The 57671-nt window shown below is 56.1% G+C and carries 55 protein-coding genes (2 of these 55 only partly in view); 22 read left to right on the forward strand and 33 right to left on the reverse strand.

Annotated elements, in window-relative coordinates; translation table 11 throughout:
• The 14 genes from O3C79_RS15700 to O3C79_RS15765 form a co-directional block, all read right to left on the reverse strand.
• Positions 1-433 carry the beginning of a tetratricopeptide repeat protein gene (locus tag O3C79_RS15700; protein WP_494383862.1) on the reverse strand. The gene continues 566 nt to the left of window position 1, outside the view, so the window shows 433 of its 999 coding nt (coding positions 1-433); its start codon is at positions 431-433; its stop codon lies beyond the left edge, outside the window.
• 23 nt (positions 434-456) lie between these two features.
• Positions 457-1422 carry a type II secretion system F family protein gene (locus tag O3C79_RS15705; protein WP_494383863.1) on the reverse strand — a complete coding sequence of 322 codons (966 nt, stop codon included), beginning with the start codon at positions 1420-1422 and terminating at the stop codon, positions 457-459.
• Positions 1423-1425: 3 nt separating this feature from the next.
• Positions 1426-2415 carry a type II secretion system F family protein gene (locus O3C79_RS15710; RefSeq protein WP_494383864.1) on the reverse strand — a complete coding sequence of 330 codons (990 nt, stop codon included), beginning with the start codon at positions 2413-2415 and terminating at the stop codon, positions 1426-1428.
• A 12-nt stretch (positions 2416-2427) separates the two neighbouring features.
• Positions 2428-3804 carry a TadA family conjugal transfer-associated ATPase gene (locus O3C79_RS15715; RefSeq protein ID WP_083702892.1) on the reverse strand — a complete coding sequence of 459 codons (1377 nt, stop codon included), beginning with the start codon at positions 3802-3804 and terminating at the stop codon, positions 2428-2430.
• A 3-nt stretch (positions 3805-3807) separates the two neighbouring features.
• Positions 3808-5046, reverse strand: coding sequence for a CpaE/TadZ family protein (locus O3C79_RS15720; protein ID WP_417534626.1), 1239 nt, complete (start codon positions 5044-5046; stop codon positions 3808-3810).
• A gap of 10 nt (positions 5047-5056) precedes the next feature.
• A complete protein-coding gene (locus O3C79_RS15725; RefSeq protein WP_076460324.1) occupies positions 5057-5533 on the reverse strand; it encodes a TadE/TadG family type IV pilus assembly protein in 477 nt (158 codons plus the stop codon).
• Between the two features lies 1 nt (position 5534).
• Complete coding sequence (locus O3C79_RS15730; RefSeq protein ID WP_494383865.1) at positions 5535-6038, reverse strand: TadE/TadG family type IV pilus assembly protein; 504 nt, start codon at positions 6036-6038, stop codon at positions 5535-5537.
• Positions 6038-7429, reverse strand: coding sequence for a pilus assembly protein TadG-related protein (locus tag O3C79_RS15735; protein WP_494383866.1), 1392 nt, complete (start codon positions 7427-7429; stop codon positions 6038-6040). The genes O3C79_RS15730 and O3C79_RS15735 overlap by 1 nt, the downstream gene beginning before the upstream one ends.
• Before the next feature lie 59 nt (positions 7430-7488).
• On the reverse strand, positions 7489-7755 hold the full coding sequence (locus O3C79_RS15740) for a hypothetical protein (protein ID WP_076460330.1): 267 nt from the start codon (positions 7753-7755) through the stop codon (positions 7489-7491).
• A gap of 26 nt (positions 7756-7781) precedes the next feature.
• The gene (locus O3C79_RS15745) at positions 7782-9398 is read right to left on the reverse strand and encodes a type II and III secretion system protein family protein (RefSeq protein ID WP_494383867.1); all 1617 of its coding nucleotides are present in this window, start codon (positions 9396-9398) and stop codon (positions 7782-7784) included.
• Positions 9399-9479: 81 nt separating this feature from the next.
• Complete coding sequence (cpaB, locus tag O3C79_RS15750; RefSeq protein ID WP_494383868.1) at positions 9480-10301, reverse strand: Flp pilus assembly protein CpaB; 822 nt, start codon at positions 10299-10301, stop codon at positions 9480-9482.
• Positions 10294-11679 (reverse strand): DUF8689 domain-containing protein, encoded by a 1386-nt coding sequence (locus tag O3C79_RS15755; RefSeq protein WP_494383869.1) that lies wholly within the window; start codon positions 11677-11679, stop codon positions 10294-10296. Before O3C79_RS15755 ends, cpaB begins: the two co-directional genes overlap by 8 nt.
• Positions 11676-12260, reverse strand: coding sequence for an A24 family peptidase (locus O3C79_RS15760; RefSeq protein WP_494383870.1), 585 nt, complete (start codon positions 12258-12260; stop codon positions 11676-11678). The genes O3C79_RS15755 and O3C79_RS15760 overlap by 4 nt, the downstream gene beginning before the upstream one ends.
• Positions 12261-12294: 34 nt before the next feature.
• Positions 12295-12501: a Flp family type IVb pilin gene (locus O3C79_RS15765; RefSeq protein ID WP_494383871.1), complete on the reverse strand. Its 207-nt coding sequence runs from the start codon at positions 12499-12501 to the stop codon at positions 12295-12297.
• 347 nt (positions 12502-12848) lie between these two features.
• Here O3C79_RS15765 and O3C79_RS15770 point away from each other — a divergent pair, with 347 nt between their 5' ends.
• On the forward strand, positions 12849-13733 hold the full coding sequence (locus O3C79_RS15770) for a helix-turn-helix transcriptional regulator (RefSeq protein ID WP_494383872.1): 885 nt from the start codon (positions 12849-12851) through the stop codon (positions 13731-13733).
• Between the two features lie 26 nt (positions 13734-13759).
• On the opposite strand, the gene O3C79_RS15775 is transcribed toward O3C79_RS15770, so the two are convergent.
• Both O3C79_RS15775 and upp read right to left on the reverse strand, forming a co-directional pair.
• Entirely contained in the window at positions 13760-15058 is a 1299-nt protein-coding gene (locus O3C79_RS15775; protein WP_494383873.1) for a uracil-xanthine permease family protein, read from the reverse strand.
• A gap of 12 nt (positions 15059-15070) precedes the next feature.
• Positions 15071-15697 (reverse strand): uracil phosphoribosyltransferase, encoded by a 627-nt coding sequence (upp, locus tag O3C79_RS15780; protein WP_010321913.1) that lies wholly within the window; start codon positions 15695-15697, stop codon positions 15071-15073.
• A gap of 212 nt (positions 15698-15909) precedes the next feature.
• Between upp and O3C79_RS15785 the strand changes: the two genes are divergently transcribed.
• Both O3C79_RS15785 and O3C79_RS15790 read left to right on the forward strand, forming a co-directional pair.
• Positions 15910-16470, forward strand: coding sequence for a hypoxanthine-guanine phosphoribosyltransferase (locus tag O3C79_RS15785; protein ID WP_076460348.1), 561 nt, complete (start codon positions 15910-15912; stop codon positions 16468-16470).
• A gap of 68 nt (positions 16471-16538) precedes the next feature.
• The gene (locus O3C79_RS15790; RefSeq protein WP_417534638.1) at positions 16539-16694 is read left to right on the forward strand and encodes a hypothetical protein; all 156 of its coding nucleotides are present in this window, start codon (positions 16539-16541) and stop codon (positions 16692-16694) included.
• A 71-nt stretch (positions 16695-16765) separates the two neighbouring features.
• On the opposite strand, the gene O3C79_RS15795 is transcribed toward O3C79_RS15790, so the two are convergent.
• From O3C79_RS15795 to O3C79_RS15855, 13 genes are all read right to left on the reverse strand, one after another.
• Complete coding sequence (locus O3C79_RS15795; protein WP_494383874.1) at positions 16766-18532, reverse strand: SulP family inorganic anion transporter; 1767 nt, start codon at positions 18530-18532, stop codon at positions 16766-16768.
• 107 nt (positions 18533-18639) lie between these two features.
• Positions 18640-19671: a TAXI family TRAP transporter solute-binding subunit gene (locus O3C79_RS15800; protein ID WP_494383875.1), complete on the reverse strand. Its 1032-nt coding sequence runs from the start codon at positions 19669-19671 to the stop codon at positions 18640-18642.
• Between the two features lie 22 nt (positions 19672-19693).
• A complete protein-coding gene (locus O3C79_RS15805; protein ID WP_494383876.1) occupies positions 19694-21583 on the reverse strand; it encodes a TRAP transporter permease in 1890 nt (629 codons plus the stop codon).
• A 35-nt stretch (positions 21584-21618) separates the two neighbouring features.
• The gene (locus O3C79_RS15810) at positions 21619-23193 is read right to left on the reverse strand and encodes an alkaline phosphatase family protein (protein WP_494383877.1); all 1575 of its coding nucleotides are present in this window, start codon (positions 23191-23193) and stop codon (positions 21619-21621) included.
• A 97-nt stretch (positions 23194-23290) separates the two neighbouring features.
• Positions 23291-24082 carry an IclR family transcriptional regulator domain-containing protein gene (locus O3C79_RS15815; protein ID WP_494383878.1) on the reverse strand — a complete coding sequence of 264 codons (792 nt, stop codon included), beginning with the start codon at positions 24080-24082 and terminating at the stop codon, positions 23291-23293.
• A gap of 92 nt (positions 24083-24174) precedes the next feature.
• The gene (locus O3C79_RS15820) at positions 24175-24663 is read right to left on the reverse strand and encodes a universal stress protein (protein ID WP_494383879.1); all 489 of its coding nucleotides are present in this window, start codon (positions 24661-24663) and stop codon (positions 24175-24177) included.
• Between the two features lie 44 nt (positions 24664-24707).
• Complete coding sequence (locus O3C79_RS15825) at positions 24708-26036, reverse strand: TRAP transporter large permease (RefSeq protein WP_010324209.1); 1329 nt, start codon at positions 26034-26036, stop codon at positions 24708-24710.
• Positions 26037-26054: 18 nt separating this feature from the next.
• Positions 26055-26570 (reverse strand): TRAP transporter small permease, encoded by a 516-nt coding sequence (locus tag O3C79_RS15830; RefSeq protein ID WP_494383880.1) that lies wholly within the window; start codon positions 26568-26570, stop codon positions 26055-26057.
• A 14-nt stretch (positions 26571-26584) separates the two neighbouring features.
• On the reverse strand, positions 26585-27622 hold the full coding sequence (locus O3C79_RS15835; RefSeq protein ID WP_076466476.1) for a TRAP transporter substrate-binding protein: 1038 nt from the start codon (positions 27620-27622) through the stop codon (positions 26585-26587).
• Between the two features lie 214 nt (positions 27623-27836).
• A complete protein-coding gene (locus tag O3C79_RS15840; RefSeq protein WP_417534450.1) occupies positions 27837-29165 on the reverse strand; it encodes a TRAP transporter large permease in 1329 nt (442 codons plus the stop codon).
• A gap of 18 nt (positions 29166-29183) precedes the next feature.
• Positions 29184-29699, reverse strand: a complete 516-nt coding sequence (locus tag O3C79_RS15845) for a TRAP transporter small permease (protein WP_494383881.1) — start codon at positions 29697-29699, stop codon at positions 29184-29186.
• Between the two features lie 3 nt (positions 29700-29702).
• Complete coding sequence (locus tag O3C79_RS15850; protein ID WP_494385802.1) at positions 29703-30734, reverse strand: TRAP transporter substrate-binding protein; 1032 nt, start codon at positions 30732-30734, stop codon at positions 29703-29705.
• 127 nt (positions 30735-30861) lie between these two features.
• Positions 30862-31248 (reverse strand): 5-carboxymethyl-2-hydroxymuconate Delta-isomerase, encoded by a 387-nt coding sequence (locus O3C79_RS15855; RefSeq protein WP_076460423.1) that lies wholly within the window; start codon positions 31246-31248, stop codon positions 30862-30864.
• 319 nt (positions 31249-31567) lie between these two features.
• Between O3C79_RS15855 and hpaH the strand changes: the two genes are divergently transcribed.
• From hpaH to O3C79_RS15950, 19 genes are all read left to right on the forward strand, one after another.
• Entirely contained in the window at positions 31568-32371 is an 804-nt protein-coding gene (gene hpaH / locus O3C79_RS15860; RefSeq protein ID WP_010324205.1) for a 2-oxo-hept-4-ene-1,7-dioate hydratase, read from the forward strand.
• A 21-nt stretch (positions 32372-32392) separates the two neighbouring features.
• The gene (gene hpaI / locus O3C79_RS15865) at positions 32393-33199 is read left to right on the forward strand and encodes a 4-hydroxy-2-oxoheptanedioate aldolase (protein ID WP_010324204.1); all 807 of its coding nucleotides are present in this window, start codon (positions 32393-32395) and stop codon (positions 33197-33199) included.
• Between the two features lie 27 nt (positions 33200-33226).
• A complete protein-coding gene (locus O3C79_RS15870; RefSeq protein WP_494383882.1) occupies positions 33227-33895 on the forward strand; it encodes a fumarylacetoacetate hydrolase family protein in 669 nt (222 codons plus the stop codon).
• Positions 33896-33898: 3 nt separating this feature from the next.
• Complete coding sequence (locus O3C79_RS15875; RefSeq protein ID WP_494383883.1) at positions 33899-34681, forward strand: fumarylacetoacetate hydrolase family protein; 783 nt, start codon at positions 33899-33901, stop codon at positions 34679-34681.
• Between the two features lie 67 nt (positions 34682-34748).
• On the forward strand, positions 34749-36284 hold the full coding sequence (hpaE, locus tag O3C79_RS15880; RefSeq protein ID WP_494383884.1) for a 5-carboxymethyl-2-hydroxymuconate semialdehyde dehydrogenase: 1536 nt from the start codon (positions 34749-34751) through the stop codon (positions 36282-36284).
• A gap of 99 nt (positions 36285-36383) precedes the next feature.
• On the forward strand, positions 36384-37310 hold the full coding sequence (hpaA, locus tag O3C79_RS15885) for a 4-hydroxyphenylacetate catabolism regulatory protein HpaA (protein WP_010324200.1): 927 nt from the start codon (positions 36384-36386) through the stop codon (positions 37308-37310).
• A 20-nt stretch (positions 37311-37330) separates the two neighbouring features.
• Positions 37331-38656 (forward strand): hypothetical protein, encoded by a 1326-nt coding sequence (locus O3C79_RS15890; RefSeq protein ID WP_494383885.1) that lies wholly within the window; start codon positions 37331-37333, stop codon positions 38654-38656.
• Positions 38657-38689: 33 nt separating this feature from the next.
• On the forward strand, positions 38690-39112 hold the full coding sequence (gene hpaR, locus O3C79_RS15895) for a homoprotocatechuate degradation operon regulator HpaR (protein WP_494383886.1): 423 nt from the start codon (positions 38690-38692) through the stop codon (positions 39110-39112).
• 197 nt (positions 39113-39309) lie between these two features.
• Positions 39310-40164, forward strand: a complete 855-nt coding sequence (hpaD, locus tag O3C79_RS15900; RefSeq protein WP_494383887.1) for a 3,4-dihydroxyphenylacetate 2,3-dioxygenase — start codon at positions 39310-39312, stop codon at positions 40162-40164.
• Between the two features lie 96 nt (positions 40165-40260).
• Entirely contained in the window at positions 40261-41691 is a 1431-nt protein-coding gene (locus O3C79_RS15905; protein ID WP_494383888.1) for an aldehyde dehydrogenase family protein, read from the forward strand.
• A gap of 3 nt (positions 41692-41694) precedes the next feature.
• Complete coding sequence (locus O3C79_RS15910; protein ID WP_494383889.1) at positions 41695-42876, forward strand: multidrug effflux MFS transporter; 1182 nt, start codon at positions 41695-41697, stop codon at positions 42874-42876.
• A gap of 81 nt (positions 42877-42957) precedes the next feature.
• Complete coding sequence (hpaD, locus tag O3C79_RS15915) at positions 42958-43884, forward strand: 3,4-dihydroxyphenylacetate 2,3-dioxygenase (protein WP_494383890.1); 927 nt, start codon at positions 42958-42960, stop codon at positions 43882-43884.
• 194 nt (positions 43885-44078) lie between these two features.
• Complete coding sequence (locus O3C79_RS15920; protein ID WP_494383891.1) at positions 44079-45266, forward strand: Bcr/CflA family multidrug efflux MFS transporter; 1188 nt, start codon at positions 44079-44081, stop codon at positions 45264-45266.
• 230 nt (positions 45267-45496) lie between these two features.
• Positions 45497-46666 (forward strand): p-hydroxyphenylacetate 3-hydroxylase oxygenase component, encoded by a 1170-nt coding sequence (locus tag O3C79_RS15925; RefSeq protein WP_494383892.1) that lies wholly within the window; start codon positions 45497-45499, stop codon positions 46664-46666.
• Between the two features lie 168 nt (positions 46667-46834).
• Positions 46835-47773, forward strand: a complete 939-nt coding sequence (locus O3C79_RS15930; RefSeq protein ID WP_494383893.1) for a p-hydroxyphenylacetate 3-hydroxylase reductase component — start codon at positions 46835-46837, stop codon at positions 47771-47773.
• 209 nt (positions 47774-47982) lie between these two features.
• Positions 47983-48444: a DUF805 domain-containing protein gene (locus O3C79_RS15935; protein WP_076460440.1), complete on the forward strand. Its 462-nt coding sequence runs from the start codon at positions 47983-47985 to the stop codon at positions 48442-48444.
• A 79-nt stretch (positions 48445-48523) separates the two neighbouring features.
• Positions 48524-49279 carry a helix-turn-helix domain-containing protein gene (locus tag O3C79_RS15940; RefSeq protein WP_494383894.1) on the forward strand — a complete coding sequence of 252 codons (756 nt, stop codon included), beginning with the start codon at positions 48524-48526 and terminating at the stop codon, positions 49277-49279.
• A 114-nt stretch (positions 49280-49393) separates the two neighbouring features.
• Positions 49394-51694 (forward strand): bifunctional diguanylate cyclase/phosphodiesterase, encoded by a 2301-nt coding sequence (locus O3C79_RS15945; RefSeq protein ID WP_494383895.1) that lies wholly within the window; start codon positions 49394-49396, stop codon positions 51692-51694.
• 133 nt (positions 51695-51827) lie between these two features.
• Complete coding sequence (locus O3C79_RS15950) at positions 51828-52757, forward strand: exopolyphosphatase (RefSeq protein WP_494383896.1); 930 nt, start codon at positions 51828-51830, stop codon at positions 52755-52757.
• Positions 52758-52859: 102 nt separating this feature from the next.
• Here the strand turns inward: O3C79_RS15950 and fauA are convergent, their stop codons facing one another.
• The 4 genes from fauA to O3C79_RS15970 form a co-directional block, all read right to left on the reverse strand.
• Positions 52860-55022 (reverse strand): TonB-dependent alcaligin siderophore receptor FauA, encoded by a 2163-nt coding sequence (gene fauA / locus O3C79_RS15955; protein ID WP_494383897.1) that lies wholly within the window; start codon positions 55020-55022, stop codon positions 52860-52862.
• Between the two features lie 162 nt (positions 55023-55184).
• Positions 55185-56114 carry an AraC family transcriptional regulator gene (locus O3C79_RS15960; RefSeq protein WP_494383898.1) on the reverse strand — a complete coding sequence of 310 codons (930 nt, stop codon included), beginning with the start codon at positions 56112-56114 and terminating at the stop codon, positions 55185-55187.
• 111 nt (positions 56115-56225) lie between these two features.
• Positions 56226-56489, reverse strand: coding sequence for a DUF3325 family protein (locus tag O3C79_RS15965; protein ID WP_494383899.1), 264 nt, complete (start codon positions 56487-56489; stop codon positions 56226-56228).
• On the reverse strand, positions 56486-57671 hold the 3' portion of the coding sequence (locus tag O3C79_RS15970; protein WP_494385803.1) for a PepSY-associated TM helix domain-containing protein. The gene runs 299 nt beyond the window's last position; 1186 of the gene's 1485 nt are visible here — the last part of the coding sequence; the start codon falls outside the window, past its right edge; it ends in the stop codon at positions 56486-56488. The genes O3C79_RS15965 and O3C79_RS15970 overlap by 4 nt, the downstream gene beginning before the upstream one ends.

A 57671-nucleotide genomic window follows, 5' to 3' on the forward strand; every position in this document is an offset into this window, starting at 1 on the left:
AACGGTTCTGTTTCAACAATAGCACGCCCATGGAGGTGAGTGCCCCGATATGTTCGGGCTCAATACCCAGAGCACTGCGCAATGCCAGCGAAGCCAGCGCCTTGTTGTCCCGGGCCAAGTGCAGCTGGCCAATACGGTAATAGGCCACCGCACTATCGGCCTCCAGCTCCAGTGCCTGCACATAGTGATAGAGAGCCTCATCCGCGTCGCCCCGCGCCAGCGCCTGATCACCCCAGCTGATGCCCTGCTGGACACTTTTGGCTTCGGGAAGGCCCGAGTAGGCCAGCGTCGGCTTGCCTTCATAGAAGGTATTGGCAGCACTCATCTCCTGACCGGTTTGAGACTGGGCTGCACAGCCCCCCAACGTCATGATGGCCACCAATAACGCCCCTTTCATGAACGGGGTCCGGTGATATCTCGCAACAATATCCATGTGGTATCTCCTGTTCACAATCTTTAGCGCCCAAAAACTTCCAGCACCTTCAAAATGGCCGGCCCCACCGCTACTACAAAGAAGCCCGGCCAGATGCAGAAGGTGAGCGGAAAGATCATTTTGGTACCGATTTTGGCGGCCTGTTCTTCTGCGGCCTGCATCCGCTTGTCCCGAAATTCTTCCGAATAGACACGCAAGGTATCGGCGATACTGCTGCCAAAGCGCACACTCTGATCAAGAAGCGCAACCAGACCACGAATGTCTTCCACACCGGTCCGGTTTGCCATGCCCCTCAGGGCCTCTATGCGATTGACACCGGCCCTGATCTCGACATTCACCAGATGCAGCTCTTCCGACAGCTCCGGATGACTGACCTCCAGCTCCTGCCCTACCCGTTGCAATGCTGCTGTCAGGCCCAGCCCGGACTCAACACAGACAACCAGCAGGTCCAGAGCATCCGGAAAGCCATTGCGAATGGCACGAATTCGGCGTTTTGCCAGATAATCCAACACGGCATTGGGAAGAATAAAGCCAATGTATGCAGCCCCCAGGCAGATCAGCAACACCTTGTCTGCCGTCAGCTTGGAGTTAAATTCGGTCGCAAACCAGGCCATAAAAAGCAGGCTGATACCCAGCAAAACCTTCAGTGCATACAGCGAACTCATGGCATTGGGAGCTCTGAAGCCGGCATGAACCAGCCGCGCGTGCAGCCTGTTCTGATCCCAGCCTTTGCCCGGCAACAGGTGCCGAGTCAGGGGATCAAGCGAAGACAACACCTTGCTGCGCCCATCTCCGGATGCGTTGCCGACTTCATTCTGGCCGGTCAAGGCACGTACACGCGTGCGAAACGGATTCGCCAGGCCTGTGATCAGCACTGTAAGACTGAGCCCGAATGCCAGCGCCGCTGCAGCGACCAGCCCAATCACGATGTAACGCGCATAGAGAGGGTTATCCAGCTGCTGGTTGATTAACTCAATTAGGGTTTCCATAACTTACACCTCGATTCTCAGCAGACGTCGAATCCAGTAGGCCCCCAGCAGCATCAGTGCAAAACTGATCATAATCAGTTGATGCCCCCGCGCAGACCTGACCAGCTCCTCCATGTACCCTGGCGTCGTGATATAGATAAGTGCAAACAGGCCAAAGGGCACCAGCATCAGGATCCAGGCTGATAAACGCCCTTCGGCCGACAGCGTTTTGACTCTTCGCTGAAAGCGAAAACGCCCACGGATCACCGTGCCGATATTCTCAAGAATCTCGGCCAGGTTACCCCCGGTTTCCTTTTGCACCAGCACGGCGGTAACAAAGGCCATCAGGGTGACGCTGGGCACCCGTTCCAAAAGTCCCAGCATGGCGCGGCGAAGGTCCGAGCCATAACTCAAGTCGGAATAGGTAATGCCGAATTCATGAGAGACCGGCCCTTCCAGCCCCTCGGCAACCAGGTTCAGGGACTCACTGAACGGGTGGCCGGTCAGCAGCGCTCGCTTGATGATATCGATCGCTTCCGGCAGCTGGGCTTCAAACTCCAGCAATCGCTTGTTGCGCAGATACAGCAACCGCAAGAAAGGAACCGAGATCATGACCAGCCCCACCACCAGGGCCGCCAGGACGTGGAGTGATAACAGCAACACCAGTACAAAGGATGCCAAACCCAGCACCAGTGATAGAAGAACCACCTTGTAGGCCAACACCTGGCTGCCAGCCTGCTCAATCAAACGCGCCAACCCGGCCATACCCGGCATGGATTCAAGTTGACGTTCCAGAGGATTAAGTTTTTTCAGATATCGCGCACGCAGTAGCGTGCTGATGGCCGGCTGATCATTATCCGCCGTGATGCCGTTGATACGCTGTTGCAGTCGTCGTTTAACCCGCCGCTGCTCTCCGAATACCGGAATGGACAGACTGGCCAACAGCAGGAACACCGAGACAAATACCATCACCAGAATGACCATGAGTTCGGCGGATTCGAGTTGAAACTTCATGGCACACCTCCTTTACAGCTCGGGCTCGAACAATGAGACCGGCAGATCGATACCGCGCTGGGCCAGGCGCTTGTGGAACCCCGGCACTATCCCGGTGGCTTTGAAGTCGCCCAAAACATTACCCTTGGCATCCACGCCCCTGCGCTCAAAGGTGAAGAGCTCCGACATGGTTATGATGTCGCCTTCCATACCGTTGATTTCCTGAATGCTGACCAGCTTGCGCCGGCCGTCCTCCAGACGGGTGACCTGAAGCACCACATCGATGGCGGAGGCTATCTGAGCCCGGAGGGCACGGGTGGGAAAACTTATGCCCGTCATCGCGACCATATTCTCGATGCGCCCCAGGGCATCACGTGCGCTGTTGGCATGGATTGTCGTCAGAGAACCGTCGTGACCGGTATTCATGGCTTGCAGCATGTCCAGTGTTTCCCCGCCACGCACCTCACCCAGCACAATACGATCCGGTCGCATCCTCAAACTGTTTTTAACCAGCTCGCGCTGAGTCACTTCGCCACGCCCTTCAATATTTGGTGGACGCGTCTCCAGCCGCACCACGTGAGGCTGCTGCAATTGCAGCTCCGCCGAATCTTCGATGGTTACAATGCGCTCATCTTCAGGAATATATCCGGATAGAATATTGAGCAGGGTTGTTTTACCCGAGCCGGTACCACCGGATATCAGAATATTGAGCCGTGCCTTGACGATACCCTCCAGCAAAGGGGCTACTTTCTCGTCTACCGACCCCAGCTCTACCAGGTTGTGCATCGATAGCAGCTCGACCATGAACCGTCGAATCGAAATCTGAGGACCATCCAGCGCCAGCGGCGGAATAATAACGTTGACCCTGGACCCGTCTTTCAGTCGGGCATCCACCATCGGTGAGGATTCATCAATGTGACGCCCCACGCTGGAAACAATACGGTCAATGGTGTTCATCAGGTGCCCGCCACTGCTGAAACTGACCGGACAAGGCTCCAGCTTGCCGAAACGCTCCACATAAATGGAGTCAGGGCCGTTCACCAGAATATCGGAGATGGTCTTGTCTTCGAGCAGGGGCTCCAGCGGCCCCAGTCCCATGATTTCATCCTCGATCAACTTGATGATGCGCTGGCGAGACGGTGTACTGAAGGGAACGCTCAGCTCATCCATCAACTGCCGGCACAGCTCACCAATCTGGCGCCGCGCTTCGGCCTCATCAAGGCTGTCGATCAATGACAGGTCCATCCGCTTCAGCAACTCTTGATGCAGCTGCTGCTTACACTCCATTTCCGTCGGTGACAGCGTTTCGATCATCAGTGGCGGCCGAGCCTGCTCCTCCACAACCTCTTCTCGTGGCTCCGGCGCCTCGGCAACTCTTAATTTGCTGATTCTGTTACCCAGTATCGACATGACCTAATCCCCCTTGACCAGATTGACCAGTTTTCCCAGCAGGCCTGACTGCTGGGCCGGCCGGGTGCCAGCGACCTGTTCACTCAGATGGTGAATGGCGCGGCTGATGGGGGCACGTCGCGCAACCTGCAGCAGCGGCATGCCTGTGTTCAGAGACTCGCAAACATGTTTGAAATCATTGGGCAGCGTGATGATCGGCTGGTGATGCAAGGCTTTGGCAACCTCATCCAGCGTGATCGGTGCAGATTTATCGTACCGATTCACCACCACCAGTATGCGGTGATCCGGTATATCCAGATCCCGTCGCATCACTTCAATCAGCCGTGCGGCATCACGCAAATAGGTGATGCCCTGCTGCAGGGTCAATACGATCTGGTCGGCATGCTCCAGAACCGTAGTCGTCACCAGGTCAATCTGCCGCGGCAGATCCACCACCAGATGCTGATAATCCTTGCCCAACAGCTTGAACAGGTGCAGCAACTGATCAGAGGAAACTTCCTCGTTCAACAGCAAACGGTCCGTTTCGGAACTCAGGACTTTCAGGCCACTGACATGCGTAGCCAAATAGCCCCCCAAAGCCACGGAATCCAGCTCGTCAACGTTCTCCAAAGCCTGCTTGATACCGCGCTGAGGATTCAGATCCAGATAATGTGACAACGAGCCAAACTGCAGGTCCAGATCGACCAGTACCACCTTGCGCAACCGCTCCACTGCCATCTGGTGTGCCAGGTTGGTCGCCAGCAAACTGGCACCAGATCCACCCTTGGCATTCATGACCACAGTCAGGTGAGCATTCAGAGCCCCCTGCTGATCCATGGCCTCGCGGTAGAGCTGATCAACGACTCGCAGCAGGTCGCCATCCTCCAGCGGCTCAGGGAAAAAGTCGCGTGCCCCTGCCTGCATGGACAGGCGCATCGCCTGAGCATCTTCATCGGCACTGATAATCAGTGTCGGAACGCGGGTGATGGCGGGCCTTGCACACAGGGCTTCCAGCTCCGCCTGCCAGGTTTCCCCGACCCGGAAAATCAACAGATCCGGCAGCTTCTCCAGCCCATACAGAGGGTCCGAGTGGCCATTACTGATCAGGCGACAATTAATATCGACACTGGACGGCATTGGCCTGAGTGCATTTTTCAATGCGCTCAGCGCTTCCGGCGAGCGACTGGCGACCAGTATCGAATATGCTGTCTGGGCCGCACCCGTGGATGTTTTGACTTCATACAGATAGTTCTGACTCATCATGGCCGATCTCCTAGCTTCCACAGGCGGGCGCGCCTGCCGCCACGGGATGCACTCCCAGGCTCTCGGCCGGAAGAGTGGTCTCGAACGTCAGTGCATCCAGGGTAATATCGAAAAATGGAATCAGCATCTGGTGCTGATACCCTGTAACTGCTGTACGGATGTAGTAGGTGTTCTCGGTGGCGGTTGCCAGCGTGGTGCCATCTTCCTGCAGATAGGTCAGGGCAATGTTCGCCGCGCTGAAGTTTGGCAACATGTCACCACCGAACGCGCCTTGCTCACGCACAAAGGATTGCCCGGAAGCCGTCACAGGGCAGACAACAGCCAAACGCGCTGCCCGACGTGTCGCCTCATCCAGGACATTCCAGGTAAACATCAGGCGGCCAAACTCGATTAGCCCGAACAGGATGATGAACAGAACAGAGCCGACCAGCGCAAACTCCACGGTGGTAAGACCGGCCTGTCGTTTCAAAGGGCAGGAAAGGCTCATCTCAGCTACCTCCCAACACTGGCATACTGATGGAGCTGTCCAGTGTAAAGTTGAGGCTGATGTCATCTCCGGCGCCAAACGTTGGCAGGCTATTAAACATCATCGGCGCAAAGTCATAGCTCAGATGCACCTGGATCACATTGGACAGAGTATCCTCACAGAAACCGACATCAGAGGTTGTTAGCCCACTCAATACCGGTGTAGCACCGCCCTCCTCTGCCCCGTACACAATCAGATTACTGGCACGATTCAGCAGATCATCCGGCAGGCTGCCACCCAGAGTGGGGCAGTCATTCAGGCTCGACTGCTGACCATAGTTCAGGTGTGTCGCCAACAGGCGGGCGCCATTTCGTTGCGCCTTGGTCAGGGTGTTGTACTGGTAGAGCACACGCCCGATTTCAGCCGTTGCCAACATCAGTATCAGCAACACCGGCAACACCAGGGTGACTTCGACAACCGCAAGCCCCGTCTGATGCTGTGGATATGAGTGGCGTTGAATGTTCATCAGGAGTCTCCGCTGTCCGGGTCACGGAAGAGGACTATTTTGAACGGGGCACTTGGTATGGCCGGCGTAGAGGTGAACGTCCCAATCGCATCACAGCCTTCAGATTCGGTGTAGAACTGGCCAAAGACCTCAGCATCATTCCCTTCACCGATATCCTGCATCAAAAAAAAGCAGCCAACGGTATACACGTAGACATCATCACTGGTGCCCGAAGTCGTTCCGGTACAGTCACCAATAGGCAAAACAAGCTCGCGGCGCCGGCAGGCATCACCGCTGCAACCGGGATAGTCGCTGGCATAGGCAGCCAGGTAGTCTTCATAGTCGAACAGGCCAGCCACGCTGGTAGAGCCGTCTTCGCGCTTGATAACGGGCCGGTTGTTTGCGTCGATACCATCCAACACCAGCCGGTTGCTGCTTTGCGGAGTGGGTCCAGCTGGCGTGGCGCCGCTGAAATAGGTGTAGGACACTAGATCAGCGGGCGCTTCGGTCGGGTCCACCGGCCCCTGGTACAGACCCAGTCGAGAGTTAAGCCCCTGCCCGGTTGGGCCTGACTTGTTGCCTGGCTCCGTATCCGCGGCACTGTTATCGCCAACGCTGGCGCACTGATTGGCCGTTCCGGCCAGAGCATCACGCAGATCACTGCCACCTGTGCCGCTGAGGCGCAGCAAACGGAAGTTGCCTGGCCCTACATCCGTACCACTGCCACCAGCCAACTTGATTACGCTGATATCATCGATGCTGTCGATATTGTTGTCATCATCATCCGGGTATCCGAAGTAGCCACCATCGCCGGCCTGGCAATCATCGGCCGTATCCGGCGTTTGCCCCTCTGAATCGCAGCCACAGGCCAATATCGGCAAGACATCGCAGGTTGAGGCATTCAGGCCAATCGGGCCTGCAACAGCACTGGCCCGTACCGGTTTATCAACCAGCCCCACTACTTGCAGCAACCATACGGTTAGCGGTAACTCTTCCGCCCTGACACGCACATATGGCAGCGCGGAGCCGCCTGGAGTAAAGGGGTTAAGCGTAGTGGAAAACTCCACCACCAGCGGATTGCCGCTTTCGGCATAGGCCGTGCTTAGTTCATCATTATCACTGAGGGCAAGGTTAGCCTGGAATGTAGTCAGCGCAGACGCCTGGGCGGCCGTGTGAACCGTGGATACCGGGCTGTCTTCAGGGTAATCCGCGACGGTTCTGGCAGCACTGAGGGCGGCCGCATCTATCGCATTCTGCAAGCGTGTTTTGCTCAACAGCAGGTGTCCACCATCCAGTGCCAGCCCAGCCATCGCCAGCAACGCCAGCATCCCTATGGCCACCAACACCAGAACCGCGCCCTGCTCACGACGCCTGCAGCCGGTCATCTGTTCGCATAGCTTTTGGCGGTTCATCTTCGCCTCCTGTCAGCGATCGACATTCTGTCGACTTGCTGACTGCCTGATCACGTCTTTCAATTACCGATATTGATCTCAATATCCCCTTGTACACCCTTGGCGCTCTGCGCCTCGCTGCGATATCCCGTCATGACCTGCTGCGCTTTTTCACCATCAAGTCGCATCTGTCTGGGGGTATCCGCCGCGTAAGCATCATAGGTTTGCGCCTGTCGCATCTCCTCAACCGCCAGCCCTACAGGTTCCATTGGCGGGTTTTGGCTACACCCCGGCATGAACAGCAGAGCTGCCACCAGGGTTGATAACGTCCAATTCACTGTGTTCATGGCTCTTACCTCTACCTGGCAAATACTTATTGGATGCTGTGACCGAAAACAGACTCAGTACCATCAGCAACCGGGAAGACCTTAACGCCGTTATCGCTACTGCCTGCCAGGCGTTGTCCCATATCAGCGCCTTGAGCCTGCGCACTGCCATCAATTGGCAGCGTTGATGTGCTCGCGTCTGGCTGAGGGCTGTACACCTGACCACGGGTTCGACCCAGCAGGTAAAATTCGGCATCGGTAGGCTCTACAAAACCATCCCCCGGCAAACGTATGCCTTCATTTTTGAATGGCTGCGCCAGGGTTGGGGTAACCAGAATGACCAGCTCGGATTCGCCTTTCTCAAACTGGGAACTGCGGAAGAGATTGCCCAGCATTGGTACATCCCCCAGACCCGGGAACTTGTTCACCGCTTCGCGTGTGCTTTCATTGATCAGGCCGGCGATGCCAATGGTCTGGCCATCGCCCAGCTCCACGGTCGCACGTGCGCTGCGCTTGGTCAGCGCCGGTACAAAGAAGGTGTTACCGTCAGTACCCACAGTGCTGTTGATTGAATTCAGCCCGGTCAGCTCGGTTACCGCGACGTTCAAGCTCAGATTGATGGTGCCGGAGTCGAGTACGACCGGCAGAAATTTCAGGCCAACCCCGAATTCCTTGAACTCAATCGTGATGCCATCTTCGTTGGGAACCGGGATCGGGAACTCACCGCCTGAAAGGAATTCGGCTTCCTGGCCAGTAAGCGTGGTCAACGTCGGTTCGGCCAATACCTTGGCACTGCCGTTATCCTTGGCGGCATCGAATGCCAATTGAAATAACAGGTTGTCATCCAGGTATTGGGCAAATATGCCTTTGCCGGCAAAGCTCAGCGGCGAATTGGTGATTTCGGTCACCAGGTCACTGCCATCGATGGAGTAGTTGATCCCTCCCGGCTGACTGCTGCCGCCCACTGTCCAAAAGTTATCGCTACTGTCCAGGGCATGGAATTTGACACCCAAACGCTTCATCACGGTACGCGACATTTCAGCGACGGTGACCTTGAGCATCACCTGCTGAGAGCCCCCCACCTTGAGCAGGTTGACGACCTCACCTACCTGGGTTGCACCCTCTTCGGATGGCTTCTGCAAGAAGCTGTCCGCCAGGCGTACCGCCATATCCATGGTGCCGACATTGGACACTTCACCACTGAGTAAGATGGAGCCCTGAGATGAATTCACCTTAATGCGCTCATTAGGCGCCATCTGGTAAAGCTTGGCTTTAAGGCTGTTTACATCCGGGGTGACTTCGACATCGATGGACGCCGTCAATTTATTGCTTTTATCCCATAGCAACACATTGGTGGTGCCGATCCCCTTGCCAAGCACATAGATCTGCTGTGACCGCATGACCAGGATATCCGCCACCTCATCATTACCGATGGACACCTTGTGGACCGGCCCACTGAGTTGCACCACTTTCGATTTGTACAGGGGCACCTGGAAGGTTTGCACCTGGGTCATGTCCGCCCCCAACTCGACGGCGGGTGCGGCACCCGCTGTTTGATTCAAGAAACCCAGCAGCAGTACCAGCATGAATGCGGACAACAAGAGGGTTATTCGATCCTGTGCGGATTTGCCCGCCACATGTTCGGGCTCTGTTCGTTTAGTCATGATCACATCTCCTCAATCGTCAGATCCGATTCAAGGCAGCTGCCACCGCCCGGAAACGGGCAGATGGCAGACGTTCCAGGACTACATCGGAACCCGTTTGCGCTCCCAATCCACCCCTTTGATCACGATGACAGACGGTGGCGCGCTGTAGGTGCGGGTACGCTTAACCGGCGCCGGCTTTGCCGCCGGCTCGGGTGCAGGAGCTGACTGGGCCTGCACTGCAGGGGTTTCGGCTTTGGCCACTACGTCTTCGCTCATCGGGTTACGCAGCGTCAGCTGGATGCGCCCCTCTTCTCTTGCTTGTGCCAAAACTTCAGATTCTTTAGGTGTCAGTTCCAACGTCACGGCGCGTACAACAATTGGATCGTTTTTATCCGTCCGTGCTTTTTGATCTACTGCCAGTACCTTGATATCTTTCAGTACGGTTTTAGCCTTAACATTTTCACCCTTGTTTTGGGTGGCGATGATATCGACATGGTTGCCCGGCAGCAGAAACCCTGCGACCCCCACGACATCATTAACGCGCACCGTAAACGCACGCTTGTCCGGGTCGATCATGGCCGCCAGCGTCGCCCCTTCCTGGTGCTCGCTCAGCCGCTCAGTGCGTAAGGCATCGCCACTTAAAATGTCCTGTAGCGGAATCATGCCCTCAACGTCTGCCGGGTCGGTGATCGCGTTTTCCGGAACCAGATCCTCCGGCATCAATTTGATTTTCAAATGGCGCCGCTCGATGGGCTGTCCATAGGGAATATTCATCGCGGCATAGACGACCGGCTGGCCCTCCGCCGCCTCGGCCGTGCTGACCGGCAACTGCTGGCTAAGCCAGGAATTGGTATAAAAAGCTGCTCCCGCTGCAAAGAGCAGCGACAGGATCAACAGAAAAAAGGTTCTGCCCTTAAACATGGTCATTCCTCCTGTTTACGTTGGTCGAGGACATTTCTACTTCAGCATCGAGACGGACGAAGTAGCTGTCCCAGGCCCAAGTCAGGGATTCTTGATCGAGAGCGGCGCCATCACCGCCAAGGTAACGTACGCGGTCCTGCGCCATGCCCAGTAAGTCCCTCGGATGACAGGGGCGTAGCCCCACCTCATAGCGGGCATGTAGTTGATTCAGTGCAAATTGGAGCAATGCGGGATTGAAGTGAATTCCCTTTTCATCGCACACCTGTTGCCAGATCCGGCTGTATTCATCCGGCTCTAGAAAGCCGAAATAAATCTTGTAGCCGATACGGCGCAGGAAGGCTTCATCGGCCAAGTCCAGAGGATTAATGTTGGATGAGAACACTAGAATCTGGTCGAAGGGGGTCTGGAAGTGGCGTCCGGCGCCAAGCGTCAGGTAATCTTGCTTCTCTTCCATCGGTACGATCCAGCGGTTAAAAATCTCCATCGGAGTGGCCCGCTGCCGCCCCATATCATCGATAATGAAGATACCGTTGTTGGCCTTCAGCTGCATCGGCGCCTGGTATTCTTTGGTTACCGGGTTAAAATGCACTTCCAACATGTCCATCCCCAGTTCACCACCGGTAATTACCTCGGGTCGCTTGCAGTGAACAAAGCGGGGATCATGTCCCTGATCCAGCATCAGGCTGGGGGACTGTTCGGTCGTCTCGACCGGCTGGTGCAGCAGCGGGTCAAACAACGAGACCACCTGCTCGTTGACCGAAATTGCATAGGGGATCAAGCAAGTATCGGCAAAGAGGCCGGTCAACTTCTGGGTAATGTAGGTCTTGCCGGTACCGGCAGGGCCGTAGATAAAGATGGCACGACCCGAGTTCATCGCCGGGCCGAGCTGTTGCTTGAGCGAGTCGCGCAATACAACCTGTGCGAACAGTGTATTCAGCGCCTCGGCGGTCACATGTGAGTGGTGTACAGTTTGAGAGGCGACTACCTCGCGATAAAGCTGTATCGGCACGGGTGCCGGCCCCAGGTAGCCGCTGCGCGCATAGGCATCAATCGCCGTTTCACGACCCCGTTGGGTCAGGCCATAGCTGAGTTCGCGCTTATCGAACCCCTGGCCATGTACGTCGATCATCACTTCCTTACGCAGAAATTCGATCAGTTCTTCCAATACAGGGCCTGCCAGCGCTAACCGCTGCATCAGCTGCTTTGAACTGAGTAAACCAGCATCGTACAGGTGCTTGATCATAAGTTCGGTAAGAAAATGCCGGCTAAGGCCTGTCTCGGACAGCGTCAGTGGCCGTGCCGCCATTGCTTTCAACCGCTGTGCCAGCAAAAACTCAGCGTTTTCTGCCGGTAACTGGATATTCATAGCATCATTCATTGCACCACCCCCAGCGCCTGTAGTTGATAGCCAAGTTCAGTTGTCAGGTGGTAAAACTCCAGGTTGTTATCGAACACGCCCTGTTGAATCAGGGTGCCGACAGCAATGGAAAAGGAAAAAGGAAAACGGCGGCGGGCAACCGAGCCGGCTTCTGCCGGAACCACCGTGCGGGCCGAAATCATCAACATGTAGCGACGATAAAGACTAGCCAGCTCACCGCTGCGTACAACCATGTAGAAAGCCACACAACCACCGGTGACCAACGCAAAACAGCCTGCAGTTAAAACAGCTGTGGGCCCTACAAAACTACCGACAGCCGCCATCAGTTTTACATCCCCAGCCCCCATCCCCCCGGTCAGGTAAAAGGGGGCCAGAATGGCCAAGCCGACGCCTGCTCCTTTCAGACCTGCCAGCCACTCGGGGCTTGGCATAAACAGATAATGCAACAGCAACCCTGTAACCAGAGCTCCGAAAGTTAGCCAGTTGGGAATACGGTGGCGGCGCCTGTCCATTAGCACCGCCACCGTTAAAACCAGCAGTAGCAAGAGTGTGGATAAGTCGTATGTATAGAATGGCAACATAGCCCTCGCTCCTGCCTAGATAACTCACACAGTTTTAACAAGCGTCAGCTTGAGCAACTTCAGCACCTGAATTCAAAGTACCGGCCAATGCATCAATAACCTCCCCGACTTCGCAACCTAGGTCTGTAAATGCAACAATAACGGCAGCTGCTACCAAACTGCCGGCAACCGCATATTCCACGGTTGTCAGTCCTTCCTCGTCTTTGATGAAATCCAGGATTTTCTGAGTGATAAGGTTCATTGTTCCGCCCTCTTGTTTTGTGCCAGTCAAGGCCAGAAGCCGGTACAACCTGACAAATCATGTGTGTACCGGATACGTGAATGACTATAGAGGGCGGGATTCAGCGGTGCTGGAACTATTTTGCGGCAACAGTAGAAGTATTTTGCTCACCTGTTTCAGCATTGAAACACATGAGTCAGGCACCAAGGTGGTGAAGCCAATTCTGATAGTGATATGCAATTTTTACAGGCACAGCCCTGCTTGCATATCGCAGTTGTTCACTATACTGAACATTATCAGCAGCCCAATGGTTGCCGAATGCCCCCACATTTCGCTGTTTATAAGAACAACGTGGGAGGCGAGACATCATGTCTCAGGCTGGCACACCCAAACTGCTTTGGCTGGATTTACGCGGATCTGAACGCTCATCAACATTGCTTGGCCTATTCTGCGAACGTTTCCAGATTGATTTTCTTGACCCGCACAACCCCGAGGTTTCACTGTTGGAACAGCCTGTCATGGCGATCTGTTTCGATTTTGATTACCCCGATATGCATGGTCTTACGCTGATGCGTGAACTCTATCAGCGCTACCAACTACCCGAGATCATGATGACCGAACAGCACTCAGAAGCCCTCATGGTGTGGGCACTGAGAGCACGCGTTTGGGAGATTCTGCTTAAACCCATGCAACGCTCAACGGCTGAGTTCCAGCTGGATAGCCTGCAGGCAACTCTGATCTCCGCCCAGGCACACAGGGAAGAACTGCACCACGTCAGCACCATGCTGAGATTGCCGGAAGAGTCACGTTTCCGTGCAGCCAACGCTGAGCAGAATGCTGTTCACCCGGCACTGTCATACATGCAGTTGCATCTTGGGGAGAAGATGAGTGAGGAACTGCTGGCAAAATTCTGCAATTTGCGCCCACTGCAGTTTAGCCGCCTGTTCAAGAAAGCCTATGGCGCGACCTTTCAGGAGCTGCTCCAGCAGCTGCGCATGCAGGAGGCCTCTCATCTACTGACTAACCCCGACCGACAGATACTCGATGTCGCACTGAGTGTGGGATACAGAGACCACTCCTACTTTTGCAGGGTGTTCAAAAAGTATATGGGCGTGACACCCAAAACCTATCAGGAGCAGCAGGTCAATAGAAGTGAGAAAGAGCAGCAGGCCGCAATAGCACACCGGCTGACAGCCGTCGCCAATTTGGCAGGCCCTCTCGAGCTTGGCTTTCGAGAGGGCCGGTCAGGATAAAACTGTTTTTATCCATTTACATAAAATCAGCGCGTGTGCTCAACCAGGTCGTCGACCACATCCTGTTCTTCGTGCAGATCATCTTCATCAGACGGCTTGGCGCTTGGCAGCACCAGATTCAGAATGATCGCCACGGCACCACAGAGACTCACACCCTGCAGGCTCAAGTCGCCCGCACCGATGGCCATGCCACCAATGCCGAAGACCAGCGTGGTTGCCACGATTACCAGGTTGCGCTGCTCAGCCAGATCAACATTGGCCTTGATCAGAGTATTCAGACCCACTGCCGCGATAGAACCGAACAACAGGATCAGAATCCCGCCCATCACCGGCACAGGAATGGTCTGCAGCGCCACACCGAACTTGGCCACAAAAGCCAACGTAATCGCCACAACAGCCGCCCACACCATCACCACCGGGTTGAACTGCCTGGTCAGCATGACCGCGCCCGTCACCTCTGAGTAGGTCGTATTGGGCGGTCCACCAAAGATCGCCGCTGCCGACGTAGCCAGACCATCACCGAACAGTGTGCGATGTAGCCCCGGCTTACGCACATAGTCCTTGCCGGTCACGCTGGAGATCGCCAGCATATCGCCGACGTGCTCAATGGCAGGTGCCAGCGCCACCGGCACCATAAACAGAATTGCCTGCCAGTTCAGCTCCGGCATCACAAACGCGGGTACCGCCAGCCAGCTGGCTTCCTGAATCACGGTGTAATCCACCATGCCGGACAGGTGCGCCATGACATACCCCACTACCACACCTGACAGGATTGGCAACAGGCGGAAGATACCATGAGCAAACACCGCCACAATCAGAGTCGTGACCAGTGCCGACATGGATACCAGCATCGCCTGATCATAGGGAAACAGCTCGATGGAGCCATCACCGGTTTTGCCCATCGCCATATTGACCGCGATAGGTGCCAACCCCAAACCGATGATCATGATCACAGGCCCCGTCACCACCGGCGGCATAATCCGATGCAGGAAACCAACCCCTTTCAGCTTCACAGCCAGTGCCAGCAGCATGTAGACAAAGCCCGCAGCCATCAGCCCGCCCATGGTGGCAGCCACGCCCCAGTTCTGTACCGAATAGGTTATAGGCGCGATAAACACGAATGAGGAGGCCAGGAAAATCGGCACACTCAAGCCTGTCACCAGATGGAACAGCAGGGTACCCAAACCGGCGGTGAAAAGGGCTACTGACGGGTCCAGCCCGGTCAGCAATGGCATCAGCACCAGCGCGCCAAAGGCTACGAAGAGCATTTGGGAACCGGCCAAAACGGTGCGCCAATGGAAAGCGCCTGTGTGCGAGGTTTGCATGGCTAGCGCCTCTTATTTGGTTCCGAAAATCTTGTCCCCGGCATCGCCCAGGCCCGGCATGATGTAGCCATGCTCGTTCAGACAGTCATCGATCGACGCAGTAAAAATATCCACATCAGGATGCGCCGCCTGAACCTTCTCGATGCCCTCAGGGGCAGCCACCAATACCAGCGCACGAATGCTGGTACAACCGGCTTCCTTGAGCAGGTCGATGGTCGCAATCATGGAACCACCGGTGGCCAACATGGGGTCCACCACTAGCGCCATGCGCGCATCGATATCACTGGCCAGCTTTTCGAAATAGGTAACCGGCTCCAGGGTTTCTTCATCACGGTACAGGCCCACTACAGAGATCTTGGCGCTGGGCACCAGCTCCAGCACACCGTCCAGCATCCCCAAACCGGCGCGCAGGATAGGTACAACCGTGATCTTCTTGCCCTTGATGCGTTCGGCCTGGATATCGCCGCACCAACCTTCTATGGTGTACTCTTCAAGCTCCAGATCCTTGGTCGCTTCGTATGTCAGCAAACAGCCGACTTCGGCTGCCAGTTGACGAAAACTGCGGGTACTCTTGTTACTGGAACGCATCAGGCCCAGCTTATGCTGAACCAGTGGATGCTTGATTTCTTGAACGCTCATCGCGGGGCAACCTCATGGTACTTGGCTATCTGTGACTTTCGTCAGGCTTGACAAAATTGCTGCAAGACTAGCGAAAGTGTGACGATCTGTCATCAATGTGTTACCAGGATATTGCCCCAGAGACAAAACCTGAGTACCCTTGCTCACTTTTTTTACAGTTGGCCGCCCCGCCCTCCGGCGGCCACAAAAAAGCGTTTTGCGGAGCCGGAGCCATGAGCACCATCGATTCTGACGAGATCAAACGAGTCTATATAGAAGCAGACCTGCTACACAGCCAGGCAGAAGTGGATGCCGCCATCACAACAATGGCAGCAGAGATCACTGAAGAACTGTCCGAGCGTGATCCGGTTATTTTCGCCATCATGAATGGCGGCCTGGTAATTGCGGGCCAGCTGCTGACGCGCCTGAATTTCCCGCTGACCGCCAGCTACCTGCACGCCACCCGTTACCGCAACAGCACTTCCGGTCACCAGCTGGAGTGGAAGGTACCGCCGATGGTTGAGTTCAAGGACCGCCCGGTACTGGTCGTAGATGACATTCTGGACGAAGGCCACACACTGGCAGAGGTTATGGACTACCTGAAGGCAGAAGGCGCCGCCTCAGTTCAGTGTGCCGTATTGGTAGACAAAAAGCATGATCGCAAAGCACGCCCTGACCTGAAAGCAGACTTTGTAGGCATCGAAATCATCGATCGTTACATCTTCGGCTACGGCATGGACTACAAAGGCTACTGGCGAAACGCCCCTGGCATCTTTGCCGTCAAAGGAATGTAACAAAATCTGTTGTCATTACACTCGGTGTGGTTACAATGCTGAGTGATCAAACAACAAACAGGGTTTGCATGACGGAACTGGTCATTCTCGCGCTTTCAGCCTCCGCACTGGGGTTTTGGCTGCTGAGCCTGAGACGCAAATCGCTCGCCGCACGGGACAGTGCCGCTCACCGCGATTGTGTATTCATGAGTGATGGTCGGGTAATAGCCCCGGACAACAAGTAAGCTTGTTGACGGCCGTTACCGACGGCGAATAAAAACGGAGCCTTAGCCTCCGTTTTTTTATGCAAACACGCTCAGGAAGAGTGTATATCACTCACAACTGAAAATTTCGGACAATCCCCGAAAATCCGTTTCGTGCAGATTGCACAGCGGTCCTGATCAAGTTGCGGGATCAATGTTTCGATTGCCGAACGCGGCGTGTCGTGAAAACGCTGCTCACCCAGAAACTCAATGGCCCCCGTACTTTTCAGTTCATCCATGACGGTGCCCTTAAGCGAGCTGATCAGCAGGTCACCACTCATCATGTACAGGCGGTTGACCTCCTGATGCAGCATCTCGACACCGGCCACGTCGATAAAGTTGATGCCCTTGCCGATCACCAGAATATGATTCACGCCACTGCCGGGCGCCGTCAGGCGACGGATCTCCTGCTGCACATGATCAACCGCGCCAAAAAACAGGGAGCCATCGATACGGATGATCTTCAGCTGCGGACACTCTTCCAGCTGGTAGCGGTTGATATTACGTATATGGCGACGCTCGGTTTGCTGCAGTGGCGCAACCTGAGTGACTCGCGGTTGCGAAGTACGACGCAGGTAAAGTGCCAGCGACAGCATCACACCAATGTAGATGGCAAACTCAAGCTCCACCAGCAGGGTCGAAAACAGGGTCACCAGCAGAATTGCCGCTTCTGATCGACTAGTGGACAGAATATGACGGATATTGCGGAAATCGATCAGGTTCCAGGCAATTAGCAGAATGGATCCGCCCATTACCGCCAACGGCAAACGGGCTGTCAGCTGAGGCAAGGTGACAACGACCAGGGCCAGCAGCACTGCCGCAAAGACGGCTGCCAGCGGGGTGCGGGCACCGGCATCATAATTGGCGCCGGAACGGGTAAATGACCCGGTACTGGTGTAGCAGGCAAAGAAACTGCCGATCACATTGGACAGCCCCTGCCCTATAAACTCCTGGTTGCCATCAATCTGCTGGTGGGAGCGCACCGCAATGGCACGCGCAATGGACACCGCCTCAATCAGCCCCAGCAGCGCCACCGCCAGCGCCCCGGATGCCAGTGCCTGCAGAGTAGCGAAGTTGAATTCGGGCAGTACCGGCGTGGGCAGCTGCCCGGACAGAGCCCCCACGTAGGCAACGGCATCACCGGCAGGATCCAGCAGATAGCAGGTCAGGCTGCCGGCGGCCATACCGATCAACAGGTGCGGCAGTTTGCGACTGATCTTGCGCACCAACACCGCCACCACAAGCGTTGCCAGCCCGGCCTGCAGCGCGACCCAGTTCAACCCGTCAATATGGCTGCCAAGATGCTCCAGGGTCATCATCATCGACAGGCCGCCGGGCACCTCGATCCCCAGTACATGCTTGAGCTGACTGACCGCAATCAGAATCGCCGCCCCGGCCGTAAAGCCGATGACGACCGTATGCGAAATAAAGTTGACCAGGCTGCCCATGCGGAACATGCCCAGCACCAGCTGTATCAGGCCGGTCAGTAACGTCAGACTGATCACCAGCCCCACATACTGCTCAGTTGAAAAGTCGCCCAATCCACTGATCACACTCATCACGACAATGGAGAGTGCCGCCGTCGGTCCCGATATCAGATGCCAGGATGAGCCAAACAGGGAGGCAATAACCGCCGACACCATGGCGGTATAAAGCCCATACACGGGTGGCAAACCGGCAATAAAGGCATAGGCAACCGCCTGGGGCAGCACCAGCACCATGCCGGTCAGCCCCGCCATGAAATCGGCTTTCAGATTGTCCGACGTGACCCGGTCACGCCAGCGCAAAAAAGGTAATAACTTGTTGGTCCAGGCTGACATTGATAGAGATCCGAACAGATGATCAGAAACGGGCGCTATAGTGGCAGCTTAGCGCGCCGGATACAAAAAGGGGGGCTCAATGCCCCCCAGGTTACAACCGCCGAGTCTTACTTGACCTCAGGGACGTCCAATCCGATCTCGCGGAAATAACGGGCAGCACCGGGGTGCATCGGCATGTTCATGTCAGAAAACACCGTATCCAGGCTCAGGTTGCGCAACCAGGGCGTGCTGTCCTTCTGCGCTTCCAGCCCATCCCAGTATGCCTTGGTCATCTTGTAAATGGTTTCTTCATCCAGATCCTTGCTGGTCGCGATACCCACGTTGATACCAATGGTATAGACCGGCTCTTCATTCACCTGATTTTCACCGTAGACACCCGGCTCCAGCGGTTTGATGCTGTAGCCCGGGATGCTTACCAGTTTCTGCAGTTCAGGGTTGGAGTTGAAGGTATCCATGTCCACGCCGATAAAGCGTACCTTATTGGTCAGAGCAATCTGGCTGATCACCGGGCTCGGTGCCACAGTCGCGTTGAAATAGACATCGATGTTGTGATCCTGAAACGCCTGGGAAGCAGACTCATGGCCCAGTTTTACAGACGTGTAGTCTTCACCCGCTTCATAGCCGGTTGCTGCGCGAATCATGGTTTCAACGGTACGACGCGCCACACCGCCCGGAGGACCTGCAAATACACGCTTGCCCTTAATATCCTTCAGGCTTTGGATGTCATCTTCGGCATAGGTTACAGCCTGATACAGCCCCATCGGGAACATGAACACCGCCCTCAGGTTCTGGGACAGGTCCTGGGCGCTTTTGATCTTGCCGAACATGCCACCGCCGCTTTTCATATAGTTATGAATAGACGGCGACATCATGAAAAATTCCCCGCGCCCTTTGGCCGTATCCAGCGCATGTTTGGGCGCCACACCGGTCGCATTCACAACAATGGAATACTCGGGCAGCTTCTTGTTCACCGTATTGGCGAAGTGGGTCATCACCATGTAGGGGCTGCTGCCCGGACCCAGAGTGGACATGCGGAAGCTTTCCTTAGCCTGCGCCTGGGTCGCACCGGCGCTCAGCAGCACACAGGCACAAAGAGAGGCAGTCAGTGTTTTCAGTAAGCGCGTTTTGAAGTTAAACATAAGAGGTACCTTTGGTTATTTCTTATAGTTGTTTACAGAAGAAGCGGCGTCCCGGCAGCGTGCCGCGGCGGCTCTGTTCGAACAGCAGCACCGGCACCAACGCCAATGCCAGAAGCTGGACCCACCACAGCGGAGAAATCACCGCAAAGCCGGCCAGCAGATAGAGACCACGTTTCAAGCCCTTGGCCGAGAAGGCACCAGCTACCAGCATGATTGCAGCCGTTGTGGTCACCACAGCGGTGATCAGCCCAAACCAGCTGAAACTGTCATTAATCAACAGCATGGACGGCTGATAGACGAAGGCGAACGGGATCAAAAAGCCGATTACAGCCAGGCGCAGTGAGGTCACACTCACACGCAGCGGGTTGGCCTGCGCAATCGGTGCAGCGGCAAAAGCAGCCAGCGCGACCGGCGGCGTCACAGCAGAAAGTACGGCGTAGTAGACCACGAACAGGTGTGCAGCGATCAGTTCCACACCCAGAGATTGCACCGCAGGGCCCATCACCAGAATGATCACTAGATACGCAGGTACTGTTGGCATACCCATGCCCAGCACCAGACAGCCACCCGCCATCAGCAGCAGAGAGACAAACAGGTTATCACCGGCGACCAGCTGAATCGCTTCAGAGAAACGCAGGCCCAGACCGGTGGCGTTCATCACCGCGATGATGATCCCCACCGCAGCCACGGCAACCATGATGGTCGAAGCGGACTTGGCACCACTGCTCACCATATGCCACAGCTGGCCTGGCTTTTTCAGCAAGCCGGGATCAACGGCCACGCCCAGTACAGCGGCAGTTATCAGCGCCCAGAAACCTGCCTGAGCCGGGCTGCTGCCCTGAATCATCAGGCCGATAATCAGCCCCAGCGGGACCACAAATGCCAGCCCCTTGAGTTTCTCCTGGCGTGTCAGCGGCTCTACCGCTTCCTTGCCCTGCGCTTTCATGCCCAGACGCTTGGCTTCAGTGGAGATAAACGTAAACAGGCTGGCGTAGTAGAAAATGGCGGGGACCAGCGCCGCCAGCGTGATGTTGAGGTAGGTAATACCAGTTACATCCGCCATGATAAACGCTACTGCCCCCATGATCGGCGGCATCAGCTGGCCACCACTGGAGGCTGCCGCTTCAACTGCACCGGCAAAACGACCGGAGAATCCGCTCTTCTTGATCATCGGAATGGTAATCACGCCAGTGCCCACTACGTTGGCCACGGAGCTGCCCGATATGGTTCCGAACAACCCACTGGCGAGAACAGCCGCATGGGCATCGCCGCCCGGCAGGTGGCGCGTCAGACGGAACGACAGTTTCAGCAGCACCACACCAACGCCCAGGGCATCCAGCAGTGCACCGAACAGGATAAAAATCAGAATGGTTGAGGTGACCACTCCAAGGGTACTGCCAAAGACACCGTCAAAACTGTACCAGACAGTGGTCAGCATCTGTGCCAGGTCCATACCGGCATGTGACAGAGCGCCCGGCAGTTCACGGCCAAAGAGTGCATAGCACATCGCCACCGAACAGACGATCAGCAGGGTGAGCCCGATCATGCGGCGCATCAGTTCAGCCAGAACTGCAAGCCCGGCCAGCGCCATCAGGATATCGGTCTGCTCCAACTCATAGAGGCCTGTTTCCAGCTCTTCGGCCACCCAGAAATAGCGATAGGCCGCCGCCAGAACAGCCGCCAGCAGGGCCAGGTCAACCAGGCGATACCACCAGGCACGCCCCTGTCGCGTCATGCTCGCGTACAGCAGAATCACACACGAGAGCGTGAAGGTGCCTACTCGGAGAATCGTATCGTCGAAGATCCCCCAACCGGCGGTATAAAAGATCGACGCGACCATGGCCAGGAACAGAGGTGCTCCCAGTATTTGCGCCGGGTGGGCCTTGGCCCAGGCAATCGTATTAGTCAGCATAGTCGTTTACCTTATTGTTATAGGTCAGCCCGGTCTCACCAGAGTCCGAACAGGTAACCGCGTGCGTGTGCCTTCCCGGTCATATTGGCCACGGTTTCATTGCTGATGGTGATGCGCGTCTTACGCATCCGGTACCAGTCGTAGAGCGCCTGCTCCAGACGCTCGCGTTGTTCGGCGTGATCCGGGCTCTGTCCCAGGTCCTGCTGCTCCTGAGGATCCTGCTGCAGATCAAACAGCTGGGGGCGGAAGTGTTCGTAGTGAACGTATTTCCAACGTCCGTCGGTAATCATGATGGCGCGGGTCTGATCGGGTTTCAGATCCAGGGCAAAACGTGCCTTGCGCCAGGCGTAATCGGCTTCACTGACAGCATATTCACGCCAGGACTCCACCCTGTCCCCCTGAATAAGGGACAGTAGTGAACGCCCTTCCAGAATATGGTCAGGCACCTTGCCACCAGCCCATTCCACAAAGGTCGGCACCAGGTCAATCGCTTCCACCAGGCGTGCATCAACCTGACCACGGGTGGCATCAGCCTGTGCACGGGGGTCATGTACGATCATTGGAATGCGCGCACTGGCTTCATGAAACAGTTCTTTCTCGCCCAACCAGTGGTCACCCAGGTAATCACCGTGGTCGGCCGTCAGTACAATCACCGTGTTGTCGTACTGCCCGAGCTCTTTAAGGTAGGCGATCAGGCGTGCCAGATGGTCATCCAGCTGGGTAATAAGACCCATGTAGGCCGGAATTACACGTTCACGCACTTCTTCACGTGAGAAGTTCACCGACTCGTCATGCCCCATAAAGGCTTCGATAACCGGGTGCAGGTTTTCCTTTTCCTGCTCAGTCGCATTTGCAGGGATTACATCCTCAGCTGTGTACATGTCGTGATAGGGAGCCGGCGCAATATAGGGCCAGTGCGGCTTGATGTAGCTCAGGTGCAGGCACCAGGGCTGATCAGCGGACTCGCGGATAAAGTCCATGGCACGGTTGGTGGTGTAGGCTGTTTCAGAATGCTCTTCAGGAATACGGGCCGCACGATCAGAGTTGCGCATGTACCAGCCCGACAGCACTTCGCCACCCTCTCCTTCCGCCGAGTTGGCCCACTCATGCCAGGGATTGTCACCGGTAAAGCCCTGCTCGCGCAGATATGCGTTGTAGGCCAGATCAGGCGATACGGTCTGATCCGGGTGCAGGCCATCATCGCGCTCGTAGGGTTCAAAGCCGCACTCGCTCAACAGCACACCGCGAGAGGACTCGGGATCAACACCCAGACGCTGCATGCCTTCAACGTCCTTCTTCATGTGCGTTTTGCCGACCAGGCCCACACGGTAACCAAGCGGACGCAGGTAATCGCCCATGCTCTGCTCGGAGACTTTCAGCGGTACGTTGTTGTAGGTCGCGCCATGGGAAAAGGCGTAGCGGCCGGTATAGAAAGACATGCGTGAAGGTCCACACACCGGCGCCTGAGTATAGGCCTTGGTGAAATTGACGCCGGCAGCAGCCAGAGCATCAATGGTCGGGGTTTTGATAGACGGGTGGCCGGTGCAGCCCAGATAGTCGGCGCGCAGCTGATCCGCCATGATGAAAAGAATATTGGGTTGTTTTGCCATTGGACTGCCTTGAGTTCGGATTTTCTAGTTATATGAAGGCAGCTTAATCAAGAAATTGACCGTTGCCATGACGGGTTTCACCTGGTGAAACGAAGTATCAGTGGCTTGGCGAGACTTCCAGCCTTTTTGTTAAACGTTCGGCAGCGCTGCGCAGCAGCGGGTAAAAATGCTGATCGATCTCGGTTTTACTCAGAGCGCCCTGAGGCCAGGAAAGTGCCAGTGTTGCACGTACCTGTTGCCGATCAAACACCGGAACCGCAATGGCCGCAATCTGCTCACCTTCAGTGGTCCCCACACCGAAGTAGGCTGATTCTCGTTCGCCATACCCTTGGCGACGGGTCTCATCCAATAACTGCTGCAGCCAGACAGAGTCACAGGCCAGACGCCCCTCTTTGGTTTTGGAAGCCTTGAGTTCATTAATGATGCTGCGTCGCTCCTCTTCCGGGCAGAACGCCAGATACGCCCGGCCATTACCCGACATCAGAAAAGGTGGCCGATACCCCATCACCTGCCGGTTGAGGATAAAGACCGAATGCAGGCGCGTAGACTCCACTATTTTCATGGCCAAGCCGTCGCGCATGGCGATATCCACAGGCCAGCGCAATTCACTTTGCAGTTCCTGAATAATGGGAGCCGCCAGCTCGGCAAGCTGTTCACCCGGGTCGTTATCTGCCAGGTTACGATTGAGGGTAAACGAGAGCCGATAACAGGAGTCACCCAAGGCACGGTAAACCCAACCGGCTTCCTGCAGGGTTTTCAGCACACGCAGAAGCGTCGCTTTGCTGATTCCGGTCTGGTGGTGAAGTTCGGCGAGGGAAACTGGCGAATTCTGACGAATGACTTCAACGATATGAAGCCCACGGGCAAGAGAGTCAATCGATTTAACCATTGGCAGGCTCGCTCAGAGGTCAGGCGCAGCACATCCATGGCTGAAGAAAGACTGCCCGGCAGCAGGCCACCGGGCAGTATCTGGCAGTTTGATTATCCCAGCGGGACAACCAGGACAGGACGCTTGGAATGGGTAAGCGTTTTGGTCGCAGTAGAGCCGACCAGCAGCTGACCAAGGGTACTGTGCTTGCGCGTACCCATGACAATGACGTCGGCGTCGATTTCGTCAGCCACTTCCAGAATTCTGGACCAGGGCGTACCTTCTTCGACACGTGCATCAATGTTCTTCAGGCTCAGCACTTCGTGCTCTTCCAGCTCTTCCTCGCAGAATTTCTCGATACGCTTGCGGATCTTATCGCTCAGGGCATCTACGCCCTTCTTCAGCATCTCATCGATCTCTTCCTGCTCCATCATGTTGCTGAGCACGCTGCGGGTGGTACCGCTGAGTGACTCAATCACATGCAGATAGGTGATCTGCGACTCGGAGTAATGCCCACAGAGGCTAACCGCAGCGCGGAACGCCGGACGTGAACCCTTCTCGAGGTCGGAAACGTACAGAATCTTTTTCACATCATGGAACATACTTCTACTCCTCTATCCCTTCAGGACAGGACGTGCTGCACCGCTTAGCGGTACAGCATTTCCGGCAGGAACAGCGCAATCTGTGCGATGAATACAATCAACGCCAGACGCACGATATCTGCGCACCAGAACGGGGTCACGCCCTTGAAGATCGTGCCCGTTTTCACATCCCTTAATACTGCACTGAGTACGAATACATTCATACCCACAGGCGGTGTGATCAAACTGATCTCGGTCACGACTACGACGACTATACCGAACCACACCAGGTCAAAGCCCAGGCTCGCTACCAGCGGGTAGAACACTGGCACGGTCAGCAGCATCATCGACAGGCTCTCGAACACCATGCCCAGCACGATGTAGATCGCCAGAATCGCCAGGATCACCACGATCGGGGCCACGTCCATGGCTGTGACCATTTCCAGCAGCATGTCCGGCAGACCCGCACGGTTGATGAAGTCGGAGAAGATCAGTGCACCGATTACCACTGCAAACAGCATGGCCGAGGTACGGGCGGTGTCCGCCAGGGTCTCGAACAGGTTGCGCAGGGTCATGCGGCCACGGAACAGGGTGATCAGGAAGGCACCGCCGGCACCGATACCCGCCGCTTCGGTCGGGGTAAAGATACCCAGATAGATACCACCCATAACGATGGTGAACAGCAGCAGCACACCCCAGACCCCTTTCATGGTCTGCAGGCGTTCCGGCCATTCAGTCTTCTCGCCAGCCGGGCCCGCGCTCGGATCACGCCAGACCACGTAACGCACCGCCACCAGGTACAGGATGATGCCCAGGATGCCCGGAATGAAGCCCGCCGCGAACAGTTCACGGATGGAGGATTCGGTCAGCAGGCCGTAGATCACCAGGATGACGCTGGGCGGAATCAGGATACCCAGAGTACCACCGGCGGCGATGGACGCCGTGGCCAGAGAATCGGCATAGCCGTACTTGCGCATCGGCGGCATGGCCACTTTGGACATGGTCGCAGAGGTCGCCAGGCTGGAGCCACAGATGGCGGAGAAACCGCCACAGGCCACAACGGTCGCCATGGACAGGCCGCCCTTGCGGTGACCCAGGAAGGCGTTGGAGACGGCGTACAGCTCATGGGACAGGCCGGAGCGCGTCACCAGGTTGCCCATGAGGATAAACAGCGGAATCACCGACAGGCTGTATTCCTGTACGGTGTCGATCACGCGGTTGGAGGCCATCGACAGCGGCCCCGTCCAGCGGAAGCTGTCCAGGTTGTCGAAGCCCAGACCACTGAGAATGGCAAAGCCGAAGAAACCGACGATACCCATGGCGAATGCGATCGGCATTCGCACCACAATGATCAGAAACAGGAGAACGGCAAAGCCGATCAGAATAACGGACATAAGGAGATACCGCCTCGGTTAGTCTTTACTCTGGAACAGGATGCGGTAGACACCATAGGTGATCATACCCGCCGCTGTGGCCCAGCTCATGATCGCGATGTACTGCACGATGTATCCTGTGGGCATCGCCAGAAACTCGGTCACTACGCCACGACGAATGGAGCGTTCACCCAGTTCAAAGATGCGCAGCGCCAGGAAGTACAGCGAGGTGGACATCACCAGCGCGGCAAACAGCGACAGCGCCTTGACGATCTTGGAGCCCAGAAAGCGGTCCAACAGATCAACCACGATATGACCGCCGCGCCAAGTGATCACTGGCATGGCCGCAAATACCATTACCGCCAGACCGATCTCGGTTAGCTCTGTGCCGCCATGCAGCGGACTGTTGAAGAGATAACGCCCAACCACGTCGACACAGGTCAACGCCATCAGGGTAAACAGCACTAATGAGGAAACGGCTTCGAGAAAAAAGGCCAGCCATTTGGCCGGCCCCTTCTCGTCATAGTGCGCATTGAACCAGGCACTAAATGACATGGATGACTCCTACCTTACTTCTGAGCTTCGTACTCGCGAGCAATGGTGCGCATCTCTTCCAAGGCTGCAGCAGCATCAACACCGCGATCGGAAACGCTGTCGATCCAGGCCTGATCCATGCCCTCAGTCAGCTGCTTGAATTGCTGTACGAATGCAGAAGAAGCGTCATGCTCAACTACGTTCACACCTTTTTCACGTGCGAAAGCCAGGCCATCGATATCGCCCTGTTCCCAGGCCTGACCGGCCAGTGCAGACAGTTTTTCACCGGAAACGCTGCGAATGGCTTCAGCATCTTTCGGATCAAGGTCTTCCAGGAAGTACGGGTTGATGAACATGGAGAAGGTGCCCAGATACATGCCACCCGGGATCATGTTCAGATCCTTGGTGACTTCAGCCAGACGCAGAGACTTCTGCTCACCGACCGGCAGGAATGCGCCATCAATAACGCCCTGCTGCATCATTTCGTAAACCTTGGTGGCCGGAGCCGATACCGGCGTGATTTCCATACGCTCGCCGATTGCGGCCTGAACACCACCGCCAATACGGATTTTCTTGCCCTTGAGGTCACCCAGGTTGTCGACCGGGAAGGTGGTCATGATCTGACCCGGACCGTGGGTAAACAGACCCAGCACTTCCAGACCTTCGTACTCACCGGCTTCAGCAAAGTACTTGTCGTGTACACGCCACAGCGCGACGGATGCCGCTTCGGCATTTACACCCATACCCGGCTGTTCAGCCGCGATCGGCAGCTTGAAGCGACCCGGCACGTAACCGTGGTAGCTGAAGCCTGCGTCGATGACGCCGTCTTCAACCAGCTGGAAGTAGGTTTTGGGGTGGCCTACATCGTATTCGATCTTAACTTCGACACGGCCTTCGGTAGCTTCTTCAACCCACTTGGCCCATGTCGGCCATACAACCGCGTTTTGCGGAGCGGTCGGCGGCAGCCAGGTACCCACAATCAGTGTGGTCTCAGCGGCAGCGGCGTTGAAGGAAACAGACAGACCAGCAGCCAGTACGGCAGCAGAACCTGCAGCTTTTATAGTTTTAATCATCGTGTTGCTCCTGCGTTTGTTTATTATTGATTTATTGTATTGCGATACTCAAGAGATCGATCTTATTCCGATATTGTATCACTTTGTCACATCAAGCAAGACTTGCGGGTAGCATTTCTCTACTAAGGTCTACCTTTTTCAGGTCAGATCAGAGTAGCTGGCTCTACCCTTATACCATTAAGTTTTTGATACATGAAGAACTTGCTGTACCGCCTTAGCGGTACAGCATCTCCGGCAGAAACAGTGCAATCTGAGCAATGAACACGATCATCGCCAGACGCACGATATCTGCACACCAGAACGGCGTGACTCCCTTGAAAATAGTCCCTGTTTTGACATCGCGCAGCACTGCACTGAGTACAAATACATTCATACCCACTGGCGGTGTGATCAAACTGATCTCGGTCACGACTACGACGACTATACCGAACCACACCAGGTCAAAGCCCAGGCTCGCTACCAGCGGGTAGAACACTGGCACGGTCAGCAGCATCATCGACAGGCTCTCGAACACCATGCCCAGCACGATGTAGATCGCCAGAATCGCCAGGATCACCACGATCGGCGCCACGTCCATGGCGGTGACCATCTCCAGCAGCATATCCGGCAGACCGGCACGGTTGATGAAGTCGGAGAAGATCAATGCACCGATCACCACTGCAAACAGCATGGCCGATGTACGGGCGGTGTCCGCCAGCGTCTCGAACAGGTTGCGCAGGGTCATGCGACCACGGAACAGGGTGATCAGGAAGGCACCGCCGGCACCGATACCCGCCGCTTCGGTCGGGGTGAAGATACCCAGGTAGATACCGCCCATAACGATGGTGAACAGCAGCAGCACACCCCAGACCCCTTTCATGGTCTGCAGGCGCTCGGGCCATTCGGTCTTTTCACCGGCCGGGCCCGCGCTCGGATCACGCCAGACCACGTAACGCACCGCCACCAGGTACAGGATGATGCCCAGGATGCCCGGAATGAAGCCCGCCGCGAACAGTTCACGAATGGAAGACTCGGTCAGCAGGCCATAGATCACCAGAATCACGCTGGGCGGAATCAGGATACCCAGGGTACCACCGGCAGCGATGGACGCTGTCGCCAGGGAGTCGGCATAGCCGTATTTGCGCATCGGCGGCATGGCCACTTTGGACATGGTCGCAGAGGTCGCCAGGCTGGAGCCACAGATGGCGGAGAAGCCACCACAGGCAACAACGGTTGCCATGGACAGGCCGCCCTTGCGGTGACCCAGGAAGGCGTTGGAGACGGCATACAGCTCATGGGACAGGCCGGAACGTGTCACCAGGTTGCCCATGAGGATAAACAGCGGAATCACCGACAGGCTGTATTCCTGTACGGTGTCGATCACGCGGTTGGAGGCCATCGACAGCGGCCCTGTCCAGCGGAAGCTGTCCAGGTTGTCGAAGCCCAGGCCACTGAGAATGGCAAAGCCGAAGAAACCGACGATACCCATGGCGAATGCGATCGGCATTCGCACCACAATGATCAGAAACAGGAGAACGGCAAAGCCGATCAGAATAACGGACATAAGGAGATACCGCCTCGGTTAGTCTTTACTCTGGAACAGGATGCGGTAGACACCATAGGTGATCATACCCGCCGCTGTAGCCCAGCTCATGATCGCGATGTACTGCACGATGTATCCCGTGGGCATCGCCAGAAACTCGGTCACTACGCCACGACGAATGGAGCGTTCACCCAGTTCAAAGATACGTAGCGCCAGAAAGTACAGCGAGGTGGACATCACCAGCGCGGCAAACAGCGACAGCGCCTTGACGATCTTGGAGCCCAGAAAACGGTCCAACAGATCCACCACAATATGCCCCCCACGCCAGGTGATCACCGGCATGGCCGCAAATACCATCACCGCCAGACCGATCTCGGTCAGCTCGGTGCCGCCATGCAGCGGACTGTTGAAGAGGTAACGCCCGACCACGTCGACACAGGTCAACGCCATCAGGGTAAACAGCACTAATGAAGATACAGCCTCGAGGAAAAAGGCCAGCCACTTGACCGGCCCCTTCTCGTCATAGTGCTCATTGAACCAGGCACTGAATGACATGGATTACTCCTGCTTCTGAGCTTCGTACTCGCGTGCAATGGTGCGCAACTCTTCCAGAGCGGCAGCAGCATCCACACCACGGTCAGCTACACTGTCGATCCAGGCCTGATCCATGCCTTTGATCATTTCGCGGAATTCCAGCGTCATCGGGTCATTCGGACCCAGCTCTTTGATGGTTACACCTGCCTCGCGCGCCGCTTCAAAGCCTTCGACATCAGCCTGGTCCCAGGCGCGGCCCGCCAGGGCAGACAACTTCGCACCGGATACACTCAGGATAGCCTCAGCATCCTTCGGGTCCAGGTCTTCCAGGAAGTAAGGGTCAATAAACATGGAGAAGCTGCCCAGGTACAGACCACCCGGGAATACAGTCAGGTTCGGAGCCACTTCGTGCAGACGCAGAGACTTCTGCTCAGTGACCGGCATGAACACACCGTCGATCACGCCCTGCTGCATCATTTCATACACTTTGGAACCCGGTGCGGCTACCGGCGTAATCTCCATACGCTCGCCCAGCTCGGTCTGAACACCACCGCCGATGCGAATCTTCTTGCCCTTGAGGTCATCGAAGCTGTTGATCGGATCGATGGTATGCAGCTGGCCCGGACCGTGGGTCAGGGTTGCCAACAGCTGCAGGCCTTCAAATTCATTGGCCTCTGCGAAGTACTTCTCCTGAACTTCCCACAGGGCAACGGAGGCTGCTTCAGCGCTCACATTCAGACCCGGCAGTTCAACAGCTACCGGCAGTTTGAAACGACCCGGACCATAACCGTGGTAGCTCCAGCCAGCGTTGATCACGCCGTCTTCAACCAGCTGGAAGTAGGTTTTGGGGTGGCCTACATCCTGCTCGATTTTCACCTTGACGCGACCCTCAGTCGCTTCCTCTACCCACTCGGCCCAGGTCGGCCAAACGATAGCGTTCATCGGGTTGCCCGGCGGCTGCCAGGTACCCACGATCAGAGTCGTCTCAGCCGAGGCTGTTGCTGAGGCAGTCATACCCAGGGCCAGGGCTGCTGCGCCGGCCACAGATTTGATCATTTTTTTCACGGTGATCTCCACTTGAAAGAGTCTGTTGCTACAGTCGGATGTGCCGGTTGCCGGCTTATTATTAATCTGCCCGGTCCGGGGAGACCGGGCAGGCTGTCGACCAGTGCCCCTGCCGGACCTAGTCCTTTTTAAACAGCGGATGAATATTGTTCTTGTTGAACTTGAGTACCGGGTCCAGCTCGGTCATCTCAAACGAGATCTGGACATAGCTTTCATCCGTGATGGGCTTCATCCAGTCGCACAGGATCTTGAACACCTGCTCGGCCACTTCTTTCTTAAGTTCCATATCACGACCGTGACCGATCTTCAGACTCAAGTTCAGGTATGCGAAATCTTCGCGGCCATCCGCAACACGAAAGTCATCGCAGCGAATTGCGCGGCTGCGAACACCACCGATGGGGAACGCACCGGTGGACACCACGTACTCGTGCAGGTCTTTGAACAGCGCCTGAAAGTCCAAGCGGTCATGCAGATTGCCAGAATAATCAACAACGAAATGCGGCATTTTGTGTACTCCCCTGAGTTCGGACACCACTGATAAAGGGGTGCCGATGTGGTTACAGAACGTGGTTGCGGAAAGGCAAACGCACGAAATCTAATTAACATATTAACTTTTGTCAACAGACTGTCATCTCACCGTGATGGGTCTATAAAGATTAGTACGCATCAAAAAGTGATGCCCCGAGTGACCGGGTATTGACTTAGTTAAGATGTTAACTAAAATGCAAAGCAGATGATCGGCACCCTCCCCTGTCAGCGTGTTAAGAACGACAGCCGGCCGGGTAGCCATGAACAAACACAGACAAGAAGAAGGTACGTCTCGCATGTTGACCAAAGAGCAGATCAAGGCCGCCGCGGATCGCCTGTACGAAGCAGAAGTAAACCGTAAGCAGATTCCGGCGCTGACTCTGGAGCACCAGGACATGACCATGGCGGACGCCTACGCCGTGCAGAAAGCCTGGGTCGATCGCAAGATCGAAGATGGCCGCAAGGTCATCGGCTACAAGATCGGCCTCACCTCCCGTGCCATGCAGATGTCCTCCAACATCGACGAGCCGGACTACGGTGTTCTGCTGGACGACATGCTGTTTGACGATGGTGCCACCATCAAGGCATCCGACTTCCTGGATCCGCGTATCGAAGTTGAACTGGCCTTCGTACTGAAGAAGCCGCTGTTCGGTGAAAACGTCACTATTTTCGACGTTATCGATGCCACCGACTATGTCATCCCGTCACTGGAACTGATCGCTGCACGCTGCCTGCGTACCGACCCCGAAACCGGTTACACCCGCAAGGTATACGACACCATCTCTGATAACGCGGCCAATGCCGGCATCGTGATGGGTGGTCGCCCGATCAAACCGATGGATATCGACCTGCGCTGGGCCGGCTGCATGCTGTATCTGAACGGCCAGATCGAAGAGACCGGCCTGGCCGGCGGCGTACTGGGCAACCCGCTGAAAGGTATCACCTGGGTATGCAAGCGTTTCGCTCCGCACGGCATCGGCCTGGAGCCGGGCCAGGTGATCCTTTCAGGTTCCTTCACCCGTCCGGTACCGGTTAAAGCAGGCGATACCGTTCACGCCGACTTCGGCAGCCTGGGTGGCGTCACCCTGAACTTCGAATAATCGATCACTGGAGCGATTCGAATGGAACTGCCAAAAAACCGTTTCAAACAGGGCCTGGCCACTGGCGAAACCCAGTACGGTCTCTGGTTGGGTCTGCCGGACAACAGTGCCGCTGAAATTGCCGCCGTTGCCGGTTTCGACTGGCTGCTGATCGATGGCGAACACGCCCCCTTCGATCTGCGCACCATCATGAGCCACCTGCAGGCCATCGCCCCGTACGACACCGCACCCATCGTGCGCTGTGTTGAAGGCGACACGGCCCTGATCAAGCAGCTGCTGGACATAGGCGTTCAGACGCTGCTGGTTCCGATGGTGGAAACTGCCGAACAGGCTGCCCAGCTGGTTCAGGCCGTCCGTTATCCGCCGCAGGGCATCCGTGGCCTGGGTACATCGCTGGCCCGCGCCGCGCGCTGGAACCAGGTACCGGGTTACCTGAAAAAGGCCAACGACGAAATCTGCCTGATCGTGCAGGTGGAAACCGCCAGCGCCATGGAAAACCTGGACGCCATTCTGGAAGTTGAAGGCGTTGATGGCGTGTTCATCGGACCGTCAGATCTGTCTGCTTCCATGGGCTATATCGGCGATGCCGGTAACCCGGTGGTAGTCGAGACCATTAACAAGGGTCTCAACAAGATTCGCGATGCCGGCAAGTACGCCGGTCTCCTCTGCCTGGACCCGTCCCTGGCAGAAACCTACGTCCAGCAGGGTGCCAACTTCGTGGGTGTCGGTGTCGACACCATGATCCTGGCCAACGAAACCCGCAAGCTGGCACAGCGCTTTAAACAGGGCGCTCCGGTTGAAGACGAAAAGCCTCAGGCCGGTTACTGATCCGGTCATAACAAGAGAAGGTTAATCATGACTGCAAACACTCTGGTCAACAGCAAGCTGGTCTGCGTCGCGCTGAACGACAAGGCTCAGCTGGCTGCCCTGGATGGGACATTCAACGAAGCCCCGTACAAGAAGCCGCCGACTCAGCCGGTTTTGTATTACAAGCCGCGCAACACATGGAGTGTTGACGGTGCTGAAGTCGAGTGGGCCAAGGACTTCGATGGTAACGACGTAGCGGCCATGGCCGTGGGCGCCAGCCTGGGCGTAGTGATCGGCAAAGAAACCTGCCGTGTATCCGCTGATGAAGCACTGGACTACGTTGGCGGTTACACCATCGTCAGCGACTTCTCCCTGCCGGAAGAGAGCTACTACCGCCCGGACATCAAGGGCAAGTGCCTGGATACATCTGCCCCGGTAGGCCCTGAGATTGTCGCGGCCGACAAGGTTGCCAACCCGAACGCACTGACTGTGACTGTCAGCGTTAATGGCGAGCAGAAGAGCGTATTTGAACTGGCCAACATGGAGCGCAGCATTGCTGAGCTGATCAGCATCATCTCGCGCATCATGACCCTGCAGGCCGGTGAAATCATCGCGGTCGGCTTTGCCGGTGATCGTGTAGCCGTTGCCAAGGGTGACAAGGTTGAAGCAAGCATCGAGGGTGTCGGCACCCTGAACAACACGCTGGGAGGTGCCTGAGCCATGAGACACGCACGTATCGTATTTGACGGCCGCGAGCTGGACATCGACATCGACGCCAACGACCGCATCACTACTTCCGAAGGTGAAGTATTGGACGTGGCGCTGGATTCTGACCAGATCACCTGGCTGCCGCCGGTCAAAGCACCGGGCACCATCTTCGCACTGGGCATCAACTACGCGGATCACGCCAGCGAACTGGCATTCGAGCCGCCGAAAGAGCCGCTGGTGTTTATCAAGCACGCCAACACGCTGACCGGCCACAAGCAGGTGAGCTACCGTCCAGACGGCATCGAATACCAGCACTACGAGTGCGAACTGGTTGCGGTGATCGGCAAAACCGGCAAGAACATCAAGCGTGAAGACGCGCTGGATTACGTTGCCGGCTACACTGTGTGTAACGACTTCGCCATCCGCGACTACCTGGAAAACTACTACCGCCCCAACCTGCGCGTGAAGAGCCGTGACTCTCTGTTGCCGATGGGCCCCTGGATTGTCGATACCGCTGACATCCCTGACGCCAATGCGCTGAAACTGACCACCACCGTGAACGGCAAGGTAACTCAGGACGGCTCCACCAAGGACATGATCTTTGACGTGCCCTTCGTGATCGAATACCTGAGCAAGATCATGACCCTGAACCCGGGCGACATGATCTGCACCGGCACACCGCACGGCATCGTTGACTGCCAGCCGGGTGACACCATCGTGTGCTCCATCGAAGATGTGTGCGCGCTGGAGACCCGCATGGTCAGCGAGCAGGAATTCTACGGCGACAAATACTGAGAATAAGACCCGTCCCGGGCGCAGGCCACGACCGGCCCCGGGATCCGAACCAAACGGGAGAAGCATCATGAGCGATACTCTGGACACCAACCTGGAACGCGCACAGAAATACCTGGAGCGCTTCAAGAACAACACTACCGGTCACTTCATCAACGGTGAATTCACCCTGGGTAACGGCGGTAGCGAGTACGACAACTACACGCCGACCAACAACAGCTCTATTGGTAAGGTCATGGCCGGCTCCGTTGCCGACATGGACGCCGCCTGTGAAGCCGCTGAAAACGCTTTCGAAGCTTGGGCCAACACCCCGGGTGCTGAACGCAAGCGCCTGCTGCACAAGTTCGCCGACCGTCTGGTTGAGCGTGCCGACGAAATCGCCCTGGTCGAGTCCATGGACTGTGGTCAGGCGATCCGCTTCATGAAGCAGGCTGCCCTGCGGGGTGCCGCCAACTTCCGCTTCTTCGCCGACAAGGCACCGGAAGCGCAGAACGGCCTGGCCCTGCACCAGGACGAGCACGTCAACTACACCATCCGCAAAGCAATCGGCCCGGTCGGCATCATCACGCCGTGGAACACGCCGTTCATGCTGTCTACCTGGAAGATCGCACCGGCACTGGCTGCAGGCTGTACTGTTGTACACAAGCCGGCTGAGCTGACACCGCTGAGCGCCTACATCCTGGCCGAAATCGCGGACGAAGTACTGCCCAAGGGTGTGTGGAACATGGTTAACGGTTTCGGCGAAACTGCCGGCAAGCGCATGACCGAGCACCCGGCCATCAAAGCCGTTGCTCTGGTTGGCGAATCTGCAACCGGTTCTCACATCATGCGCCAGGGTGCTGACACCCTGAAGCGTATGCACTTCGAGCTGGGTGGCAAGAACCCGGTTATCGTATTTGACGATGCCGACTTCGAACGCGCACTGGATGCTGTTGTCTTCATGATCTACAGCCTGAACGGCCAGCGTTGCACCTCCTCCAGCCGTCTGCTGATCCAGAGCGGTATCCGTGACAAGTTCATGGCTGCACTGGAACAGCGTGTACGTAACCTGAAGGTTGGTCACTCTCTGGACCCGAACACCGAAGTGGGCCCGCTGGTTGCGACCGAGCATTACAACAAGGTACTGAGCTACTTCGACATCGCTAAAGAAGACGGCGCCAATGTTGCAGTCGGCGGCAAGCGTATCGAAGAAGCCCGTGGCAACATCGATCCGGCCGGCAACTACCTGGAGCCGACCCTGTTCACCGGCGCCAACAACAAGATGCGCATCGCTCAGGAAGAGATCTTTGGCCCGGTTCTGACCGCTATCACCTTCGACACCGAAGAAGAAGCGGTCGCGATTGCCAACGACACCCAGTACGGTCTGTCCGGTTACATCTGGACCGAGAACACCGGCCGCGCCATGCGCATGGCCAAGCACGTTGAAGCCGGCATGCTGTGGGTGAACTCCGAGAACAACCGTAACCTGCCGTCTCCGTTCGGTGGTATCAAGATGTCCGGTATCGGTCGCGACGGTGGCGACTGGAGCTTCGACTTCTACATGGAAACCAAGAACGTCTGCATCGCGCACGGTACCCACAAAGTACCGCAGCTCGGCAAAGGCTGATTTATCTGCTTACCCTGGCAGAACCTGCCGGAGGGCGTGCACTAGCACGTCGCTCCGGCCCCTTCCTTTATTCTTTCCCGCATCTGCTATAGTCGCCTCATGAGCGAACATTCCCACAGTGAATGGATTCCCAACATTATTCTGGGACAGGATTACGACCGTCGATATCTCGATGCGCCGATCCACTATGACGTGCTGGAAAACCTGGCCGACTTCTATGGTCGTGATATGCCAGTGCACCGTCACGCCCAGTATCTGCAGATGCACTATATTGACCGGGGCGAGATCAGTTTCCATATCGATGACCGCATCTATCACGCCGAGGGCCCGGCACTGCTGCTGACACCGCCGTCCGTTCCTCACTCTTTTCTGACCGAGAACAGTGCACGAGGCCACGTCCTGACCATTCATCAGTCACTTGCCTGGCAACTGCTGCGCGATGGCCTGCAGGAAGAGATGGATACCGAGTTCAACCGGGGCCTGTGTATCGTGCGCGACGAGCTGGAAGATGATCAGCGCCAGCAATGGCCGCTTATCACCCAGACCCTCCGCAACATCAAGGTAGAATGGTATCGCGAGCGCCTGGCCAAGCGTTTGACGCTGCACACACTGGTCAGACTATTGCTGATCCAGATCTCACGTCTTTCTCCCAAGGAAGCTGAAACCACATCGCTGAACAACGATGACCTGCGCATCTTCCGCCGTTTCTCGGACTTGATTGAGGAACATTACCGGGAACACCTGCACCTGCCCGAATACACCCGTGAGCTGGGAATATCCGAAAGCCGTCTGCATCAAATCTGTCAGAAGGTATCCAACCGTTCTCCCAAGAAGCTGATCCACGATCGCATCATTCAGGAAACCAAGCGCCTGCTGGTGTTTACCGAGCATTCCAGCAACGATATCTGTTACCAGCTGGGTTTCAGTGACCCGGCCTATTTTTCCCGCTTTTTCAAACGGCTCACAGGCCTGACGGCACAGCAGTTTCGGCAGCGCCACAAGAAAGACAACTGGACTACTAGTTAACATATTAATAAAATGGCGGTATGACTACTTCCGCCCAGTCCCGTATCGCGCTTCTGTGTACCCGCAACGCCCTGTCAGGCCTGCTGATTTTCGCCACCCTGTGCATGGCTCTGCTGGATACCTTTGATCTTGCCAATCTCACCGAGCCGGCAACGTTAACGGCCTGGGCCTTTGTCGCACTTGAATTCGGCCGTCTGACACCCAAACAGCGCCTGCCCATCTATTTACTGCTGGGTGCCGGTGTGGTCTTCGCTGCCTGGAGCTGGTTTGCAGGCGTGTCCTTGCACCCGCTCGACCTGTTGGGCGAACACCTGAAACTGGCCATGCTGCTGGCCGCGGTCAACTTTATCCGCCTGAGCACCCAGCTACAGAGCAACACCGGCAACCCGGGCCTGCGCAGCTTTGTCACTACGCTGGGTGGCATGCACCTGCTTTCCTCCGTAGCCAATTTCTCTTCCATGCTGCTGGTCGGAGAGCAACTCAAGCGCAAGCAGACGCTGTCACCGCTCTCCAGCATGATTCTGGCCCGGGGCTTCAGCCTGGCCGTACTCTGGTCGCCGTTTCTCAGCATTTTGCCGCTGACGCTTGAGCAAGTGCCGGGTACCCAACTGTATAACATCCTGCCGTTCACCCTGGGGCTGTCGTTGTTCGGGCTGGCCTATACACTGATCGATGCACGCTTCCGTCATGAGCGTGAACTGGATGCATACCAGGGCTACCCGATGACCTCCGGCACTCTTTTACTGCCACTGACCCTGATTGTCGCCATCCTTGTGGTCAGCGCATTACAGCCGGATCTGCCCACGGTGGGCGTCGTTGCCCTGATGGCGCTACTAACACCCCTGCTGTTGTTAAGCCTGAAGCAGGGTCCCGGCGAAGCCGTTCAGCGCTTCAGCAACCATATTGTTGAACGCCTGGCGGACACCCGTGGCGAGATCAGCCTGTTCCTCAGCGCAGGTTTCCTGGCAGCCGCAGTCAAGGCATGTCTTAGCGCGGGACTGTTCAGCCTTCCGTTTACCTATACCAGCCCGGGCGTTGCCGTATTTGTCCTCTGGACCATTACCATTCTGGCGCATCTGGGCATTCACCAGTTTGCCCTGGTCGCCATCTTTGCCGGCATGCTGGCCGATGTCACCACCGCCCCCACTCAGATGGCTATCGCTTACATTGTTGCCACCTCAGTCTCCATGTCCGGCAGCCTGTTCAGTGGCGTAAACTTCATTCTTCAGGCTCGCTTCAATTGCTCGGGGCGCGGCATACTGCGCACGAACCTGCCCTATACTCTGGTTATGCTGCTTGCAGCCACGGTGCTGATCTATATGATGCACTACGTGGGTATCCACTGAAGCCCTGTCATCCAAACAGAAAATATTGAATCCATGCGTAAATACGAAGACTCGATCCCGCTCAAACTGCTCAAGGCCCGTGAAGTCACCATGGCCTTCTTCCGCCCTGTCCTGCAGGAAATACCGCTGACCGAGCAGCAATGGCGCGTCATTCGTGCACTGGATGAATATGAAGAGCTGGAGTCCAAGCAGCTGGCAGAGCTCTGCTGCATCCTCAGCCCCAGCCTGACCGGTATCATCAGCCGCCTGGAACAGCAGGGCTACATTCAGCGTCGTCGCTCACCGGAAGACCAGCGCCGCGTGCTGATCAGCCTGACCGAAGAGGCAAAAGAGATGTTCGCCCGCATCAGCCCGACGCTGCATGAAACCTACCAGGAAATAACCCGCCAGTTCTCGCCCGAGAGTATGGAGCAGCTGGACAAACTGCTGACCAAGCTCTGCCAGATCAAACCCTGACACCCGTCAATAATCCCGCCTTTTGTTAAACGACGCCCCTTTCGGGGAGTCGTTGACATTAGATAACATGTTAACTAGCATTAGTTAACATGTTAACGAAGTGCGAACACTATTCGGATTGATCTGTTTACCGCCAGGCAAGCCTCATTGCCTCCCAGACCAGATCCGCCAACCCTTAAGAAAAAGAAGGTGTGACCATGGGCGAAATCGTACTAGCTGCAAAAATTACACATGTCCCGACCATGCTGCTGTCCGAGCAACCGGGGAAGTTGCAGGGCTGCCGCCAACAGGCAATCGATGGTCAGCGTGAGATCATGCGCCGTGCTCGTGAAGCCGGTGCCGATACCGTGATCGTGCTGGATACCCATTGGCTGGTGAACGCAGGCTACCACATCAACAGCAATGCGCGTTTCAAGGGTTGCTTTACCAGTCACGAATTTCCGCACTTCATCCAGAATCTTGAATACGACTACCGCGGCAACCCTGAACTGGGTGACGCGATTGCGGCCAAAGCGACCGAGAAAGGTGTGTTCACTCTGTCGCATCAGGTTGACACCCTGGATCTGGAATATGGCACCCTGGTGCCGATGCACTTCATGGAACCAGGCGACATGCCGATCGTTTCCATTGCCGCCTGGTGCACCGTGCACAGCATCGAAGCGTCACGCAAACTGGGTGAAGCGATCACCGAGGCAGTGAAAGAGAGCGACGCCAAGGTACTGCTGCTGGCGTCCGGCTCCCTGTCGCACAAAATCTGGGAAAACGATCTGTACGAAGCCAACAACGGCACCTTTACCATCTCTCGCGAGTTCAACCGTCAGGTGGACCTGCGTGTACTGGAACTCTGGCAGCAGGGTGAGATCGATACCTTCCTGAAGATGCTGCCGGAATACGCCCAGTATTGCTGTGGCGAAGGCGGCATGCACGATACAGCCATGCTGTTCGGCGCACTGGGTTGGGATAAGTACACCGGCAAGGGCGAGCTGATCGGCGAATATTTCCCGAGCTCAGGCACCGGTCAGGCAAACGTCGTATTTCCGGTCCAGAATTAAGAATTAAGCGTTACGTAAAGTCCAGGCACCTGGCTTACCAGGTGCCTGATAAGCAAGTGATAACCCAACATCAATAAGCAGACGGAGACCCATCCCATGCTGCAAGCATCTTACCCTTACTATCTGGCCAACGAGGCTCAGGCACCGAACCAGGACCTGGCGGTGACCGACAAGTTCAGTGGCGAAGTCGCAACCCGTGTTGCCATGGCAGACGCTGCGGCCATCGACCTGGCCATCGCAGCTGCTGACGCTGCAGCCGAGCCGATGCGCAAGATCCCGGCATACAAGCGTCAGGAAATCCTGTACTACTGCGTCAAGCGTTTTGAAGAGCGCGCCGAGGAACTGGCTGTTGCCCTGTGCATCGAAGCCGGCAAGCCGATCAAGGATGCTCGCGGTGAAGTGACCCGTCTGATCGACACCTTCCGCATTGCGGCGGAAGAAGCTACCCGTATCGGTGGTGAAGTCGTGCCCATGGACATCAGCCCCCGTGCCGAAGGCTACACCGGGATGTGGAAGCGCGTACCCATCGGTCCCTGCTCTTTCATTTCACCGTTCAACTTCCCGTTGAACCTGGCTGCACACAAGGTAGCACCAGCCATCGCTGCGGGCTGCCCGTTCATCCTCAAGCCTGCCAGCCTGACGCCGATCGGTGCCATCATCATCGGTGAAATCCTGGCCGAGACCGACCTGCCCAAGGGCGCGTTCTCTATCCTGCCGTGCCACCGTGACGGTGCCGACCTGTTCACCACCGACGACCGCCTGAAGCTGCTGAGCTTCACCGGTTCTCCGGATGTGGGCTGGCAGCTGAAAGCCAAGGCCGGCAAGAAGCCGGTCGTACTGGAACTGGGTGGCAACGCGGCCTGTGTGGTTGACGAAGGCACTGACATCGACGACGCCGTTGCCCGTATCGTATTCGGCGCTTACTACCAGTCTGGCCAGAGCTGCATCAGCGTTCAGCGTATCATGGTGCACGAAGCCCACTACGACGAAGTCCGCGAGAAGCTGGCTACGGCTGTAAACGGCCTGGTTCACGGTGATCCGAAAGACGAAAACACCTTTATCGGCCCGATGATCTCCGAGAAGGAAGCGACCCGTCTACACAACTGGGTACTGGAAGCGAAAGAATCCGGTGCGACCGTACTGGCCGGTGGCGAGCGTGAAGGCGCCATGCTGCAGGCGACCCTGCTGGCTGACGTGGATGCCGACCAGAACGTCTGCACCCAGGAAGCTTTCGGTCCGGTTGCCATCCTGTCCAAGTTCAGCGATTTCGACGCTGCGCTGGAAGAGGTCAACAACTCTGACTTCGGTCTGCAGGCCGGCATCTTCACCCGCGACATCTACAAGATCCAGAAAGCCTGGGACGAGCTGGAAGTCGGCGGCGTTGTCATCGGTGACGTGCCGTCCTGGCGTGTGGACCACATGCCGTACGGCGGCGTGAAGGACAGCGGTCTGGGTCGTGAAGGCGTTCGTTACGCCATCGAAGACATGACCGAGCTGCGCCTGCTGGTCGTTCGCGATCCCAAGTAAGCGATGAGAACTGCGCCCGCTCTACCCCTGCTGGTCGCCATTGCCATGGCGAGTCCGCTGGCACTCAATGCGTTTGTGCCGGCGATGCCGGATGCTGCGCGGGCGCTGAACGCTGATATCAGCACCATTCAGCTGACCTTTACCGCCTATCTTCTCACCCTGGCGTTTGGTCAGCTGATTTCAGGGCCGCTGGCCGATTATTTCGGTCGTCGTCCGGTTTTGCTGGTTGGTCTTGGTTTGCATGTAGCTGGCAGCTGCCTCGCAGCCTCGGCCGATGGCGTGATGCTGCTGGTTGCCGGACGTGTGCTTCAGGCACTGGGCGGCAGTACCGCCATGGTGCTGGCCCGTACCATTATTCTGGATGTACATGGCCGTGCCGGTGCCGCAGGTCGCATGGGGTATGTGGTGATGGCCATTGCCATCGCCCAGTCCATCGCGCCTGCACTGGGAGGCTATATCAACCTCTGGGGCGGCTGGAATGCCATCTTCTACCTTTCGATTCTGATGGGTGGACTGGTGTGGCTGCTGGCCCTGCGCCTGCTGCCTGAAACCTGTGCTGAACGCAGTGATGATCTGCGTCTAGGGCGGGTTTTGCGCAGTTATGGCGGCGTACTTGGCTCCGGCCAGTACCTCGGGTACGCCCTGTCCACCACGTTTATTGCCACGGCCTTTTACCTGTTTGTCGGCAGTGCGCCCTATATCGTGGTGGACCAACTGGGCGGCGACTCCGCTGACTTTGGTACCTGGTTCCTGGCGGTATCCCTGGCGTTCATGCTGGGCAGTTTCTGCTCCACACGGCTGGCCAGCCGTTTCAATGTGGACCAGATGGTGCTGCTGGGGAACGGTTTGTCCCTGCTGGGTGCCGCTACGTTGGTTGTATTGGCCTGGTGGGAAGCCTTGAGCTTTGCCAGCCTGTTCCTGCCGATGGCACTGGTGACCTTCGGTCGTGGCTTGAGTCAACCCAACGCCCAGTCCGCCGCAATCAGCTGTGCACCCGGCGCTGCAGCAACGGCATCCGGCCTGATGGGATTTATTCAGCTACTCACCGGCGCCGCCATCGCCCAGCTGGTGCCTTCGCTTATGAATCTTGGGCTGACCACTCTGTTCAGCTTCATTCTGTTGGCACCGGTGCTGGCACTGGCTGCCCATTGGCATGCTCGCCATAAGGCGGAGGTCACCGCATGAGTCGACAAGTCAGCCATTCTCAACATACAGTTTCTAAACAGGGGCTCAACAGCCCCGCAGTCATAACAAGAGGTAAGCCTCATGGGTAAACTCGCATTAGCTGCAAAGATCACGCATGTACCTTCGATGTACTTGTCTGAACTGGACGGCCCCAAGAAGGGTTTCCGTCAAGCCGCCATCGACGGCCACAAGGAAATTGATCGTCGCTGCCGTGAACTGGGCGTCGACACCATCATCGTGTTCGATACCCATTGGCTGGTAAACGCCAGTTATCACATCAACTGTGCAGAGCACTGGGCCGGTAACTACACCAGCAACGAGCTGCCCCACTTCATTTCCAACATGCCGTTCGAATATGACGGCAACCCGGAACTGGGCCGCATCCTGGCAGAAGAGTGTAATGCTCAGGGCGTTGAAACCCTGGCACATGACTCAACCACACTGGATCCGGAATACGGCACGCTGGTTCCCATGCGTTATATGAATCAGGACCGTCACTACAAGGTAATTTCGGTTTCGGCCATGTGCACCGTGCACTACCTGAACGACAGTGCGCGTCTGGGCTGGGCCATGCGTAAGGCGATTGAAGAGAAGTATGACGGCACCGTTGCCATTCTGGCGTCCGGCTCCCTGTCACACCGCTTCGCGCAGAACGGCCAGGCACCGGACTTCGCCACCAGGACCTGGTCTCCGTTCCTGGAACGCCTGGACCACGACGTAGTGCGTATGTGGGAAAACGCTGAATGGGAAGACTTCTGTGAGATGCTGCCCGAATACGCCGTAAAAGGTCATGGCGAAGGCTTCATGCACGACACCGCCATGCTGCTGGGCGCCCTGGGCTGGTCTGAATACGACCAGAAAGCGGAAGTCGTCACTCCTTACTTCGGCAGCTCCGGCACCGGTCAGATCAACGCCATCTTCCCGGTTTCTCCGGTGAGTGGCGACAAGGTACCGGGGCCTCAGGCATCCGTTACCGAGACATTTGCACCCGGCTCCAGCCGTCTGTAAATCCGTCTCCTTTCTCCCGAAACGGCCTGCATTTGCAGGCCGTTTTGGTTTCTGTACTCGGTTCCAAACTCCCCTTGATGTGATCGAGCCAGATGCATCCTTTGGAATTCCTGTTTTATTTAATATATTAAATAAAATATCAGCAGTGGTATTATCTTACCCATAACAATTCAATACCCAACCGGGAGCCCCTGATGTCATCGGTAGCCAACCCCCATCGCCCGATCGTGCTGCTGGCCGCGCTTGTCGCCTTTGGCCCGTTGTCGATCGACATGTACCTGCCCAGCCTGCCATTAATTGCAGCAGACCTTGAAGCACCTGAGTCCAGCATCCAGCTCACCATCAGTGCCTTTCTGATAGGGCTGTTTATCGGCATGCTGTTCTATGGCCCGCTGTCGGACAAGTTTGGCCGTCGGGGCCTGTTGTTGGGCGGTATCAGCCTCTATCTGGTCGCCAGTATCGGCTGCATCCTTGCCGACAGTGCCGATACGCTTATTGCTGCACGCTTCCTGCAGGCACTGGGTGGAGCTGCTGCCTCGGTTCTCGCACGCGCTATTGTGCGTGACCTTTTCCCCATTAATGAAGCCGCACGGGTACTCTCATTGATGCACCTGGTAACCATGATCGCGACGCTGGTTGCACCGCTGGTAGGCGGTTATCTGATTCTGGTTTCCGGCTGGCGTTCGCTGTTTGTGGTGCTGTTTATCTTTGCTGCCCTGATGCTGATGTTCAGTGCCTGGAAGATTCCGGAAACCCATCATGGTGACTCGCGTAATGCCAGTATCCTGGCCGTGTTCAAGGCTTATCTGCACATCGCTCTGCAGCCGGTGGCACTGGGTTACATCCTGTGCATGTCGCTATGCTTTGCCGGCATGTTTGCCTACATCACCGCCTCCCCTTTCGTGTACATCGAGTACTTTGGCGTTGCCCCGCAGCACTTCGCCTGGCTGTTCAGTCTTAATATCGGTGGCATCATCGTGCTGGTCAGCCTGAATGCCAGTTACGTCAAGCAAGTCGGAACCCAGAAGCTGCTGGTGGCTTCAGCCGTGCTGGCGACGCTGTCCGGCGCTGTCCTGCTGTTTGGCGGAATCACCGGTACCGGTGGGCTCTGGCTGGTAGTAGCTGCATTGTTGGGCTATGTCAGCGTAACCGGTGTCATGGGCGCCAACTGCATGGCCAGCCTGCTGGCTCGCTATCCGGACCAGGCCGGCGCTGCAGCGGGCCTGGCCGTGGCCACCCAATTTGGGCTGGGCGCACTGGCCAGTTCGGCCACCAGCCGCTTTCATGACGGCACCCCTTTGCCCATGGCCTTGATTATCGGCCTGACCGGCATTGGCTGCCTGTTGGCACTCATTCCCACACGACACTCGCGCCCCGCCTGATCTGGCCAACCTGCCATTTTTCGCACCTGCCTGGAAGGGCCCCAAAGCGGGGCCCTTTTGAAGAAAAGTGCAATAACAAACAAGAATATTACATTTTCTCCAGAGCCCTCACCCCGCATAATCGCCCCAACGCTTGTGGGGAGCTTTTACGTTTACGTTAGCTGGGCAGTCTCACCCATCCCAACACCCCACAGGACCGGATACCAATTATTAAAAGAGAGAAGATCCTGATGACTACTCACAACCCGATGCTTGAGAAACTCAACGAGATCCTCCCGGCCATCCGCGCCAACGCCAGCAAGGCGGAAGAGCTGCGTCAGGTGCCGCAGGAAAACATCGATATGCTGCACGGCATTGGCCTGAACCGCGCCTTCCTGCCGAAAGCATATGGCGGCCTGGAAATGAGCCTGCCTGAGTTTACTGATTGCATCGCGGCACTGGCTGGCGCCTGCTGCTCCACTGCCTGGGCCTACAGCCTGCTGTGCACACACAACCATCAGATGGCCATGTTCTCCAAGGAAGCTCAGGAAGAGTTCTGGGGCGAAAACCCGGATACCGTTGCTTCCAGCTCTATCGCACCCTTCGGCAAGCACGAAGAAACCGAAGGCGGCATCATCTTCACCGGCGACATGAAGTGGAGCTCCGGTGTTGACCACGCGCAGTGGATCATCGTTGGTTTCAACCGTTTCAACGACGCTGGCGAAAAGATCTACAGCTTCGCGGTTATTCCGAAGAAAGAATTCACCATCATCGACGACTGGTACTCTGCCGGCATGCAGGGCAGCGGCACCAAAACCGCTCGCATCGAAGGTGTATTCGTACCTGAGCACCGCATCCAGGCAGCTGGCGACATGATGGAAGGCCGTCATGTAGGTCGCTCTCTGTATCCGGACAGCAAGATCTACCACACCCCGTACCGTCCGTACTTCGCCTGTGGCTTCGCCGCCATGAGCCTGGGTGTCGCTGAGCGCATGATCGACGTATACAAGGAAATGACCAAGAACCGTGTACGTGCCTACACCGGTGCTCAGGTTAAAGCCTCTATCCCGCCGATCCTGCGTGTAGCCGAGTCCTACCAGCAGGTATGCGCTGCCCGTGCTTACCTGGAGAAAACCTGGAACGAGCACAAGGAGTACGGTGAGCGTCACGAATACCCGGATCGCTACACCCTGGCTCACTGGCGTACCAACCAGGCTTACGCCATCAAAATGTGTGTTGAAGCCGTTAACCGCCTCTGGGCTGTGATGGGCGCTTCCAACTGGCTGGCCGACCGTGAAGGTCAGCGTCTGTGGCGCGAATCCAACATGACCGCCGCTCACGCTTACACCGACTACGATGTGTGTGCCCAGATCATCGGTCGTGAAATCTTGGGCCTGGAGCCGGATCCCGCTCTGCTGTAATCCCATCAGGACAAGGCATGTCCTCGGGCGCGCACGTCCAGATGCGCGCCCTGTCCCTGTTTCAGGGGTAATCTGCAAAACCGCAGGCGACCATACCCCGCCTGCTCTCGTCATATGCTGTATACGGTTTTGTAGCCGACCATAAGAACCCAACATCCAGGTGCTGCCATGAGCAATCAAGTCACTGAATTCGATCCTAAAGCCTTCCGCCGTGCACTGGGCAACTTTGCCACCGGTATCACGGTTATTACCGCCCAGACTCCCTCTGGTGAAAAGACTGGCGTTACTGCCAACAGCTTCAACTCGGTATCTCTGGATCCCGCACTGATCCTGTGGAGCATCGACAAGCGATCCGGCAGCTGCGAGATTTTCGAACAGGCGTCGCATTTCGCTGTTAACATCCTGGCTGCTGACCAGATTGATGTGTCTAACCACTTCGCTCGCCCCAGCGATGACAAATTCGCTGGCGTTGAATACAGCGAAGGTTTCGGTGGCGCACCGGTACTGCCACACACCTCTGCCTGCTTCCAGTGTGAATCCTATGAAACCCTAGACGGCGGTGACCACTGGATCCTGATCGGCAAGGTTGTCGCATTTGAAGATGCTGGCCGCGCCCCGCTGGTATACCACCAGGGCAGCTACTCTGTTGTCATGCCGCACTCCCGCTTCCCGGCCAACACCGAAGAACAGCCGGAAGCCGTGCAGAAACTGGAAGGCCGCCTGAGCGATAACCTTTACTACCTGATGACCCAGGCAGTGCGCAGCTACCAGGCTGACTACGCCCCGCTGCAGCTGTCCACCGGACTGCGCACCAGCGAAGCACGCATGCTGATGGTACTGCAGGCCAACCCGAAACTGAGCCTGAAAGACCTGCTCAAAGAGGTCAACATGCCGGATATCGAGGTAAAAGAAGCCACCGATATTCTGCAGCGCAAAGGCCTAATCACCTCTGCGGACGATTGCTACGACATCACAGAGCAGGGTATCGAACAGGCAGAAGCCCTTTGGCGCCTGTCAGAGGAAGAGCAGGACAAGATGTTCAGCCAGTTCAGCGATGAAGAGCTGGCCACCTTCAAAAAAGTACTGAGCACCCTCGCCGCTCAGTAATTGTATTGCTTGCTTTCCAACTCGACCGGCCCTGGTGCCGGTCACCTCTGGGGTACTGCCGATGTTGAAAGAGACGGCAACAGCGGAACCAAAGTACCCCGGTTTTCCCGCCTGATACTTCTCTGACCACTTCAGTGGCACTATAATGTCATGCGCTCTGGCATTCGGGCCTGCAGCAATCAAACCGACCCAACGGATGGGAATTGAGTATGAAAAAGGAACTTGTTCTGGGCTTCGGACGGCTCAGCCGTTTGCGCTTCATGGCGTATTTCAACCTCTGGCACCTGCTTGCCTTCGCGCCTCTGACACTCTGGGCGCTTCTGGCTACGCCCGAGGATTCCAGTCTTCTGACCTTCACCCTTGCCACGGTCGTTGTATTCAACCTGGTCGCCCTCAAAATGGCCGCTCAGCGTTATCGTGACGCCGGTGCCAGTGGCTTCTGGTCGCTCACTTACCTCATCCCTCCCGCAGCTCCCTTTATTTACCTGATTCTGGCAACAGTGCCCGGCGACCGGGACGATAACCGCTTCGGTAAGGCACCACCCAAAAGCCCCAGGTGGCTACTCATCCCGGCCTTGTTACCATTGGCATTGCTGATTTGGCACTGGATTACCCTCATCAACCTGCTGTTCAGCAGCGCGCCCTTGTTGATGGCCGGCATGACGCTCTAGCAAGCCCTATGGGGTTATAATCAAGGGGACAAACACATGCGCCTTAATGCCAGGCGCTGACAGGAGTCCCCTCGAAGCAATGCCGGATACAAAACAGCTCCATACGTTAGCCTCAGGCTGGATACCCTCAGCTGATGTACTCAAGACCCTGGAGCAGCTGGGAACGGCTGCCTTTTACGATATTTTTCTCAACTGGCTGCAACAAGAATTCGGCACCGAGCAGTGCATGGTGTTTTACTGCCCGGATGGCGAGCGCGTCTCAACACTGATCTACAAGGATTATGCCCGTGAGGCCTCGGGCAAGCGTCTGGCCGAAGCCTATGTGAGCGAGCGCCACTATCTTCAGGACCCCAACTTTCAGCTGCTCAAAACACTCAGGCCCGGTGATGTTGAAATCGTGCGCTTCAATTCAGTAAGTGGCGATATGGGGCTGCATTACCGCAAGGCATTTTTTGAAACGCCGGGCTTCAGCGACAAGATCTCTATTCTCCGAGGAACCGAGCAGGGTAACTACTACATCAACCTGTACCGCCGTGACCCCGGTTTTGATGAGCGCTTTGACGACAAGAGTTTTGAACATACGGTGTGTGGACTTATCAGCATTCTGGTCAGCAAGCACTTTCAACTCAATGAGCACCTGCGCCAGGAAGGGCCTCTCGCCTTTTTGTCTGAACGCGAACAGCAAGTATGTCAGGCGGTGCTCAGGGGCAAGAAAAATGAAGCCATTGCCGCCGAGCTTGATGTAGCTGTCAGCAGCATCATTACTTATCGAAAACGCGCCTACGAAAAACTGGGGATTTCCAGCCGGGCCCAGCTATTCGCGCTCTGTACTTGAACTTGATACCGCATTTACATGATGCCGGTCACTTGCCTGCTGTATAAAATTTAGCCTTAAATGGTACTGTGAATGAAAGGGTGAGACAGGAATCCCCCCAAATCAGGAATTCAGATGGCAGCATTGAAGCGCAATCTATGGACCCTCTTCTGGCTTATCCTTCTCGGAGGCGCAGTGCTGCTGAGCGTCATTCTGTATGCGCGCTGGCAATCTCTCTACGATGAACACAGAACCTACCATCAAAACAGAGCCGAACTGATCTCCCAGGCCGTCAACAGCGTGCTCCATACTCAGGAGCTTGTGTTGGATGTCATTGGCCGGGAGCTTATTTCCAACGAGCAGATGTTTGATAACAGCCAGCAGCTCCCCTTGCTGGATAATATCCTGGCAGTCGACAAAAGCATGCTCGGGTTTGGCCTGGCCCGGCCTGACGGCACTCTGGTCAGAGTCAGTTCCAATCTGGACCTCAGCAAACTGCCCAACTTGCGTACCCAACCCGAAAGCGCTGCCAGTTTTGAACAAGCTCTGATGTCCGACAAAATGGTGCTGGGCCGTACTTACTTCCTGCCTGCTCTTGACGCCTGGGTGATCCCCATTCGCAAGGCACTGCGCTCACCCAATGGTGAAGTGCTGGCCGTGATGACTGGCGGCCTGCGGATGAATACACCCGGTATCGTGTTCAGCTCCAGTGTGCGCAACAGACCAAACGATATTATCAAGCTGTACCGTGAAGCCGATGGCTACTTACAGTACATCGCGCCCAACGCGGTGGGGCCGGCGATCTATACACGGCCACAGATAACAACCGAACAACGGGACGAGAACCGGCAGGGCTATACCGAAGAAATCAGCATGACGGTCGATGAAGTGAAAGCACTGGATCGTGCCGTCTCATTCTCCAATGAGTACGATGGCGAAGCCTATATCACAGCCGCCATATTCAACCGGCGCTATCAACTTTGGACACTGTCCGAAACCAGCCTCACGCCATTAAAAGCCGAGTTTCGCGCCACACTCCTGCAATACCTGACCGTCTTCATCCTGATCTTTAGCGTCCTGTACGCATTGTTCCGTGTTATTCACCGTGCCGAACGTGAGCGCCGCGAAGAGCTGCTATACCACTCCTGTCATGACGACCTGACCGGACTGCTCAACCGCGCCGGTCTGTTCCAGGTGTTGGATGAGCAGGTCGAGCGCCAGCACTCATTCTGTCTTGTTATCATCAACATTGACCATTTCAAGGGCATTAATGACCGTTTTGGGCAGGATATCGGGGATGAAACCCTGGTGGCCTTCAGTGATCAACTGACCGTTCTTTGTGGTACTAACCCCGGCAACCATCTGGCCCGCCTTGGCGGTGATGAGTTTGTCATTGTCAGCGAGAATACGAACCCCGATGAGCAGCAAAGAGTCTGTGAAGAGCTGTTAAAGGATTTGGCAACCAACATGGCCATCGGACGCCTCAACCTGCAACTGACCGCCAGTGCCGGTATTGCCTTCTACCCGGGGCACGGAGACTCCACCAGCAAGCTGCTGCGCAGTGCTCACCTGGCGCTGTATCGAGCCAAGAACAACCGGAACTCTGTCAGCCTTTACCGCTCCGAGATGGAGATGGATTACTTGCGCCAGCTGGTGGTTGAACAGCGCCTGCGCCTGGCGCTTACCGATAAACATCTGCATATGGTGTATCAGCCACAGGTGGACAATGAGGGCCTTGTGGTCGGCCTTGAAGCCCTGGTCCGCTGGCAGGATGAAGAGCTGGGTGCCGTTTCCCCTCAGGAGTTTGTCGGTGTCGCAGAACAAAGTGGCTTGATGCTCTCTCTGGGACACTTCGTGCTTGATACCAGCCTCAAGGAGTATGCAGAACTGCGCGAAAAGCTTGGTCATGGGCTCGATCTGGCCATCAACATTTCGGTGATCCAGTTCGAACAGCCACAGTTTGTCAAAGAGGTGATGCACCTGCTGCACACCCACCAGGTTCCGCCACAGGAGCTGGTACTGGAGATTACCGAAAGCCTTGTCATGACCAACGTCGACCAGGTGCTCAATACCATCAAGCGGCTGCAGGATCAGGGTATCCGCCTGTCCATGGATGATTTCGGCACCGGCTTTTCCTCGCTCAGCCTGCTGCGAGACCTGCCACTGAATGAGTTGAAGGTGGATAAGAGTTTCGTGGATAGCATGCTTGATGATCCGCGAGCAGCTAACATGATTCGCAGCATCATTTTTATTGCGCAAAGCCACGCAATGGATGTAGTTGTTGAAGGCGTTGAACTGCAGGCGCAGGCAGAAAAACTGATGAGCATGGGGTGCCGCCGTTTTCAGGGGTATTACTTCAGCCGACCTGAACGTCTGGAACGCATTCTGGAAATCTGCACGCAAGACAGCCGGGGAATGCCATTCAAGGCTCATTAATCGACTTGAGTTGCAGCGCCGGAGCCAGTCTATTGCAGTATATTTGTAGTCCCGCAGTACGCTCGGCTTCAGCCGTTCATGCGGCTGTGTTACTTTCTTGCTACGGTCAACTTAACACTGGGAGCTGTTGCTGATGTCCGCTGATAAATTTCGCCTTGTTACACGCAGTGATTTTGACGGCCTTGTCTGTGCCGTATTGCTTAAACATCTGGATCTGATTGACGATATCAAGTTTGTTCACCCCAAGGACATGCAGGATGGAAAAGTCGATATTACTGACCGTGATATCACCACCAACCTCCCTTACGTGAAAGGCGTTAACCTGGCCTTTGACCACCACCTCTCTGAAACCATCCGTAACGAAAAAGTGGACAACCACATTATCGATCCCGATGCGCCTTCAGCAGCACGCGTGGTATGGAAGCATTACGGTGGCCATGATGCTTTCCCGGCTGCCTGGGATGAGATGATGGAAGCCGTGGACAAGGGTGACTCAGCACAGTTCACTCAGGATGAAGTCCTTAACGCCAAAGGCTGGGTGCTGCTTAACTTCCTGATGGATGCCCGCACCGGCCTGGGCCGATTCCGCGAATTCCGCATCTCCAACTACGCCCTGATGATGGACCTGATCGACTACTGCAAAAACCACAGTATCGAAGAGATCCTGAGCCTGCCGGACGTAAAAGAGCGTGTAGAGCTGTATTTCGAGCAGGAAGCCAAGTTCAGGGAACAGGTAAAACGCTGTGCCACCGTACACAACAACCTGGTCGTTCTGGACCTGCGCAATGAAGAGCAGATCTGGGCCGGTAACCGCTTCATGATTTATGCGCTTTACCCTGAGTGCAACATTTCCATCCACGTCATGTGGGGGCTTAAACAGCAGAACACCGTTTTCGCTACCGGCAAGTCCATTTTCGACCGCGGCTCCAAAACCAATGTGGGTGAGCTGATGCTGGAATATGGCGGTGGTGGTCACCACGCAGCCGGCACTTGCCAGGTGGAAAATGATCGTGCTGAAGCCGTACTGAATGAACTGATCACGCGTATTAACGCTGACGGTTGATAGCGCTCTTCGTTTACCTATAGATAAAGTCGGACCGGTCAATGACCGGTCCTTATCCAGCATCCATGCGACTGACGCTGGCACACGCCAGTTATCCCGTCTCTAGAAATCGTAGCTCAAAGAGAGTCGCACATTACGCGGCGCCCCCCACCAGGCCTGACTGTAGAAGCCTACCTGGTCGTAATATTCCTTATCGAACAGGTTATTCAGGTTCAGCTGAGCACTGAGGTCCGGCGTAAATTCATAACGCGCCATCAGATCAACTACGGAATAACTGCCCTGTGACACTCGGGTTGTACCATTCGGCCCACGGGTATTGCGGTAGATATCACTCTGCCAACGCACACCACCGCCCACGCGCAACGCACGCCAGTCATCCGCGAACTGGTAGCTGGTAAACAGTTTCGCCTGCTGACGCGGATGGGTCGTGTTCATATGGTCCCCCTCGGCGGTTTTAGGACTTGCCAAAGTATAGCTGGCATTCAGGTTCCAGCCCGGTGCCAGACGACCGACCAGCTCTGCCTCAAAACCTTCCACGGTGGCACCCTCAGTGGCCCTATATGCCTGTGTATCGGGGCGACCATTCACCGTTTCTCCGGGGATCGCTTCTCCCAACCCGTCCTGCTCGCTGCGGAAGACCGCCAGGTTAAGATCAAGTTCCTCTGCCAATGAAGCCTTCAAACCAACTTCATAGTTGCGCCCGGTGATCGGGTCCAGCAGGGAGCCATTGGCAGAGCGGACATTCTGCGTCTGGAAAATTTCCGTATAGCTGACATAGCTACTGAAGCGATCATCAAAATCGTAGATCAACCCCGCATAGGGCGTGAGTTCGTTACTATAGGAGTAGCTGCGGTGGTCACCGTAATAGTCCTGCTTCAACTTCCAGTCACTGAATCTCATGCCCGCTACAAGGTGCAGAGGGTCGGCCAGAGACAAGCGAGTGACACCATAAGCCCCTGTTTGTACCAGCTTGCTGTCATCGACACTGCCATAGGCGCCCCACTCGGGTTCAACCACAGGGTCACCCTTGCCATCGAAGTAGCCACCAATACCCGGCGCGGCCCCCGCCGGTGAGGCTAAACGCATATCCAGATCATCCTGCGTACGCACCCAGCCGAAAGCAGCTTCATGCTCTCGGCCCCAAAGCTCAAAGGGGCCCTCTGCAGTAAAGTGCAGATCCTGACGACTGCGATCTCCTCGATAATTGGCAAAATAGGCTGTCATGCCCTCGCCTGTTTCCTGATCAGGAAAACCGCCCCGGAACAGGTAAGACAGACCATAGTTGCCATCGTCATAGCTATAGGCCGCACGCAGTCGCCAGCCATTATCCAGGTAGTGGTTCACATCCATGAAGGCACGTGTGGTTTCGTTAAAAAAGCGAGACCAGTCCGTATTGTTGCTGGCCGAACGGTCAAAGTCGGTCAGACTGCCGTCAGCATAAAACATGGGAAAACCGGCACCGGCGCCATCCGTCTGGTTGTGCTGGTACTCTATCCCCAGGCTGACATCGGTTCGGGCCGTGAGCTGTGAATTGATGACACCGTAATAGGTTTCCTTGTCATGCTCCATGCCATCCACATGCGTGTCCTGCTGATCCTGGACGGCTATGAAGCGCGCAGCGGTTCGTCCCGACTCACCAAAAGGCGTGGATACGTCTGCGACCACTCGACGCTTGTCCCAGCGTCCGATATCACCACTGAGGCTGGCAGCCGATTCCAGTAGTGGTTTCTTGCGGATGAAGTTGACACTGGCAGAGGGATCTCCGGCCCCGGTGAGAAGACCTGTTGCACCGCGAACAACCTCAATGCGGTCATAAATGGCACTGTCCCAGTCAGTATCACCAAAATTCCAGTAGCCCTGAATGGGGGTCATCAAGCCGTCGAACTGGTAAGTGCTGATTGAGTAGCCACGGGCAGAATAGTTAAAGCGGTTACTGTCACTCCGGGTCATCGAGACACCGGGGGCACGGTGCATGATGTCACCGCTGGTATTGAGCCCCTGGTCTTTTATCTGCTGGTGTGTGAGAACGCTGACAGCCTGAGGGGTCTCCTTGATAGAGAGCGGCAAACTGGTTGCAGTTGTACTGGCGCCAGGGGCATAACTGTCTCGCTGCTCTGAGTCAGCCGATAGCTGACGACCTGTTACAACAACCGTATCCTGCTCAAGCTGAGTCGTTTCAGCCAATACAGGCGTACTGAGCAAGAGAGGGGCTGTGAGTACGCTGAATCGGCCAGCACGCCTGTGTGATAAGGGATCAAGAAACATAGAGCTACTTCTCCAAACCGCATTGAATATCCTGTTGCTTCCGTCCCCATTGGGGTGAGTTATCGGGTCGAAAGCCACCTTGAATAAGAATTGTTATTATTTAACACTCAATGCGGTTTGAGCTATGCCAGATGACAGAATGTCTATTCAGGCGCATAAGGTTTACCTGATGAGCGAGCTGGGAGCAACGCCAAAATACTTGCGAAAGGCGGTGGTGAAGTTGGTGGCATAACTGTAACCGGAGAAGTTGGCCGCCTGTTGCACACTGAACCCTTGCAACAGATATTCCCGTGCCCTTTGCAGGCGCTGCTCCTTGATGAAATCGAATAACGTGTGGCCATAACAGGCCTTGAACTTGCTGCGCAAGCTACTGGGGCTCATGGCAGCAACCTGTGCCAGCTCACTTAAGCTGTAGCCTTCTTGAGGGCTGGCCACAATCAGGTCACGTACCCGCTCCAGACGCAGGCGTTCCTGGGGCGGTAAACGAACATCTTCTGATTTTGCGGATGAATTATCGAGCACCAGCCCTTTAGACAAAATCTGCAGACTCAGGCCTTCCAGATACATCTGAGAAAGGTTCATATCGCCCCGAAATTGCATCAGCCCCTGATACAGATATTCAGGCAAACGCCAGACGGTCCAGCCGCTTTTTCGTTGCTCTGGTACCTGTAAGTGAGCCAATGCAGCCTGATCAAGGCTCAGGGTCAGCACTTTGAGATTCTGGCCGCTCAACTGAAGCGCATCCAATTGCATTTCACGTTCCAGGCTCAGCGTAAGTGCCATTTTCTCTCTTAGTTCAACGCGCTCCTGACCTAGGCTCAGACTGACGCTCCCCTGAAGCATGATAATGATATTGAGCGGTGCCGGATCCAACGAACTGGACGCGTAGGTCTCCATGACCTGAACATTCGAGTAAACCAGTTGCATACCCGAACGCAGGCTCAACTCCCTTACCTGCCCTTCAAGAATATTGCTGGAACGGAGTGCATCCGGAAAACGGTAATCCAGTGCATAACGCTTGCCGAATGTGAGCAGGTCCTGATCAGTGAAAGTACGGGTATCGAATACACCCGCTGAATGGCTGTACTGCATAGATGGTTTCACAACTAAGGTGGGGATTTAACACCATCCTAGCCTAACCAAAACAATGAATGCAAATACAAACGATTATCAATTAATATCACTAAATTGAAGCCAGCCTTTTTACTTCACTTCGAGCCCAAACCTGGCAAGTATCAACCGCACCAGAAAAACCGTGCCGGCTCCTGCACTCAGATATCCCGTCCATAGCGCTAGCCCAGGGCCAAGACGCCAGTAGGATACCGACAACGTCAAGGCAACCAGTAGCAGTAACCAGGCCAGCCAGAACAGCACTTTCTGCCTCCGAGCGGTGATTTTAGAGCGCGCCAGTGCCAGTAACTGAAACCCGCCAATGGACAGGACCAGAATTGCCAGATGCAGCATCATGCTGTTTGCTCCTGCCGTGCAAACCTGAAGGCCAATGCCGCCATCATGAATGATGCAATATCAAACCCCACGTACAGCCAGTCGCCATTCATCCAGGCGGTCAGCCCTCCTCTATCAGTTGTAACCATATTCAGTACGGGAAGCCCCAGCAGCAGCACACCTGCCAGCCACCATTGCTCTCGCCATGCCTGTGTACGCGGCCGTATGACGGCATGTACAAACATCAGCAGCCAAACCATAAACAGCCCGTGGATTTCCCAGTCTGCGCGCGCTGGCAGCGTGTTTGGTAAAATGCGGTTGAGCCAGAACAGACCCAGCAGCGCCACAGGAAACCCGGCAAGAGTGGCGATGTTAAGCGTGTCGACCAGAGCGAGACCTATGCGAGAATGATCCGCTTTCTTGCGCCGCTTGTTGGTCCAGAGTACTAGGCCTGTGGCCAGCATGCCGCACCCAGCCCCTCCCAAAAGCACGTAAAGCCATCGGCCCGGCCAATCGGCAAAACGCCCCAGATGCAGTCCCAGCAAAATGCCGTAGCTATCGTAGGCAGGTGCTGAAACCTTTTCTCGCAGCAACTCCCCCGTCACGGCGTTAAGCACCATGAAAGGCGGATGCCCTGATACACCCAAAATATCCGGTTGATCGCTGTGTGCTTGCAAAAGAATTTTGGCATTCCTGTCCCCGGGGTTGGCAATCTGAACACGCCCCAATTCAGCCCCTTGCCAGTGCGTTTCAGCTTTCGCCAACAACTCAGACCATGACAGCATAGAGGCCCGTTCATCTGAGCCTGGTTCAGCAGGCAAAAATGCAAATACATCCGTGATCAGATGTTGGCGCTGTTCCCGCTCCGGAAAGGCCTTTTCCACTCCCCAGGGGATGAACAACATCATCAGAGTAACCAGACCGGTGTACGTGATCATCAAGTGAAACGGCAAGGCCAGCACCGAAAAACCATTGTGAGCATCCAGCCAGGACCTCTGGCCCTTTCCCCCACGAAAAGTGAAGAAGTCCTTGAAGATTTTCTTGTGCGTTATAACCCCGGTAATGAGTGCAATCAGCATCATCATGGCCGCAATGCCAACCAGATATCGGGCAAACAGCACCGGTAAGTAGTGCAGCTGAAAATGGAACCGGTAAAAGAAATCTCCACCACGGGTATCTCTGACGTCTACCCTTTCACCATCC

The sequence above is a fragment of the Marinobacterium sp. NO-S09 genome (genome assembly GCF_059179545.1).

What these genes read in the sequence shown, in the direction of transcription:
- O3C79_RS15875 (WP_494383883.1), top strand. Translation starts at nt 33,899, where the DNA reads ATGAGACACGCACGTATCGTATTTGACGGCCGCGAGCTGGACATCGAC.
- O3C79_RS15730 (WP_494383865.1), bottom strand. Translation starts at nt 6,038, where the DNA reads ATGAACATTCAACGCCACTCATATCCACAGCATCAGACGGGGCTTGCG.
- O3C79_RS15950 (WP_494383896.1), top strand. Translation starts at nt 51,828, where the DNA reads ATGTCCGCTGATAAATTTCGCCTTGTTACACGCAGTGATTTTGACGGC.
- upp (WP_010321913.1), bottom strand. Translation starts at nt 15,697, where the DNA reads ATGAGCGTTCAAGAAATCAAGCATCCACTGGTTCAGCATAAGCTGGGC.
- O3C79_RS15840 (WP_417534450.1), bottom strand. Translation starts at nt 29,165, where the DNA reads ATGTCCGTTATTCTGATCGGCTTTGCCGTTCTCCTGTTTCTGATCATT.
- hpaR (WP_494383886.1), top strand. Translation starts at nt 38,690, where the DNA reads ATGCGTAAATACGAAGACTCGATCCCGCTCAAACTGCTCAAGGCCCGT.
- O3C79_RS15940 (WP_494383894.1), top strand. Translation starts at nt 48,524, where the DNA reads ATGCCGGATACAAAACAGCTCCATACGTTAGCCTCAGGCTGGATACCC.
- cpaB (WP_494383868.1), bottom strand. Translation starts at nt 10,301, where the DNA reads ATGTTTAAGGGCAGAACCTTTTTTCTGTTGATCCTGTCGCTGCTCTTT.
- O3C79_RS15795 (WP_494383874.1), bottom strand. Translation starts at nt 18,532, where the DNA reads ATGTCAGCCTGGACCAACAAGTTATTACCTTTTTTGCGCTGGCGTGAC.
- O3C79_RS15935 (WP_076460440.1), top strand. Translation starts at nt 47,983, where the DNA reads ATGAAAAAGGAACTTGTTCTGGGCTTCGGACGGCTCAGCCGTTTGCGC.
- O3C79_RS15815 (WP_494383878.1), bottom strand. Translation starts at nt 24,082, where the DNA reads ATGGTTAAATCGATTGACTCTCTTGCCCGTGGGCTTCATATCGTTGAA.
- O3C79_RS15720 (WP_417534626.1), bottom strand. Translation starts at nt 5,046, where the DNA reads ATGATGAGTCAGAACTATCTGTATGAAGTCAAAACATCCACGGGTGCG.
- O3C79_RS15870 (WP_494383882.1), top strand. Translation starts at nt 33,227, where the DNA reads ATGACTGCAAACACTCTGGTCAACAGCAAGCTGGTCTGCGTCGCGCTG.
- O3C79_RS15930 (WP_494383893.1), top strand. Translation starts at nt 46,835, where the DNA reads ATGAGCAATCAAGTCACTGAATTCGATCCTAAAGCCTTCCGCCGTGCA.
- O3C79_RS15715 (WP_083702892.1), bottom strand. Translation starts at nt 3,804, where the DNA reads ATGTCGATACTGGGTAACAGAATCAGCAAATTAAGAGTTGCCGAGGCG.
- O3C79_RS15710 (WP_494383864.1), bottom strand. Translation starts at nt 2,415, where the DNA reads ATGAAGTTTCAACTCGAATCCGCCGAACTCATGGTCATTCTGGTGATG.
- O3C79_RS15805 (WP_494383876.1), bottom strand. Translation starts at nt 21,583, where the DNA reads ATGCTGACTAATACGATTGCCTGGGCCAAGGCCCACCCGGCGCAAATA.
- O3C79_RS15735 (WP_494383866.1), bottom strand. Translation starts at nt 7,429, where the DNA reads ATGAACCGCCAAAAGCTATGCGAACAGATGACCGGCTGCAGGCGTCGT.
- O3C79_RS15775 (WP_494383873.1), bottom strand. Translation starts at nt 15,058, where the DNA reads ATGCAAACCTCGCACACAGGCGCTTTCCATTGGCGCACCGTTTTGGCC.
- O3C79_RS15920 (WP_494383891.1), top strand. Translation starts at nt 44,079, where the DNA reads ATGTCATCGGTAGCCAACCCCCATCGCCCGATCGTGCTGCTGGCCGCG.
- O3C79_RS15855 (WP_076460423.1), bottom strand. Translation starts at nt 31,248, where the DNA reads ATGCCGCATTTCGTTGTTGATTATTCTGGCAATCTGCATGACCGCTTG.
- O3C79_RS15770 (WP_494383872.1), top strand. Translation starts at nt 12,849, where the DNA reads ATGTCTCAGGCTGGCACACCCAAACTGCTTTGGCTGGATTTACGCGGA.
- O3C79_RS15790 (WP_417534638.1), top strand. Translation starts at nt 16,539, where the DNA reads ATGACGGAACTGGTCATTCTCGCGCTTTCAGCCTCCGCACTGGGGTTT.
- hpaD (WP_494383890.1), top strand. Translation starts at nt 42,958, where the DNA reads ATGGGTAAACTCGCATTAGCTGCAAAGATCACGCATGTACCTTCGATG.
- O3C79_RS15905 (WP_494383888.1), top strand. Translation starts at nt 40,261, where the DNA reads ATGCTGCAAGCATCTTACCCTTACTATCTGGCCAACGAGGCTCAGGCA.
- O3C79_RS15765 (WP_494383871.1), bottom strand. Translation starts at nt 12,501, where the DNA reads ATGAACCTTATCACTCAGAAAATCCTGGATTTCATCAAAGACGAGGAA.
- O3C79_RS15810 (WP_494383877.1), bottom strand. Translation starts at nt 23,193, where the DNA reads ATGGCAAAACAACCCAATATTCTTTTCATCATGGCGGATCAGCTGCGC.
- O3C79_RS15890 (WP_494383885.1), top strand. Translation starts at nt 37,331, where the DNA reads ATGACTACTTCCGCCCAGTCCCGTATCGCGCTTCTGTGTACCCGCAAC.
- O3C79_RS15960 (WP_494383898.1), bottom strand. Translation starts at nt 56,114, where the DNA reads ATGCAGTACAGCCATTCAGCGGGTGTATTCGATACCCGTACTTTCACT.
- O3C79_RS15845 (WP_494383881.1), bottom strand. Translation starts at nt 29,699, where the DNA reads ATGTCATTCAGTGCCTGGTTCAATGAGCACTATGACGAGAAGGGGCCG.
- O3C79_RS15825 (WP_010324209.1), bottom strand. Translation starts at nt 26,036, where the DNA reads ATGTCCGTTATTCTGATCGGCTTTGCCGTTCTCCTGTTTCTGATCATT.
- hpaA (WP_010324200.1), top strand. Translation starts at nt 36,384, where the DNA reads ATGAGCGAACATTCCCACAGTGAATGGATTCCCAACATTATTCTGGGA.
- O3C79_RS15910 (WP_494383889.1), top strand. Translation starts at nt 41,695, where the DNA reads ATGAGAACTGCGCCCGCTCTACCCCTGCTGGTCGCCATTGCCATGGCG.
- hpaE (WP_494383884.1), top strand. Translation starts at nt 34,749, where the DNA reads ATGAGCGATACTCTGGACACCAACCTGGAACGCGCACAGAAATACCTG.
- O3C79_RS15740 (WP_076460330.1), bottom strand. Translation starts at nt 7,755, where the DNA reads ATGAACACAGTGAATTGGACGTTATCAACCCTGGTGGCAGCTCTGCTG.
- hpaH (WP_010324205.1), top strand. Translation starts at nt 31,568, where the DNA reads ATGTTGACCAAAGAGCAGATCAAGGCCGCCGCGGATCGCCTGTACGAA.
- O3C79_RS15760 (WP_494383870.1), bottom strand. Translation starts at nt 12,260, where the DNA reads ATGTTGCCATTCTATACATACGACTTATCCACACTCTTGCTACTGCTG.
- O3C79_RS15850 (WP_494385802.1), bottom strand. Translation starts at nt 30,734, where the DNA reads ATGATCAAATCTGTGGCCGGCGCAGCAGCCCTGGCCCTGGGTATGACT.
- O3C79_RS15965 (WP_494383899.1), bottom strand. Translation starts at nt 56,489, where the DNA reads ATGATGCTGCATCTGGCAATTCTGGTCCTGTCCATTGGCGGGTTTCAG.
- O3C79_RS15945 (WP_494383895.1), top strand. Translation starts at nt 49,394, where the DNA reads ATGGCAGCATTGAAGCGCAATCTATGGACCCTCTTCTGGCTTATCCTT.
- hpaI (WP_010324204.1), top strand. Translation starts at nt 32,393, where the DNA reads ATGGAACTGCCAAAAAACCGTTTCAAACAGGGCCTGGCCACTGGCGAA.
- O3C79_RS15725 (WP_076460324.1), bottom strand. Translation starts at nt 5,533, where the DNA reads ATGAGCCTTTCCTGCCCTTTGAAACGACAGGCCGGTCTTACCACCGTG.
- O3C79_RS15830 (WP_494383880.1), bottom strand. Translation starts at nt 26,570, where the DNA reads ATGTCATTTAGTGCCTGGTTCAATGCGCACTATGACGAGAAGGGGCCG.
- fauA (WP_494383897.1), bottom strand. Translation starts at nt 55,022, where the DNA reads ATGTTTCTTGATCCCTTATCACACAGGCGTGCTGGCCGATTCAGCGTA.
- O3C79_RS15705 (WP_494383863.1), bottom strand. Translation starts at nt 1,422, where the DNA reads ATGGAAACCCTAATTGAGTTAATCAACCAGCAGCTGGATAACCCTCTC.
- hpaD (WP_494383887.1), top strand. Translation starts at nt 39,310, where the DNA reads ATGGGCGAAATCGTACTAGCTGCAAAAATTACACATGTCCCGACCATG.
- O3C79_RS15785 (WP_076460348.1), top strand. Translation starts at nt 15,910, where the DNA reads ATGAGCACCATCGATTCTGACGAGATCAAACGAGTCTATATAGAAGCA.
- O3C79_RS15925 (WP_494383892.1), top strand. Translation starts at nt 45,497, where the DNA reads ATGACTACTCACAACCCGATGCTTGAGAAACTCAACGAGATCCTCCCG.
- O3C79_RS15835 (WP_076466476.1), bottom strand. Translation starts at nt 27,622, where the DNA reads ATGATTAAAACTATAAAAGCTGCAGGTTCTGCTGCCGTACTGGCTGCT.
- O3C79_RS15745 (WP_494383867.1), bottom strand. Translation starts at nt 9,398, where the DNA reads ATGACTAAACGAACAGAGCCCGAACATGTGGCGGGCAAATCCGCACAG.
- O3C79_RS15820 (WP_494383879.1), bottom strand. Translation starts at nt 24,663, where the DNA reads ATGTTCCATGATGTGAAAAAGATTCTGTACGTTTCCGACCTCGAGAAG.
- O3C79_RS15755 (WP_494383869.1), bottom strand. Translation starts at nt 11,679, where the DNA reads ATGAATGATGCTATGAATATCCAGTTACCGGCAGAAAACGCTGAGTTT.
- O3C79_RS15800 (WP_494383875.1), bottom strand. Translation starts at nt 19,671, where the DNA reads ATGTTTAACTTCAAAACGCGCTTACTGAAAACACTGACTGCCTCTCTT.